The 57,671-nt window shown below is 71.0% G+C and carries 48 protein-coding genes, 4 tRNA genes and 1 pseudogene (2 of these 53 cut by a window edge); 14 read left to right on the top strand and 39 right to left on the bottom strand.

Going from position 1 to position 57,671, the window contains the following annotated elements; all coding sequences use genetic code 11:
• Positions 1-2,083, top strand: the 3' portion of a protein-coding gene (locus tag Q3Y56_RS20715; protein WP_304463365.1) for a PIG-L family deacetylase. 80 nt of this gene lie to the left of the window's left edge; the window shows 2,083 of its 2,163 coding nt (coding positions 81-2,163); the start codon falls outside the window, past its left edge; it ends in the stop codon at positions 2,081-2,083.
• A gap of 88 nt (positions 2,084-2,171) precedes the next feature.
• Here the strand turns inward: Q3Y56_RS20715 and tuf are convergent, their stop codons facing one another.
• From tuf to rpsL, 4 genes are all read right to left on the bottom strand, one after another.
• Positions 2,172-3,365, bottom strand: a complete 1,194-nt coding sequence (gene tuf / locus Q3Y56_RS20710) for an elongation factor Tu (RefSeq protein WP_304463364.1) — start codon at positions 3,363-3,365, stop codon at positions 2,172-2,174.
• A gap of 216 nt (positions 3,366-3,581) precedes the next feature.
• On the bottom strand, positions 3,582-5,702 hold the full coding sequence (gene fusA, locus Q3Y56_RS20705; protein ID WP_304463363.1) for an elongation factor G: 2,121 nt from the start codon (positions 5,700-5,702) through the stop codon (positions 3,582-3,584).
• A 39-nt stretch (positions 5,703-5,741) separates the two neighbouring features.
• Positions 5,742-6,212, bottom strand: a complete 471-nt coding sequence (rpsG, locus tag Q3Y56_RS20700) for a 30S ribosomal protein S7 (RefSeq protein ID WP_135340137.1) — start codon at positions 6,210-6,212, stop codon at positions 5,742-5,744.
• Positions 6,213-6,214: 2 nt separating this feature from the next.
• Complete coding sequence (gene rpsL, locus Q3Y56_RS20695) at positions 6,215-6,586, bottom strand: 30S ribosomal protein S12 (RefSeq protein WP_003948652.1); 372 nt, start codon at positions 6,584-6,586, stop codon at positions 6,215-6,217.
• Between the two features lie 386 nt (positions 6,587-6,972).
• Between rpsL and Q3Y56_RS20690 the strand changes: the two genes are divergently transcribed.
• The 3 genes from Q3Y56_RS20690 (at position 6,973) to Q3Y56_RS20680 (ending at position 10,845) form a co-directional block, all read left to right on the top strand.
• Positions 6,973-7,710, top strand: coding sequence for a Crp/Fnr family transcriptional regulator (locus Q3Y56_RS20690; RefSeq protein ID WP_304463362.1), 738 nt, complete (start codon positions 6,973-6,975; stop codon positions 7,708-7,710).
• Between the two features lie 127 nt (positions 7,711-7,837).
• Positions 7,838-8,638: a hypothetical protein gene (locus tag Q3Y56_RS20685; RefSeq protein ID WP_304463361.1), complete on the top strand. Its 801-nt coding sequence runs from the start codon at positions 7,838-7,840 to the stop codon at positions 8,636-8,638.
• Positions 8,635-10,845: a hypothetical protein gene (locus Q3Y56_RS20680; protein WP_304463360.1), complete on the top strand. Its 2,211-nt coding sequence runs from the start codon at positions 8,635-8,637 to the stop codon at positions 10,843-10,845. The genes Q3Y56_RS20685 and Q3Y56_RS20680 overlap by 4 nt, the downstream gene beginning before the upstream one ends.
• A 297-nt stretch (positions 10,846-11,142) precedes the next feature.
• On the opposite strand, the gene Q3Y56_RS20675 is transcribed toward Q3Y56_RS20680, so the two are convergent.
• A complete protein-coding gene (locus tag Q3Y56_RS20675; RefSeq protein WP_304463359.1) occupies positions 11,143-11,757 on the bottom strand; it encodes a hypothetical protein in 615 nt (204 codons plus the stop codon).
• 496 nt (positions 11,758-12,253) lie between these two features.
• Here Q3Y56_RS20675 and Q3Y56_RS20670 point away from each other — a divergent pair, with 496 nt between their 5' ends.
• A complete protein-coding gene (locus tag Q3Y56_RS20670; protein ID WP_304463358.1) occupies positions 12,254-12,778 on the top strand; it encodes a Pycsar system effector family protein in 525 nt (174 codons plus the stop codon).
• Between the two features lie 25 nt (positions 12,779-12,803).
• Positions 12,804-13,928, top strand: coding sequence for a M48 family metalloprotease (locus Q3Y56_RS20665; RefSeq protein WP_369696770.1), 1,125 nt, complete (start codon positions 12,804-12,806; stop codon positions 13,926-13,928).
• A 71-nt stretch (positions 13,929-13,999) separates the two neighbouring features.
• Here the strand turns inward: Q3Y56_RS20665 and Q3Y56_RS20660 are convergent, their stop codons facing one another.
• The 9 genes from Q3Y56_RS20660 to Q3Y56_RS20620 all read right to left on the bottom strand — a co-directional run bounded on the left by Q3Y56_RS20660 (position 14,000) and on the right by Q3Y56_RS20620 (position 26,253).
• Positions 14,000-17,911 carry a DNA-directed RNA polymerase subunit beta' gene (locus Q3Y56_RS20660; RefSeq protein WP_304463357.1) on the bottom strand — a complete coding sequence of 1,304 codons (3,912 nt, stop codon included), beginning with the start codon at positions 17,909-17,911 and terminating at the stop codon, positions 14,000-14,002.
• Between the two features lie 122 nt (positions 17,912-18,033).
• Positions 18,034-21,519 (bottom strand): DNA-directed RNA polymerase subunit beta, encoded by a 3,486-nt coding sequence (gene rpoB, locus Q3Y56_RS20655; protein WP_304463356.1) that lies wholly within the window; start codon positions 21,517-21,519, stop codon positions 18,034-18,036.
• Between the two features lie 541 nt (positions 21,520-22,060).
• Positions 22,061-22,450 carry a 50S ribosomal protein L7/L12 gene (gene rplL, locus Q3Y56_RS20650; RefSeq protein ID WP_304463355.1) on the bottom strand — a complete coding sequence of 130 codons (390 nt, stop codon included), beginning with the start codon at positions 22,448-22,450 and terminating at the stop codon, positions 22,061-22,063.
• Positions 22,451-22,561: 111 nt separating this feature from the next.
• A complete protein-coding gene (gene rplJ / locus Q3Y56_RS20645) occupies positions 22,562-23,092 on the bottom strand; it encodes a 50S ribosomal protein L10 (RefSeq protein ID WP_304463354.1) in 531 nt (176 codons plus the stop codon).
• Between the two features lie 362 nt (positions 23,093-23,454).
• Positions 23,455-24,171 (bottom strand): 50S ribosomal protein L1, encoded by a 717-nt coding sequence (gene rplA, locus Q3Y56_RS20640; RefSeq protein ID WP_304463353.1) that lies wholly within the window; start codon positions 24,169-24,171, stop codon positions 23,455-23,457.
• 78 nt (positions 24,172-24,249) lie between these two features.
• The gene (gene rplK / locus Q3Y56_RS20635) at positions 24,250-24,684 is read right to left on the bottom strand and encodes a 50S ribosomal protein L11 (RefSeq protein ID WP_030412999.1); all 435 of its coding nucleotides are present in this window, start codon (positions 24,682-24,684) and stop codon (positions 24,250-24,252) included.
• Positions 24,685-24,831: 147 nt separating this feature from the next.
• Positions 24,832-25,704: a transcription termination/antitermination protein NusG gene (nusG, locus tag Q3Y56_RS20630; RefSeq protein ID WP_304463352.1), complete on the bottom strand. Its 873-nt coding sequence runs from the start codon at positions 25,702-25,704 to the stop codon at positions 24,832-24,834.
• A gap of 82 nt (positions 25,705-25,786) precedes the next feature.
• Entirely contained in the window at positions 25,787-26,077 is a 291-nt protein-coding gene (gene secE / locus Q3Y56_RS20625; RefSeq protein WP_304463351.1) for a preprotein translocase subunit SecE, read from the bottom strand.
• A 103-nt stretch (positions 26,078-26,180) separates the two neighbouring features.
• A tRNA-Trp gene (locus Q3Y56_RS20620) sits at positions 26,181-26,253 on the bottom strand.
• Positions 26,254-26,458: 205 nt separating this feature from the next.
• Between Q3Y56_RS20620 and Q3Y56_RS20615 the strand changes: the two genes are divergently transcribed.
• Both Q3Y56_RS20615 and Q3Y56_RS20610 read left to right on the top strand, forming a co-directional pair.
• On the top strand, positions 26,459-27,694 hold the full coding sequence (locus tag Q3Y56_RS20615) for a pyridoxal phosphate-dependent aminotransferase (RefSeq protein WP_304463350.1): 1,236 nt from the start codon (positions 26,459-26,461) through the stop codon (positions 27,692-27,694).
• 201 nt (positions 27,695-27,895) lie between these two features.
• A complete protein-coding gene (locus Q3Y56_RS20610; RefSeq protein ID WP_304463349.1) occupies positions 27,896-28,972 on the top strand; it encodes an adenosine deaminase in 1,077 nt (358 codons plus the stop codon).
• Positions 28,973-29,029: 57 nt separating this feature from the next.
• On the opposite strand, the gene Q3Y56_RS20605 is transcribed toward Q3Y56_RS20610, so the two are convergent.
• The 6 genes from Q3Y56_RS20605 to Q3Y56_RS20580 form a co-directional block, all read right to left on the bottom strand.
• Positions 29,030-30,085 (bottom strand): UDP-N-acetylmuramate dehydrogenase, encoded by a 1,056-nt coding sequence (locus tag Q3Y56_RS20605; RefSeq protein ID WP_304463348.1) that lies wholly within the window; start codon positions 30,083-30,085, stop codon positions 29,030-29,032.
• 91 nt (positions 30,086-30,176) lie between these two features.
• On the bottom strand, positions 30,177-30,611 hold the full coding sequence (locus tag Q3Y56_RS20600; RefSeq protein ID WP_304463347.1) for a MaoC family dehydratase: 435 nt from the start codon (positions 30,609-30,611) through the stop codon (positions 30,177-30,179).
• 7 nt (positions 30,612-30,618) lie between these two features.
• Entirely contained in the window at positions 30,619-31,071 is a 453-nt protein-coding gene (locus tag Q3Y56_RS20595) for a MaoC family dehydratase N-terminal domain-containing protein (protein ID WP_304463346.1), read from the bottom strand.
• 145 nt (positions 31,072-31,216) lie between these two features.
• On the bottom strand, positions 31,217-31,381 hold the full coding sequence (gene rpmG, locus Q3Y56_RS20590; protein ID WP_087927546.1) for a 50S ribosomal protein L33: 165 nt from the start codon (positions 31,379-31,381) through the stop codon (positions 31,217-31,219).
• A gap of 84 nt (positions 31,382-31,465) precedes the next feature.
• Positions 31,466-31,538: transfer RNA gene (locus tag Q3Y56_RS20585), tRNA-Met, on the bottom strand.
• Between the two features lie 56 nt (positions 31,539-31,594).
• Positions 31,595-31,667, bottom strand: a tRNA-Thr gene (locus Q3Y56_RS20580).
• Positions 31,668-31,898: 231 nt separating this feature from the next.
• Here Q3Y56_RS20580 and Q3Y56_RS20575 point away from each other — a divergent pair.
• A complete protein-coding gene (locus Q3Y56_RS20575) occupies positions 31,899-33,233 on the top strand; it encodes an amidohydrolase family protein (RefSeq protein WP_304463345.1) in 1,335 nt (444 codons plus the stop codon).
• 113 nt (positions 33,234-33,346) lie between these two features.
• On the opposite strand, the gene Q3Y56_RS20570 is transcribed toward Q3Y56_RS20575, so the two are convergent.
• Complete coding sequence (locus Q3Y56_RS20570; protein WP_304463344.1) at positions 33,347-34,537, bottom strand: hypothetical protein; 1,191 nt, start codon at positions 34,535-34,537, stop codon at positions 33,347-33,349.
• Between the two features lie 133 nt (positions 34,538-34,670).
• On the opposite strand from Q3Y56_RS20570, the gene Q3Y56_RS20565 reads away from it, so the two are divergent.
• Positions 34,671-35,333, top strand: coding sequence for an NAD(P)H-binding protein (locus tag Q3Y56_RS20565; RefSeq protein ID WP_304463343.1), 663 nt, complete (start codon positions 34,671-34,673; stop codon positions 35,331-35,333).
• Between the two features lie 327 nt (positions 35,334-35,660).
• Here Q3Y56_RS20565 and Q3Y56_RS20560 read toward each other — a convergent pair whose 3' ends face one another.
• Together Q3Y56_RS20560 and Q3Y56_RS20555 are read right to left on the bottom strand one after the other, a co-directional pair.
• A complete protein-coding gene (locus Q3Y56_RS20560) occupies positions 35,661-36,128 on the bottom strand; it encodes a DUF3574 domain-containing protein (RefSeq protein WP_304463342.1) in 468 nt (155 codons plus the stop codon).
• Positions 36,129-36,356: 228 nt separating this feature from the next.
• Positions 36,357-36,438, bottom strand: a tRNA-Tyr gene (locus Q3Y56_RS20555).
• Between the two features lie 199 nt (positions 36,439-36,637).
• On the opposite strand from Q3Y56_RS20555, the gene Q3Y56_RS20550 reads away from it, so the two are divergent.
• Positions 36,638-37,126: a YajQ family cyclic di-GMP-binding protein gene (locus Q3Y56_RS20550; protein WP_304463341.1), complete on the top strand. Its 489-nt coding sequence runs from the start codon at positions 36,638-36,640 to the stop codon at positions 37,124-37,126.
• Between the two features lie 123 nt (positions 37,127-37,249).
• Here Q3Y56_RS20550 and Q3Y56_RS20545 read toward each other — a convergent pair whose 3' ends face one another.
• The 12 genes and pseudogenes from Q3Y56_RS20545 to Q3Y56_RS20490 all read right to left on the bottom strand — a co-directional run bounded on the left by Q3Y56_RS20545 (position 37,250) and on the right by Q3Y56_RS20490 (position 49,244).
• The gene (locus Q3Y56_RS20545) at positions 37,250-37,642 is read right to left on the bottom strand and encodes a YccF domain-containing protein (protein WP_304463340.1); all 393 of its coding nucleotides are present in this window, start codon (positions 37,640-37,642) and stop codon (positions 37,250-37,252) included.
• Positions 37,639-38,502 (bottom strand): zinc metalloprotease HtpX, encoded by an 864-nt coding sequence (htpX, locus tag Q3Y56_RS20540; RefSeq protein WP_304463339.1) that lies wholly within the window; start codon positions 38,500-38,502, stop codon positions 37,639-37,641. Before htpX ends, Q3Y56_RS20545 begins: the two co-directional genes overlap by 4 nt.
• Before the next feature lie 158 nt (positions 38,503-38,660).
• On the bottom strand, positions 38,661-40,235 hold the full coding sequence (locus Q3Y56_RS20535; RefSeq protein ID WP_304463338.1) for an NADH-quinone oxidoreductase subunit N: 1,575 nt from the start codon (positions 40,233-40,235) through the stop codon (positions 38,661-38,663).
• Positions 40,235-41,838 (bottom strand): annotated as a pseudogene (locus Q3Y56_RS20530) (NuoM family protein). Before Q3Y56_RS20530 ends, Q3Y56_RS20535 begins: the two are co-directional and overlap by 1 nt.
• A gap of 18 nt (positions 41,839-41,856) precedes the next feature.
• Positions 41,857-43,923 (bottom strand): NADH-quinone oxidoreductase subunit L, encoded by a 2,067-nt coding sequence (locus tag Q3Y56_RS20525; protein WP_304463337.1) that lies wholly within the window; start codon positions 43,921-43,923, stop codon positions 41,857-41,859.
• A complete protein-coding gene (nuoK, locus tag Q3Y56_RS20520) occupies positions 43,920-44,288 on the bottom strand; it encodes an NADH-quinone oxidoreductase subunit NuoK (RefSeq protein WP_304463336.1) in 369 nt (122 codons plus the stop codon). Before nuoK ends, Q3Y56_RS20525 begins: the two co-directional genes overlap by 4 nt.
• A complete protein-coding gene (locus tag Q3Y56_RS20515; protein WP_304463335.1) occupies positions 44,288-44,899 on the bottom strand; it encodes an NADH-quinone oxidoreductase subunit J in 612 nt (203 codons plus the stop codon). The genes nuoK and Q3Y56_RS20515 overlap by 1 nt, the downstream gene beginning before the upstream one ends.
• A complete protein-coding gene (locus Q3Y56_RS20510; RefSeq protein ID WP_304465705.1) occupies positions 44,896-45,528 on the bottom strand; it encodes an NADH-quinone oxidoreductase subunit I in 633 nt (210 codons plus the stop codon). Before Q3Y56_RS20510 ends, Q3Y56_RS20515 begins: the two co-directional genes overlap by 4 nt.
• A complete protein-coding gene (locus Q3Y56_RS20505; RefSeq protein WP_304463334.1) occupies positions 45,525-46,487 on the bottom strand; it encodes a complex I subunit 1 family protein in 963 nt (320 codons plus the stop codon). The genes Q3Y56_RS20510 and Q3Y56_RS20505 overlap by 4 nt, the downstream gene beginning before the upstream one ends.
• Complete coding sequence (locus Q3Y56_RS20500; protein WP_304463333.1) at positions 46,484-48,097, bottom strand: NADH-quinone oxidoreductase subunit C; 1,614 nt, start codon at positions 48,095-48,097, stop codon at positions 46,484-46,486. Before Q3Y56_RS20500 ends, Q3Y56_RS20505 begins: the two co-directional genes overlap by 4 nt.
• Positions 48,094-48,828 (bottom strand): NADH-quinone oxidoreductase subunit B, encoded by a 735-nt coding sequence (locus tag Q3Y56_RS20495; protein ID WP_304463332.1) that lies wholly within the window; start codon positions 48,826-48,828, stop codon positions 48,094-48,096. Before Q3Y56_RS20495 ends, Q3Y56_RS20500 begins: the two co-directional genes overlap by 4 nt.
• Complete coding sequence (locus Q3Y56_RS20490; RefSeq protein ID WP_304463331.1) at positions 48,819-49,244, bottom strand: NADH-quinone oxidoreductase subunit A; 426 nt, start codon at positions 49,242-49,244, stop codon at positions 48,819-48,821. The genes Q3Y56_RS20495 and Q3Y56_RS20490 overlap by 10 nt, the downstream gene beginning before the upstream one ends.
• A 253-nt stretch (positions 49,245-49,497) precedes the next feature.
• Here Q3Y56_RS20490 and Q3Y56_RS20485 point away from each other — a divergent pair, with 253 nt between their 5' ends.
• Complete coding sequence (locus Q3Y56_RS20485) at positions 49,498-50,745, top strand: sensor domain-containing protein (RefSeq protein ID WP_304463330.1); 1,248 nt, start codon at positions 49,498-49,500, stop codon at positions 50,743-50,745.
• 189 nt (positions 50,746-50,934) lie between these two features.
• Entirely contained in the window at positions 50,935-52,290 is a 1,356-nt protein-coding gene (locus Q3Y56_RS20480) for a sensor histidine kinase (RefSeq protein WP_304463329.1), read from the top strand.
• A gap of 20 nt (positions 52,291-52,310) precedes the next feature.
• On the opposite strand, the gene Q3Y56_RS20475 is transcribed toward Q3Y56_RS20480, so the two are convergent.
• From Q3Y56_RS20475 to Q3Y56_RS20460, 4 genes are all read right to left on the bottom strand, one after another.
• Entirely contained in the window at positions 52,311-53,525 is a 1,215-nt protein-coding gene (locus Q3Y56_RS20475) for an FtsX-like permease family protein (RefSeq protein WP_304463328.1), read from the bottom strand.
• 2 nt (positions 53,526-53,527) lie between these two features.
• A complete protein-coding gene (locus tag Q3Y56_RS20470) occupies positions 53,528-54,391 on the bottom strand; it encodes an ABC transporter ATP-binding protein (RefSeq protein ID WP_304463327.1) in 864 nt (287 codons plus the stop codon).
• Between the two features lie 20 nt (positions 54,392-54,411).
• On the bottom strand, positions 54,412-56,115 hold the full coding sequence (locus tag Q3Y56_RS20465; protein ID WP_304463326.1) for a hypothetical protein: 1,704 nt from the start codon (positions 56,113-56,115) through the stop codon (positions 54,412-54,414).
• 189 nt (positions 56,116-56,304) lie between these two features.
• Complete coding sequence (locus Q3Y56_RS20460; protein WP_304463325.1) at positions 56,305-56,766, bottom strand: hypothetical protein; 462 nt, start codon at positions 56,764-56,766, stop codon at positions 56,305-56,307.
• Positions 56,767-57,054: 288 nt separating this feature from the next.
• Here Q3Y56_RS20460 and Q3Y56_RS20455 point away from each other — a divergent pair, with 288 nt between their 5' ends.
• Positions 57,055-57,671 carry the 5' portion of a response regulator transcription factor gene (locus Q3Y56_RS20455; protein ID WP_304463324.1) on the top strand. 85 nt of this gene lie beyond the right edge of the window, so the window shows 617 of its 702 coding nt (coding positions 1-617); it begins with the start codon at positions 57,055-57,057; its stop codon lies beyond the right edge, outside the window.

Raw genomic sequence — 57,671 nt, 5'->3', positions numbered from 1 at the left:
CGCGGCGCTGGCCGCGATGACGGCCGCCACCGCCGCGGGCTGCGGGCTGTCCCCCAGCCGGACGGACCCCAAGCCCAACGCGCCGGTCCGCGCGGTCGACCCGCTCGCCGCCGAGCCCTTCACCCCCGTCACGGGCAAGGAGGACGCGGTGCTGCTCCAGGTCCTCGCCCACCCGGACGACGACCTGTACTTCATGAACCCGGACGCGTCCCACCTGATGCGCGCCGGCACCCCGGTCGTCTGCGTCTACGTCACCGCGGGCGAGGCCGCGGGCATCAACCGGGTCCACGGCGGCCCCATGCCCGAGCCCGACAAGGCCGGCTACTCCTCCGCCCGCCACCAGGGGCTGCGCCAGGCCTACGCGGAGATGCTGGGCCTGGACCGCTTCGCCCGCTGGCAGCGGTCGGTCATGGAGCTCCCCGGCGGCGTCCGGGCCGAGGCCAACGTGCTGGCCAACGGCCGCCGCAAGGTCCAGCTGATCTTCCTGAACATCGCGATGCTCGCCAAGGACGGCGTGCGGATCCCGCACCTGTGGGACGTGCCCGGCGTCGAGGCGCAGACCCTGGTCGCCACCGGTTCACCGCTCCAGGAGACGGTGACGTACGACCACCAGACCCTCGTCGACGTCCTCGCCGGGATCATGGACCGGGTCCGGCCCACCGTGATCCACACCCTCGACCCGGACCCGGACTTCCAGGTCCACGACGCCGCCCACCCCAGGGACAACGACCAGCCCGGCTGCTCGGACCACCGCGACCACACCCCCGTCGCGCTGTTCACCTGGAAGGCCATATCGCAGTGGGTCGCGGACGCCTCCCGGCGGGACAGGCGCGCGCCGCGCTTCGTCACCACCGCCTTCCGCGGCTACTACAACCAGCGCTGGCCGGACAACCTGCCCAAGCAGGTGGTGGGCGACAAGGCCCGCCCCATCCGGGCCTACGGCGGCGCCCCGGACTGGGCGTGCGGCAATCAGGCAGGCTGCGGCGACTACAGCCAGGGCGGCAACCGTCCGCTGCTCAACCGCAAGCGCTGGATCCGCTCCACCCACTACCGCTACCCCGGCGCCCTGCCCGTCCCGGAGACCGACCGCGACGGCCGGCTCATCGCCTACGGGGTCCTGGGCACCCGCGCCGTCCGCTGGCAGGAGACCTCCCGGGGCAGCGGGCGGTTCGGCGCGCCGCGCAACCTCGGCGGCGGACCGCTGGCCCCCGCGCTGGCCGCCGTCAAGGACACCGTGGGCCGCCAGCTGCTCTTCGCCCTGCGCTTCTCCGCGCTGGAGGGCCAGGGGCGCCCCAACACCCGCGAGATCGTCCTCCTGGAGGAGCGCACCCCGGGCGGCGCGTTCAAGCAGTGGATGTCCCTGGGCACCCCGGACGCGGACCCGGAGCACGGCCGCCGCGTCGGCGCCCCGGCCGCCGTGGCGACCCCCGACGGCCGCGTCCACCTCTTCGTCCGTACCGCGGGCAAGGGCATCGCCACCCGCGTACGCGACAAGCGCGGCCAGTGGGGGCCGTGGCAGCCGCTGGGCGGCGAGGAGATCCAGGACGGGCTGACCGTGCTGCTGGACGCCGACGGCCGGATCCAGGTCTTCGCCCGCGGGCGCGACAGCGTGCACCACTGGTCCCAGGACGCCCGGAACGGCCCGGTCCTGTCGCGGCCGCACAGCGGACTGCCGGTCGCGGGCAACCAGCCCGGCGCCGCCCTCACCCCCGACGGCGAGATCGCGGTGGTCTACCGCACCCCCGCGGCCGCCCAGCCGACCCTGCACACCCTGGGACCGGCCCGGCCCGCCGCCCCGGCCGAGCTGCGGCACTTCGACGGGTACGGTCCGGTCGCCGCCCACACCGTCCGGGCGCCGGACGGAAAGAAGAGCCTGCTGCTGCTCAGCCGGTCCCTCGACGGCGAGGCCCTGCTCCGCTACGGCACCGCGCCGGGCACCCGGCCGCTGCGCTCCCCCGCCCGCCTGGTCCCGGTCGGCACCCCCGTGCTGCTGCCGGGCGGCCCGGACCAGCTGTGCGTCGTCGCCCAGTCGGCGTCCGCCACGCCGTGGATCTGGCGGCCGCGGCCCACCTCCGACGCGTGACAACGTCCTCGGACACAAAAGACCTGGGCCCCGCCCGCCGTCTCCGGCGGGCGGGGCCCAGGTCGCAGTGCTCCAGGGAGCAGCTAGGTCACTTGTTGATCTTGGTGACCTGGCCGGCGCCCACGGTCCGGCCACCCTCACGGATGGCGAACTTCAGGCCCTCCTCCATGGCGACCGGCTGGATGAGCTCGACCGACATCTCGGTGTTGTCGCCCGGCATGACCATCTCGGTGCCCTCGGGGAGGGTCACAACGCCCGTCACGTCCGTGGTACGGAAGTAGAACTGCGGACGGTAGTTGTTGAAGAACGGCGTGTGGCGGCCACCCTCGTCCTTGGAGAGGATGTAGGCCTGCGCCTCGAACGAGGTGTGCGGGGTGACCGAGCCCGGCTTGATGATGACCTGGCCGCGCTCGACGTCCTCGCGCTTGATGCCGCGGAGCAGCAGACCGACGTTCTCACCGGCCTGGCCCTCGTCGAGCAGCTTGCGGAACATCTCGATGCCGGTGACCGTGGTGGTGGTCTTCTCGGTCTTGATGCCGATGATGTCGACGGTCTCGTTGACCTTGAGGACACCACGCTCGATACGGCCGGTGACGACCGTACCGCGACCGGTGATGGTGAAGACGTCCTCGATCGGCATCAGGAACGGCTTGTCGACGTCGCGCTCCGGCTGCGGGATCGACTCGTCGACGGCCTTCATGAGCTCCAGGACCGACTGGCCCCACTCGGCGTCGCCCTCGAGCGCCTTCAGCGCCGAGACCTTGACGACCGGGACGTCGTCGCCCGGGAACTCGTACTCGGAGAGGAGCTCACGGACCTCGAGCTCGACGAGCTCCAGGATCTCCTCGTCGTCCACCATGTCGGCCTTGTTCAGGGCGACGACGATGTACGGAACGCCGACCTGGCGGGCCAGGAGCACGTGCTCCTTGGTCTGCGGCATCGGGCCGTCGGTGGCGGCGACCACGAGGATGGCGCCGTCCATCTGGGCGGCACCCGTGATCATGTTCTTGATGTAGTCCGCGTGACCGGGGCAGTCGACGTGCGCGTAGTGACGCGACTCGGTCTGGTACTCGACGTGCGCGATGGAGATGGTGATACCGCGCTGACGCTCCTCAGGAGCCTTGTCAATCTGGTCGAACGCCGAAGCCTCGTTCAGGTCCGGGAACGCGTCGTGCAGCACCTTGGTGATCGCCGCGGTAAGGGTCGTCTTACCGTGGTCGATGTGACCGATGGTGCCGATGTTGACGTGCGGCTTAGTCCGCTCGAACTTCGCCTTCGCCACTGGGGTCCTCCTGTGGAGTGGTTCTGTACGCATCCACACTTTGCGGATGGGTTCAGGTGGTCTTACCGAACCGGCCAGGACCCCGAGGGGGATGCCCTTCGCCGTATTCGTTTCTGGGGGCCGGCGGGCGGGGCCCCGTCACAGACCGCTGATGCGGTCTGTGACGGTATGCCCCGATGCCTTTAGCTCCAGCCTAAGGGGGATGGCAACGAAGTGTTACTCGCCCTTGGCCTTCGCGATGATCTCCTCGGCGACGTTCTTGGGAACCTCGGCGTAGGAGTCGAACTGCATGGAGTAGCTGGCGCGGCCAGAGGTCTTGCTGCGCAGGTCTCCGACGTAGCCGAACATCTCGGACAGCGGAACCAGGCCGGTGACCAGCTTGGCGCCACTGCGGTCCTCCATGGACTGGATCTGTCCACGGCGGGAGTTGATGTCGCCGATCACATCGCCCATGTAGTCCTCGGGCGTGGTGACCTCGACCTTCATCATCGGCTCGAGCAGGGCCGGGCTGGCCTTGCGGGCGGCCTCCTTGAAGGCCATCGAACCGGCGATCTTGAAGGCCATCTCGGAGGAGTCGACCTCGTGGTACGCACCGTCGAGCAGCGTGACCTTGACACCCGTCAGCGGGTAGCCCGCGAGCACGCCGAACTCCATGGCCTCCTGGCAACCCGCGTCCACGGACGGGATGTACTCCCGCGGGACCCGGCCACCGGTGACCTTGTTCTCGAACTCGTAGCCATCGCCCTCGAGCGGCTCGAGCGCGATCTGCACCTTCGCGAACTGGCCGGAACCACCAGTCTGCTTCTTGTGCGTGTAGTCGAGCCGCTCGACCGCCTTGCGGAGGGTCTCGCGGTAGGCCACCTGCGGCTTACCGACGTTCGCCTCGACCTTGAACTCACGGCGCATACGGTCGACCAGCACGTCCAGGTGCAGCTCGCCCATGCCGGAGATGATGGTCTGGCCGGTCTCCTCGTCAGTCTTGACGCGGAAGGACGGGTCCTCCTCGGCCAGGCGCTGGATGGCGACACCCAGCTTCTCCTGGTCGCCCTTGGACTTCGGCTCGATGGCGACCTCGATCACCGGGGCCGGGAAGTCCATGGACTCCAGGATGACCGGGTTCGCCGAGTCACAGAGCGTCTCACCGGTGGTGGTCTGCTTCAGGCCCATGACGGCGACGATGTCACCGGCGCCCACCGACTCGATCTCCTCACGCTTGTTGGCGTGCATGCGGTAGATCTTGCCGATGCGCTCCTTCTTGCCCTTGACCGAGTTCTGCACCTGAGTGCCGGTCTCCAGGCGTCCGGAGTACACGCGGACGAAGGTGAGCTTGCCGAGGTGCGGGTCGCTCATGATCTTGAACGCCAGCGCCGACAGCGGCTCCTGGTCGGACGGCTTGCGGACGACAACCTCGTCCGGGTTGCTGACCGAGTGGCCCTCGATCGCCTCGATGTCGATCGGCGACGGCAGGTACCGGATGACCGCGTCGAGCAGGGGCTGGACGCCCTTGTTCTTGAACGCGGTGCCGCAGAACACGGGGGTGACGGTGGTGCCGCCGCCCTTGCCGGAGTTGATGGTGATACGGCGCACGGCCGCGTACAGCTGCTCCTCGGTGGGCTCCTGGCCCTCCAGGTACAGCTCCATCATCTCTTCGTCGTTCTCGGCGACCGTCTCGAGCAGCTTGCCGCGCCACTCGTCGGCGGCCTCGGTGTGCGTGGCCGGGATGTCGACGACGTCGTACATCTCGCCCTTGGTGGCCTCGGCGGACCACACCAGAGCCTTCATCCGGACCAGGTCGACGACGCCCTTGAAGTCCGCCTCGGCGCCGATCGGCAGCTGCATGACGATCGGGGTCGCACCCAGCCGGTCGACGATCATGTCGACGCAGCGGTGGAACTCGGCCCCGGTACGGTCCAGCTTGTTGACGAAGCAGATACGCGGAACGCCGTAGCGGTCCGCCTGACGCCACACGGTCTCGGACTGCGGCTCAACGCCGGCGACGCCGTCGAACACCGTCACCGCACCGTCGAGCACGCGGAGCGAACGCTCCACCTCGACGGTGAAGTCGACGTGGCCCGGGGTGTCGATGATGTTGATGGTGTGGTCAACGTCTTCCAGCGGCCAGTGGCAGGTCGTCGCGGCAGACGTGATCGTGATGCCGCGCTCCTGCTCCTGCTCCATCCAGTCCATCGTGGCAGCGCCGTCGTGGACTTCACCGATCTTGTAGGAGACACCGGTGTAGAACAGGATCCGCTCGGTGGTGGTCGTCTTGCCCGCGTCGATGTGGGCCATGATCCCGATGTTGCGGACCTTGGCCAGGTCAAGTGAAGTGGTAGCCATAAGGCTTCAGTCTTCTCTCGGTTCTCGATGGGGTAGCGACTACCAGCGGTAGTGCGCGAAGGCCTTGTTGGACTCGGCCATCTTGTGGGTGTCCTCGCGACGCTTGACGGAGGCGCCCAGACCGTTGCTGGCGTCCAGCAGCTCGTTCATCAGGCGCTCGGTCATGGTCTTCTCGCGACGGGCGCGGGAGTAACCCACGAGCCAGCGCAGCGCGAGGGTGGAGGCGCGGCCGGGCTTGACCTCGACCGGAACCTGGTAGGTGGCGCCACCGACACGGCGGGACTTGACCTCCAGCGCCGGCTTGACGTTCTCCAGCGCGCGCTTGAGGGTGATGACCGGGTCGTTGCCGGTCTTCTCCCGCAGGCCCTCCATGGCGCCGTAGACGATGCGCTCAGCGGTGGACCGCTTGCCGTTCAGCAGGATCTTGTTGATCAGCGAGGTGACAAGAGGAGAGTTGTAGACCGGGTCGATGATGACCGGGCGCTTCGGGGCGGGGCCCTTACGAGGCATTCTTACTTCTCCTTCTTGGCGCCGTAGCGGCTGCGAGCCTGCTTGCGGTTCTTGACGCCCTGCGTGTCGAGGGAGCCGCGGATGATCTTGTAACGAACACCCGGCAGGTCCTTCACACGACCGCCACGCACGAGCACGATCGAGTGCTCCTGCAGGTTGTGGCCCTCACCCGGAATGTAAGCGGTGACCTCGATGCCGCTGGTCAGACGCACACGCGCGACCTTACGCAGGGCCGAGTTCGGCTTCTTCGGGGTGGTCGTGAAAACACGCGTGCAGACGCCGCGGCGCTGGGGCGAACCCTCAAGTGCGGGCGTCTTGTTCTTCTCGACCTTGTCCTGCCGGCCCTTCCGGACCAGCTGCTGGATCGTAGGCACCGTTTCTCCGGTTTCTGTGTGCCGTCTCTGTAAAGCTAACCTGGGGTTTCTCCGACCCACGCGGTCGGGTGTGTCGCGGTCCCCATACGTTTCCCGTGGAACGGATCATCCGTATGTGGGAGGCGGCGTCTCAGTCTCGGTATCCCGTGTACCCGGCTCTCCCGGCGTCAGCCGAGGGAGCACACACAAGGACCCGGGCACACCCCAGGCACAAGGTCAGAGCGTACCTATAGCACCGGCTCCGGTCAAAACAAAAGCCACGCACCGCGACATGCCGATCAACGCGGCGGACCAGCGGACATGAGGTGAGGGGAATCCCGCCGTTCGCCACCTGCCGCAACCGTGTGCACAGTACATTGGCGCCCGCTGTGACGATGGGGGGCGGCATGAGGGCGGCGGCGCACTGGGAAGACAACGGGGGTCTGGGCGACCAGGTCCCCTTCCTCGCCCGTCTGGAGAGCGCCGACCGCGAGGCCCTGCTCGCGCTCGGCCGCGAACTGAGCTTCGCGTCCCGCGCACCGCTCATCCACCAGAACGAGCCCTCCACCCACGTCCTGCTGATCCTGCACGGCTGGACCAAGGTGACCGCCGCGGCGGCCAACGGTTACCAGGCGCTGCTCGCGCTCCGTGGCCCCGGCGACATCGTCGGTGAGTCCGCCGCACTGACCGGGCAGCCGCGCTCGGCCACGGTCACCGCGCTCGAGCCGCTGCGCGCCAGGGCCGTCGAGCATGAACGGTTCCGCGAGTACCTCACCCGCTCCCCCGCCGTCGCCCTCAAGCTGCTCGCGCTCAGCGCCGACCGCACGCGCGCAGCCGACCAGCGCCGGCTGGAGTTCGCGTCGCTGACTGTCCGGGAGCGGTTCGCCGTGCTGCTCCTGGACCTGGCCCGTACCCATGGACGCCGTGCGGAGCAGGGGATCGAACTCGCCGTACCGCTGAGCAAGCAGGAACTCGCGGGAGCGGTCGGGGCATCCCGGGAGATGGTGCAGCGGCTGCTGAAAGAGCTGCGGGAGCGCGAGGCCGTCGCCACCGGGCGCCGCGCCCTGGTGATCGTCCGGCCGGGTGTGCTGCGCCGGATCGCGCGGGCGGAGCTTCCGGGACACCCCGAGCCGCCCGGTGCCTGACGGCACCCGCCCGCATCCCCTGAGTGTGTGCACACCGTCACAGTTCCACTGCGTCATCCGCCCTCACCACCGATGGCTCTCCATCGCCACGCTGTTTCCCGTACGACACTCCAGCGAGAGGCACGTCATGACCGACCCCGTCAGCCGCACCATCCTGCTGCTCGACATCGAGAAGTTCAGCGACCGGGACGACGTCGAGCAGGCGTACTTACGCCGGATGCTCTACGACCTGGTGGACCGCGCCCTGGAAAGCGCCGAGATCGACGAGACCCAGTGCCTGCGCGCCGACCGCGGCGACGCGGTCATGGTGCTGATCGACGCCAACGCCTCGATGACGGCGCTGCTGCGCACCCTGATCGGCGAGGTCCCGGCGCGGCTGCGGGCCGTGAACCGGATGGCGTCCAGCTCGGCCCAGATGCGGCTGCGCGCGGTCCTCGCGACGGGCTATGTCGCGGTCGACGAGCACGACGGGTGGGTCGGTTCGGACCTCAACCACGCCTGCCGGCTGCTCGACGCCGGACTGCTGCGGGCCGCACTGCGGGAGCGTACGGACGACGTCGCGCTCTGCGTCTCGGAGCCGGTGTACGCGGGGATCGTGCGGCACAACCACACCGGTATCCCGGCCGAGGAGTTCCACGCCGTCACGGTGGACAGCAAGAACGGACCGCTGGGGGCATGGCTGTACGGGCCCTTACCGGCCCCGTGCGGCGGGGAGGCGGAGGCGGCCGCGAGTCCGGCGGCCGCCGGACCGGCCGACGCCCCGGCACCTCCCGCGGCTCCGGGGCGCACGGTCCTCGACTTCCGCGGGGCGGAGGTGCACATCGGCGGCGGCCTCCTCATGGGGGACAACCACGGGATCTCCACCGGCCAGGTCACGGGGGACATCCACTTCGGGAACGACGCCTCCGGCCGGGCTGAGCGCCGATGACCGCGGAGACTCCGGCAGCCGGCGGTCCCCAGCAGCCCGCACCGGCCGCGGGCGAACCCGACCAGCCCGGCAACGGCGCCGACGCCCCCGGCGCCGAGGAGCAGGCGGCCGACGAGCCCGACAAGCCGCAGCAGGCGTGGGCCGCCCGGAGGGAGCTGGCGGACCACTCCCCCAGGACCATGCGGTTCGGATCCGGTGCCCGGGTCGGCGGCGGCCTGATCGGCGGCGACAACCGCGGGGTCAGCGCCGGCCGGGTGGCCGGTGACGTGGTCATGGATGGCAAGACGGAGATCTACTACCAGTTCGGCAGCCCGGCGGCCCACTCCTCCGGCGAGATCCCCCGGGAGCGGCTGGACCGGCTGTCCCAGCTGTTCGTCAGCGAGGGGACCGGCTTCGAGGCGCTGGTCGAGCGGCTGCGCAAGGAGCGGGTGCTGGTCCTCTCGGGCCCACGGCACTCCGGCCGCGGCACCGCCGCGCTCATGCTGCTGCGCGCACTGGATGTCGCCTCCGTGCACGCACTCGATCGCGATGTCTCCCCCACGGCGCTGGCCGGGCAGCTCGACGGCGGCGGAGAACACGCGGGAGCGCGGGGATACATCCTGCGCGATCCGCTCGTCCGCCGGGACCGGCCGCTGCGGGACACCGACCTGCTGGCTGCCCGGGACCGCCTCGCCGAGGGTGACGGTCTGGTGATCACCGTGGGACCGGACGCCGCGCTGGAGGGCATCCGCGGCCACGCATGGCGGCCCCCGGCCGCCGCGCTCGTGCTGGAGTCCAGCCTGCGGGACCTGGTCGGCGCCGAGCGGACGGAGCAGCTCCTCACCCGGCCCGAGGTCACGGAGTTCCTGGACCGCGGGCATCAGCTGCGCGAGGCCGCCCAGTACGCCATCGCGCTCGCGGAATACGCCCGCGACCGGACCGGCGAGGCAGAGATCGCGCGCTTCTCGCTGACCGCGCTCGAAGGGCAGGTCCAGGAGTGGTTCGCAGCCGCCGAAAGCTCCGTGCACCTGCGCGACAAGGCCTTCCTCGTCGCGCTGGCCGCCTTCGACGGCGGCCCGTACGCGCTCACGGCGGAGCTGAGCGACGTGCTGTACGCCTTTCTGCAGCGCACCGAGGACCCTGCCCGCCTGCCGACCGTCCCGGTCTTCGGCACCCACATCGGCAAGCGGCTCGAACTCTCCCGAGCCAAGCTGTACGAGGAGCAGGAGCAGACCGAATGGGGACCGGTCACCCAGCTCAAGGCCGCCTACCGGGATGACCGGTCCGCCCCCGTGCTGCTGCGGGAGGTCTGGACAGGCCACCCGTCGGCCAGGCCCGCGCTGGTGCGCTGGCTGCAGCAGCTCGCGGGCGACGGCCGGCCGTTGGTCCGTACCCGCGCGGCCGCGACCGCCGCCGTCCTCGCCTACACCGACCTGCCATCGGCCATGGCCCTGGTCATCGAGCCATGGGCGACCTCGAAACGCTACCGGCACCGCCTCGTCGCCGTGAGCGCCCTCACCCTCGCCCACCTGCTCCAGACCCCGAACGTGCCGCGCATCATCGACGACTGGTGCGGGGGCGAGGACGCGGAGCTGTGCTGGGTGGCGATCCGCGCCCACGGCCTGATCGGCACCGAACGGCCGGTGGAGACGCTCGCAGCGCTGCGTAAGACCGTCCGCAACCAGCACGCGGACAACCGAGAAGCGGACGGCCGGGAGCCTGACGAAACGCTGCTCGACGAAGCCGCCGCCTCCGTCGAGCTGTTGCTGCTCTCCTCCGTCGGTGACCAGGTCCTCGCCGAGCTGCTGCGGACCCTGGACGACGGACCGCCGGTGCGCGCACTCGCCCTCAGCGGCTTCGTCAGCGCCTGCCGGCGGACCGAGCGGGATGAACCGTGCCCCCTGGTGCTCGGCTGGTACGCCCGTGCCGCTGCGGAGCACACCCCCGCGGCCCAGGGCATCGCCGCCCTGTGGCGCGCCGCCCTCGCCGACCTCGGCCACACCCAGGACGCGCTCGACGTCCTGCGCCAGTGGGTGCTGATCGCGGACCACGACACCGCGACCGAATGGGCCCTGGCCGCGCTGCTGCCGATGCTCGTCACCTCCGTACCCGAACACCAGCGCCTGGACCACCTGCTGCGCACCATGCCCGGCGAGGACGGCGCCCAGCCGCCGCCCGTCGCGGGCCGGCTGCGAACCGTACTGCCCACGCCTCCCCAGCACCGCTGAGTACCGCCAAGGAGACCTTGCGACATGCCCGACCTCCGTCGCCCGCCCGAGTGGGAGCAACCCGCCGACCGGCACACCGAGCTGAGAGACCCCGTGCTCACCGTGCGGCAGCTGGCCCGGTTCGAATTCACCCGCAAGCCGCTGACCCGGATCGATCACGCCCTGGTCTTCGCCACCCCCAAGGGCTCGTACGACACCTATCTGCCGCCGCTGCGGCCGACCCGCGCGGAAAGCGCCGCCAAGCGCTACTCCGCGGTGTATGAGGTCGACATGGGCGTCCACCCCGTCCGGGGCGCGTCAACGCTGCCCAGCGACAACGACGCCTTCGAGTTCAGGGTCGCCGTCGACCTCTCCTGGCAGGTCGCCGACCCCGCGCTCTTCGTCTCCAGCGGCCACCGGGACGTGCCGCGGCTGCTGTTCGCCGAGTTGGAGCAGGCGGCCAGGCCGGTGGCCCGCCGGTTCGCCATCGCCGAGAGCGCCGCCGCCGAACAGGAGGTCCTGGCGGCCGTGGCCGGGCAGGGCCCGCTGGGCGCCGCGGCCGGCCTCAAGGTCTCCTGGACCGTACGGCTGCGCCGGGACCAGGAGAACATCGACCACCAGCAGCGACTGCAGGCGATCGACCACAGCGCCACCGAGCAGATCCTCACGCAGCAACGCGGCATGGACATCGACGTCGAGCTGGACCGGCGCGCCCGCCGGCAGGACGCGTTGACCGTCGGGCGCGCGCGGGAATACGGCCGGCAGGAGCACGAACTGGCGCTCCAGCAGCAGCAGTGGCAGCACGAGCAGGCCATGCTGCACAGCCGCTATCAGCTGGAGTTGCAGCGGTACGAGGCCCAGAAGATCGACTTCTACCAGCAGCACCTGGAGCAAGGCGGGGTGCGGGCGTGGGCGCTGCACCTCGCTCAGCACCCCGAGGACACCGCGCTGGTGATGAACAGCATGCGCGAGGACCAACTCCGGCTGCTCCAGGACCAGAAGGACCTGGTCGGCCAGCTACTCGGTGGCAATCTCGCGGAGGACTACGAGCTGGAAGTACCCAAGCAGCTGGCGCTGCGCACCTTCGTCGACATCCTCAACCGGCGGCTCCCGGGGGTGCCGCAGCGGGAGGACACGCCGCCCGTGCCGCAGAATCCGCCGCAGGCGACGCCCACGGTCCCGGCCCCGGCGGCCCAGGAGGCGGTCGAGCCCACGCAGCCCGTACCGCCGCCGCCCGTACCGCCGACGGCGCCTGCGCCATCCGCGCCTCCGGTCGGGACCTTCACCGACTGGCAGCCGCCGGCAGGGTACGGCAGTACCCCCGTCATGCCCGGCCCCCGCCCGCCGCAACACAGGAATCGGCAGCTCAGGACTGCGAACCGCAGGGCGCCGACAGCGTGGACGACAGCGGACAACAGGACGGCGCCCGGTGACCGCCACCGGTCCGGCCGCACCAGCGGCCGCCCCTGGCACCGAGGCCGCGGCCCGGCTCCTCGCCGAACTGCGTTCGGAGATCGCCCGGGCGGACAGCAAGGCGAACACACTGGTCGCCGCAATCGGTACGACCACGGGCGTGATCACGGGACTGCTGGCCGGGCGCGACTGGGAACCCAGCACCTTGTCCGCCCCCGGTACGGCCGTGTGGTGGACCGGCTCCGCCGCACTCGCCACGGGGCTGCTGTCCCTGCTCATGGTCGTGCTGCCGCGCTACCGCAGCAGCACCTGGGCTCCAGGCGCACCACTCACCTATTTCGGCGACATCCAACGCGCCGTCCAGCGAGACGAGTTGGCTCAGGCACTGGCCGAGACCGAGCGGGATCCGGCCGCCTCGCTCATGGCGGCACTCGCAGAGAACAGCCGTATCGCCGCTCGTAAGCACCACTGGGTACGGGCCGGGCTGATCGCGTTCAGTGCGGGCGCGGTGCTGCTTCCTGCTTCCCTGCTCGTCGGCTGACGTCTTCACACCGCAAAGGATCACCATGTCGCAGCCATCCGAACCCCAGTACCCAGGCCCGGCACCCCAGCCTCCGCAATACGCGCGGGCCGGTGCCGTACCGGAGCCGCGGTACCCACAGCCGCCCTCTCCCCCGCCCCCGCCGCCCCAGGCAGAGCCGCCGGTCCAGCCGCCTCGGTTCGCCCCCGACGACCTCGACTACCAGAACGCCCCCGGCACCCGGCTGCACTTCACGGCCCGCCAGCGCGGCGCGGACGTCACCACGCTGGGCACACTGGCTCTGCTCCTCCCCGGCTTCCTGCTCAGCCTGCTGGTGGTCGTGCTCGTCAGCCTGCTCCTGGACGCCTGGCTCGGCCTCCCGTACTGGCTCCCGACGATCGCCTGGGTCCTCTCCGGCGCCCTCGTCTTTCATCGCCCCACCGAGGACTTACTCGCCCGCTATCTGCTGCGGCTGCACCGCCCGCTGCCCCATGAGCGCGACCGCCTGGAACCTGTCTGGCGGGAGGTGACGGCACGCGCGGGTGTCGACGGGCGGCAGTACGAGCTGTGGATCGAGGACAGTCACGATCTCAACGCGTACGCTGCGGCCGGACACATCGTCGGGGTCACGCGGTTCGCTCTGGAGCGGCTGCCGAGTGCCCAGCTGGCCGCCGTACTCGCCCATGAACTCGGCCACCACACCGGCGGCCACGCCTGGTCGTCCCTGCTGGAGTACTGGTACTCGCTGCCCGGCCGGGTCGCCTGGCGCCTGATACGCGCGGTGATCACCCTCGCGGTCGCTTTCACCAGATACTTCTCCTTCCTGGCTGCCGCCGCCCTGGTGTGCGCCGTCGGGGTCATCACCTTCCTCACGATCACCGTGCTCTACGGGCTGCCGCTGGTCCTCCTCGCCATCCCGTACCTGATGGCCGCTCTCGCTCGCCGCGCCGAGCTGCGCGCCGACCGGCACGCAGCCGCGCTCGGCTTCGCACCGATGCTGGCGGAGGTGCTGTACGCCATGCACACCACCGAGACCCAGGCCCGCCGCCAAGCCGCAGTCGCCGGCAAGCCCCTGGCTGTGCCCGGTCCGCTGGCCCGTCTGCTGGCCACGCACCCCGACTACCCGACCCGGCTGCACCGGCTCCAGCCCTACCTCCGGCCGCAGCGCTGACACATCTGCGCAAGGCCCCGGAAATGCCGAAGGGCGGCCCCCCAGCAGGGGGCCGCCCTTCACTCAGCTACTCACTGGTTGTACGGACCGTAGTCGTAGTCCTCCAGCGGCACCGCCTGGCCGGAGCCGGTGCCGAACGGCGAGTAGTCGATGTCGTCGTAGCCCACGGCCGAGTACATCGCGGCCTTGGCCTCCTCGGTCGGCTCGACCCGGATGTTGCGGTAGCGGGACAGGCCCGTACCGGCCGGGATGAGCTTACCGATGATGACGTTCTCCTTGAGGCCGATCAGGGAGTCCGACTTGGCGTTGATCGCCGCGTCGGTGAGCACCCGGGTCGTCTCCTGGAAGGACGCCGCCGACAGCCACGACTCGGTCGCCAGCGAGGCCTTGGTGATACCCATCAGCTGCGGACGGCCGGAGGCGGGGTGACCGCCCTCGGTGACCACACGACGGTTCTCGGACTCGAAGCGCGAGCGCTCCACGAGCTCGCCCGGCAGCAGCTCCGCGTCGCCGGACTCGATGATCGTCACCCGGCGCAGCATCTGCCGGATGATGATCTCGATGTGCTTGTCGTGGATCGACACACCCTGCGAGTTGTAGACCTTCTGGACCTCGCCGACCAGGTGCACCTGGACGGCGCGCTGGCCGAGGATGCGCAGCACGTCGTGCGGGTTGGTGGCACCCACGGTCAGCGCCTGGCCGACCTCGACGTGGTCGCCCTCGCCCACCAGCAGACGGGCACGCTTCGAGACGCCGAAGGAGGTCTCGTCGGAGCCGTCGTCCGGGGTGACGACGATCTTCTTGGTCTTCTCGGTCTCCTCGATCCGGACGCGGCCGGCCGCCTCCGAGATCGGGGCGACACCCTTGGGCGTACGGGCCTCGAAGAGCTCGACGACACGCGGCAGACCCTGGGTGATGTCGTCACCGGCCACACCACCGGTGTGGAAGGTACGCATCGTCAGCTGGGTACCGGGCTCACCGATGGACTGGGCGGCGATGATGCCGACCGCCTCACCGATGTCGACCAGCTTGCCGGTGGCCAGCGAGCGGCCGTAGCACATGGCGCAGGTGCCGACGGCGGACTCGCAGGTGAGGACCGAGCGGGTCTTGACCGTCTCCACGCCGTGCCGGACCAGCTCGTCGATGAGCACGTCGCCCAGGTCGGTACCGGCCGGGGCCAGCACCTTGCCGTCGACGACGATCTCCTCGGCGAGGCAGCGCGCGTACACGCTGGTCTCGACGTCGTCCGCCTTGCGCAGCACGCCGTCCGCGCCCTTGGCCGCGATCGCCAGCTTGAGGCCGCGCTCGGTGCCGCAGTCCTCCTCGCGGATGATCACGTCCTGCGAGACGTCGACCAGACGACGGGTCAGGTAACCCGAGTCGGCGGTACGCAGAGCGGTGTCGGCGAGACCCTTACGGGCACCGTGGGTGGAGATGAAGTACTCCAGCACGGTCAGACCCTCGCGGAACGATGCCTTGATGGGCCGCGGGATGGTCTCGTTCTTCGCGTTCGACACCAGACCACGCATACCGGCGATCTGCCGCATCTGCATCATGTTTCCTCGGGCACCCGAGTCAACCATCATGAAGATGGGGTTCGTCTTGGGGAAGTTCGCGTTCATCGCCTCGGCGACCTCGTTGGTCGCCTTGGTCCAGATCGCGATGAGCTCCTGCGTGCGCTCGTCCTTGGTGATCAGACCGCGCTCGTACTGCTTCTGGACCTTCTCGTCCTGCGCCTCGTAGCCCGCGACGATGGCCTTCTTGGCCTCGGGGACGACGATGTCGGAGACCGCGACGGTGACACCGGACCGGGTGGCCCAGTGGAAACCGGCCGCCTTCAGGTTGTCCAGGGTCGCCGCGACGATGACCTTCGGGTAGCGCTCGGCGAGGTCGTTGACGATCTCGGAGAGCTGCTTCTTGCCCACCGAGTAGTCGACGAACGGGTAGTCCTCGGGCAGCAGCTCGTTGAAGAGCGCCCGGCCCAGGGTCGTACGGAGCCGGAAGCTGTCACCCGGCTGCCAGGCGCCCACGCCGAACTCGTCGGCCTCGTCGGCCGCCGGCGGGGTCCAGCCGCGCGGCGGGACCGTGCCGACCGGGAAGCGGACGTCGATCTTCGCCTGGAGCGACAGCTCGCGGGCGTCGAACGCCATGATCGCCTCGGCGGTCGAGCCGAAGGAACGGCCCTCGCCCTTGACCTCGCGCTGCTCCTCGTCGGTGGTGAGGAAGAACAGGCCCAGCACCATGTCCTGGGTCGGCATGGTCACCGGACGGCCGTCGGCCGGCTTGAGGATGTTGTTCGAGGACAGCATCAGGATGCGGGCCTCGGCCTGCGCCTCCGCGGACAGCGGCAGGTGCACGGCCATCTGGTCACCGTCGAAGTCCGCGTTGAACGCGGTGCAGACGAGCGGGTGGATCTGGATGGCCTTGCCCTCGACCAGCTGCGGCTCGAAGGCCTGGATGCCCAGACGGTGCAGGGTCGGCGCACGGTTCAGCAGCACCGGGTGCTCGGCGATGACCTCTTCGAGGACGTCGTACACGACGGTGCGGCCGCGCTCGACCATGCGCTTGGCCGACTTGATGTTCTGCGCGTGGTTGAGGTCCACCAGGCGCTTCATCACGAACGGCTTGAAGAGCTCCAGCGCCATGGCCTTGGGCAGACCGCACTGGTGCAGCTTCAGCTGCGGGCCGACGACGATGACGGAACGCGCCGAGTAGTCGACTCGCTTACCGAGCAGGTTCTGACGGAAGCGACCCTGCTTGCCCTTGAGCATGTCGGACAGCGACTTCAGCGGACGGTTGCCGGGGCCCGTGACCGGGCGACCACGACGGCCGTTGTCGAAGAGCGCGTCCACGGCCTCCTGGAGCATGCGCTTCTCGTTGTTCACGATGATCTCGGGCGCACCGAGGTCGAGAAGCCGCTTCAGGCGGTTGTTGCGGTTGATGACACGGCGGTACAGGTCGTTCAGGTCGGAGGTCGCGAAGCGGCCACCGTCCAGCTGCACCATCGGACGCAGGTCCGGCGGGATCACCGGGATGCAGTCCAGCACCATGCCGTTGGGGCTGTTGCGGGTCTGCAGGAACGCGGAGACGACCTTGAGGCGCTTGAGCGCACGGGTCTTCTTCTGGCCCTTGCCGGTCCGGATGATCTCGCGGAGCTTCTCCGCCTCCTCATCCAGGTCGAAGGACTCCAGGCGCTTCTGCAGCGCGGCGGCGCCCATGCCGCCCATGAAGTACGTGCCGAAGCGGTCGCGCAGCTCGCGGTAGAGCAGCTCGTCGCCCTCCAGGTCCTGGACCTTGAGGTTCTTGAAGCGGTTCCACACCTCGTCGAGCCGGTCGATCTCGCGCTGCGCGCGGTCGCGCAGCTGCTTCATCTCACGCTCGGCGCCCTCGCGCACCTTGCGGCGTACATCGGCCTTGGCGCCCTCGGCCTCCAGCTCGGCCAGGTCGGCCTCGAGCTTCTTGGCGCGGGACTCCAGGTCGGCGTCGCGGCGCTGCTCGATCTGCTGACGCTCGACGGAGACGTGGGCCTCCAGCGAGGGCAGGTCGCGCGTACGGCGCTCGTCGTCCACCCACGTGATCATGTAGGCGGCGAAGTAGATGACCTTCTCCAGGTCCTTCGGGGCGAGGTCGAGCAGGTAGCCCAGCCGCGACGGAACGCCCTTGAAGTACCAGATGTGGGTCACGGGAGCGGCCAGCTCGATGTGGCCCATCCGCTCACGACGCACCTTGGCGCGGGTGACCTCGACGCCGCAGCGCTCGCAGATGATGCCCTTGAAGCGGACACGCTTGTACTTACCGCAGTAGCACTCCCAGTCCCGGGTCGGACCGAAGATCTTCTCGCAGAAGAGTCCGTCCTTTTCGGGCTTCAGGGTGCGGTAGTTGATCGTCTCCGGCTTCTTCACTTCACCGTGAGACCACTGTCGAATGTCGTCCGCGGTCGCCAGGCCGATCCGCAGCTCGTCGAAGAAGTTGACGTCGAGCACTTGTCGTCAATCCCTCTTTCAGGGGTCGTGCCCCTCGCGTCAGCGAGATGAGGGGCGCTGTGTTGGTCTGATGGGGGTCCGGGGACGGCGGGAACTCCACGAGGGAGCTCCCGCCAGACCCGTCAGACCTCTTCGACGCTGCTCGGCTCGCGCCGGGACAGGTCGATGCCGAGCTCCTCCGCAGCGCGGAAGACGTCCTCGTCGGTGTCACGCATCTCGATGGACATGCCGTCGCTGGACAGCACCTCCACGTTGAGGCACAGGGACTGCATCTCCTTGATGAGCACCTTGAAGGACTCGGGGATGCCGGGCTCCGGGATGTTCTCGCCCTTGACGATCGCCTCGTAGACCTTGACACGGCCGGTGACGTCGTCGGACTTGATGGTCAGCAGCTCCTGGAGGGCGTACGCGGCGCCGTAAGCCTCCAGCGCCCACACCTCCATCTCACCGAAGCGCTGGCCACCGAACTGAGCCTTACCACCCAGCGGCTGCTGGGTGATCATCGAGTACGGGCCGGTGGAGCGGGCGTGCAGCTTGTCGTCCACCAGGTGGTGCAGCTTGAGGATGTACATGTAGCCGACCGAGATCGGGTCCGGGAACGGCTCGCCGGAGCGGCCGTCGAAGAGCCGGGCCTTACCGGAGGGCTGCACCAGCCGGTCGCCGTCGCGGTTCGGGATCGTGGCCTCGAAGAGACCGGCGATCTCGTCCTCGCGCGCACCGTCGAAGACCGGGGTGGCGACGTTGGTGCCGGCGGCGACCTCGTCGGCGCCGATCGCCTGCAGGCGCTGCATCCACTCCTCGCTGCCCTCGACCTTCCAGCCGCGGGAGGCCAGCCAGCCGAGGTGGATCTCCAGGACCTGTCCCGGGTTCATTCGGGACGGGACACCCAGCGGGTTGAGGATGATGTCGACCGGGGTGCCGTCCTCCAGGAACGGCATGTCCTCGACCGGCAGGATCTTGGAGATGACGCCCTTGTTGCCGTGGCGGCCGGCGAGCTTGTCACCGTCGGTGATCTTGCGCTTCTGCGCGACGTAGACGCGGACCAGCTGGTTCACGCCCGGCGGCAGCTCGTCGCCCTCCTCGCGGTCGAAGACGCGGACGCCGATGACCTTGCCGGTCTCGCCGTGCGGCACCTTCAGCGAGGTGTCACGGACCTCACGGGCCTTCTCACCGAAGATCGCGCGCAGCAGGCGCTCCTCCGGGGTCAGCTCGGTCTCACCCTTCGGAGTGACCTTGCCGACCAGGATGTCGCCGGCGATGACCTCGGCGCCGATGCGGATGATGCCGCGCTCGTCGAGGTCGGCCAGGACCTCCTCGGAGACGTTCGGGATGTCCCGGGTGATCTCCTCGGGGCCGAGCTTGGTGTCGCGGGCGTCGACCTCGTGCTCCTCGATGTGGATCGAGGAGAGGACGTCGTCCTGCACCAGGCGCTGGCTGAGGATGATCGCGTCCTCGTAGTTGTGGCCCTCCCACGGCATGAACGCCACCAGGAGGTTCTTGCCGAGCGCCATCTCACCCTTGTCGGTGGACGGACCGTCGGCGAGCACCTGGCCCTCGACGACCCGCGCGCCCTCGTCCACGACGACCTTCTGGTTGAAGGAGGTGCCCTGGTTCGAGCGGGAGAACTTGGCCACCCGGTAGGTGGTGTACGTGCCGTCGTCGTTGGCCACCGTCACGTAGTCGGCGGAGACCTCCTGGACGACACCGTCCTTCTCGGCCTTGATGACGTCGCCGGCGTCGACCGCGCAGCGGTACTCCATGCCGGTGCCGACCAGCGGCGCCTCGGCCTTGATCAGCGGCACGGCCTGGCGCATCATGTTCGATCCCATGAGCGCGCGGTTGGCGTCGTCGTGCTCGAGGAACGGGATCATGGCGGTCGCGACCGACACCATCTGGCGCGGCGAGACGTCCATGTAGTCCACGTCGGCGGGCGCCACGTAGTCGATCTCACCGCCGCGGCGGCGGACCAGGACGCGGGCCTCCTCGAACCGGTTGTCGTCGGTCAGCGGGGCGTTGGCCTGCGCGATGACGAAGCGGTCCTCCTCATCGGCGGTGAGGAAGTGCACCGTCTCGGTGACGACGCCGTTCTCGTCGACCTTGCGGTACGGGGTCTCGACGAAGCCGAAGGCGTTGACCCGGCCGTACGAGGCGAGCGAGCCGATCAGACCGATGTTCGGGCCTTCCGGCGTCTCGATCGGGCACATGCGGCCGTAGTGCGAGGGGTGCACGTCACGGACCTCGAAGCCCGCCCGCTCACGGGAGAGACCACCCGGGCCCAGCGCCGACAGACGGCGCTTGTGGGTCAGACCCGACAGCGGGTTGGTCTGGTCCATGAACTGGGACAGCTGGCTGGTGCCGAAGAACTCCTTGATGGAGGCGACGACCGGCCGGATGTTGATCAGGGTCTGCGGCGTGATCGCCTCGACGTCCTGGGTGGTCATCCGCTCACGGACGACGCGCTCCATACGGGCCAGACCCGTGCGGACCTGGTTCTGGATGAGCTCGCCGACGTTGCGCAGGCGGCGGTTGCCGAAGTGGTCGATGTCGTCGGTCTCGACGACGATCGAGGAGCCGTTCTCGCCGACCGTCTCGGTCTCGCCCGCGTGCAGCTTGACCAGGTACTTGATCGTCGCGATGACGTCATCCGTGGTCAGCACACCGGCGTCGAGCGGAGCGTCCGCACCCAGCTTCTTGTTGACCTTGTAGCGGCCGACCTTGGCCAGGTCGTAGCGCTTGGGGTTGAAGTACAGGTTCTCCAGCAGCGTCTGCGCGGCCTCGCGGGTCGGCGGCTCGCCCGGACGCAGCTTGCGGTAGATGTCGAGCAGCGCGTCGTCCTGGCCCTGGGTGTGGTCCTTCTCCAGGGTGGCGCGCATCGACTCGTACTCGCCGAACTCCTCGAGGATCTGCTCGGTGGTCCAGCCGAGCGCCTTGAGCAGGACGGTGACGGACTGCTTGCGCTTGCGGTCGATACGGACACCGACCATGTCGCGCTTGTCGACCTCCATCTCCAGCCAGGCACCCCGGGACGGGATGATCTTGGCGGAGAAGATGTCCTTGTCGGAGGTCTTGTCGATCTGGCTGTCGAAGTAGACACCCGGCGAGCGCACAAGCTGCGAGACCACGACACGCTCGGTGCCGTTGATGCAGAACGTGCCCTTGTTCGTCATGAGCGGGAAGTCGCCCATGAAGACCGTCTGGGACTTGATCTCACCGGTCTCGTTGTTGGTGAACTCCGCGGTGACGAAGAGCGGCGCGGCGTACGTGAAGTCGCGCTCCTTGCACTCGTCGATGGAGTTCTTCGGCGGCTCGAAACGGTGGTCGCGGAAGGTCAGCGACATCGACCCGGAGAAGTCCTCGATCGGGGAGATCTCCTCGAAGATCTCCTCCAGTCCGGACTTGGTGGGGACGTCCTGACCACTGTCCAGCGCAGCCTCGACGCGAGCCTTCCAGGCGGCATTGCCGAGCAGCCAATCGAAGCTCTCGGTCTGCAGCGCGAGGAGGTTCGGAACCTCGAGAGGTTCCTTGATCTTCGCAAAGGAGATGCGCAGCGGGGCGGTGCTGGCGCCGTTGTTCGTATTGGCGGTCGAGGCGTTGCGCGAGGCGGCCAAGAGGGGGTCCTTCCGAGGGCTCGGACTCACTACGCGCGTACCGGTCCCATCGCGACCACAGGGAGGGAAATCCCAGGTCAGGGCATTTCAATCGGCTGTGCTCAACGGTGGGCATGCCCCTGGTGACGGGCAGAGGGCAGCTAACAGGCAGCGCAAAGGGTCAGTGTAGCCACTTGGCCCACTGATGTCCAGGGCAGGGTCTTCCAAGACCGGTGCGCTGCTCCCACCTCTTCCTCCGGAAGGTGCATCCCGATACTGCCCACTCCGCCGACGATCCATGCCTCGAACCCGGGATCGGTCTGGCGTCGCGTCCTGAGAATTGCGCGCTGCGTGCCGTTCGTCAAGGCCCTCCACTACCGCGAGATCGTCACAGTGGCGCGGTGGCGGGCAACGAAGATCACCATACCTCCCGGCGCCGCGAAGGCAACGCAGCCGTCGCGGGAACGCCGAAGGGCGACCACCCAAACGGGTGATCGCCCTGCGGTTGCCCGCCGTCACCGCAGCTGCGGCCCGGTGGACGTAAGTCAGAGACTTACCGAGGTCACTTGACCTCGACGGAGGCGCCGGCGCCCTTGAGGGCCTCGGCGGCCTTCTCCGCGGCGTCCTTGGCGACCTTCTCGAGGACCGGCTTCGGGGTGCCGTCGACGAGGTCCTTGGCCTCCTTCAGGCCCAGGGAGGTCAGCTCACGCACGACCTTGATGACCTGGATCTTCTTCTCGCCGGCGCCGGTGAGGATGACGTCGAACTCGTCCTTCTCCTCGGCGGCCTCGGCGGCGGCGCCACCAGCGGCACCACCGGCGACGACGACCGGCGCGGCAGCGGCGGCGGTGACGTCGAACTTCTCCTCGAACGCCTTCACGAACTCGGAGAGCTCGATGAGGGTCATCTCCTCGAACTGCGCGAGCAGGTCTTCCTGGCTGAGCTTCGCCATGATGGGCGATCCTTCCACTAATTCGGCTGGTGCCGGAGTTACATGTCGGCGGGCGTACGTTCGGCCCGCTTCGACCGCCGCCTTGCGGCTGCGGTCAATGTGCGAGCCGAATTACTCGGCACCGCCCTGCTCGTCCTGCTTGGCGCGAAGCGCGTCCACGGTGCGGACGAGCTTCGACGGCAGCGCCTGGAAGACAGAGGCAGCCTGGGACTGCTTGCCCTTCATGGCACCGGCCAGCTTGGAGAGCAGAACCTCGCGGGACTCGAGGTCCGCAAGCTTCTTGATCTCATCGGCGGACAGCGCCTTACCGTCAAGGACACCGCCCTTGATGATGAGGTTCGGGTTGTCCTTGGCGAAGTCACGAAGACCCTTCGCCGACTCCACCGGGTCACCGGTGACGAAGGCGACAGCCGTCGGGCCAGCGAAGAGCTGGTCCTCGAGCGTGATCCCGGCCTCGTTGGCCGCAATCTTGGTCAGCGTGTTCTTCACCACGGCGTACTGGGCGTTCTCACCGAGCGAACGACGCAGCGTCTTGAGCTGCGCCACGGTGAGACCCCGGTACTCGGTCAGCACGGCGGCGTTCGAGCTGCGGAACTGCTCCGCGAGCTCGGCTACCGCGGCAGCCTTGTCGGGCCTTGCCATAGAGCGTCGGCCTCCTTCCGGGTGATGAGGACCGCTCAGAAGGGGCTGGGTAAACGAAACGCCCCGGCGCAGGCGCTCGGGGCGTGGCTCGACCAGACGGAATCCTTGACGGAACTGTCCGGGAGCACATCCACAATCACCTGCGCGGGCCGTCCGCGGTTTCAGCGGATCCTTCGGCCGCCGCGCCCTCTCACGAGCACACGGCAACGACCAGCGGTCTTTGGCTTCTGTGGAAGCGTACGCGAACGGTCCGGGGCAGGCAAATCGGCTCTGCCGGGGCGCGCGGGCGGCGCAACACGTCAGGCCCGGAACCTCACAGGGAGGTTCCGGGCCTGACGTCAGACCTGATCAGTCGGTGCGGATCAGACGGCCTCGTCCTCGACCAGCAGGTTGCGGGTGCGGTTGGGGTCGACCGGGATGCCGGGGCCCATCGTGGTGGTGATGGTGGCCTTCTTGACGTACCGGCCCTTGGCGGCCGACGGCTTCAGACGGAGGATCTCGTCCAGCGCGGCGGCGTAGTTCTCCACCAGCTTGGTCTCGTCGAACGAGACCTTGCCGATGATGAAGTGCAGGTTCGAGTGCTTGTCGACGCGGAACTCGATCTTGCCGCCCTTGATGTCCGTGACAGCCTTCGCCACGTCCGGGGTGACCGTGCCGGTCTTCGGGTTCGGCATCAGACCACGCGGACCGAGCACGCGGCCCAGGCGGCCGACCTTGCCCATGAGGTCCGGGGTGGCGACGACGGCGTCGAAGTCCAGACGGCCCTTCGCGACCTCGTCGATCAGTTCGTCGGAGCCGACGATGTCGGCGCCCGCGGCTTCCGCCGCCGCAGCACGGTCACCGGTCGCGAAGACCAGGACCCGGGCGGTCTTGCCGGTGCCGTGCGGAAGGTTGACGGTGCCGCGGACCATCTGGTCGGCCTTGCGCGGGTCGACGCCCAGGCGGAAGGCGACCTCGACGGTGCCGTCGAACTTCGTCGCGGAGGTGTCCTTGGCGATACGGACGGCCTCGAGCGGGGCGTACAGACGCTCCCGGTCGATCTTGGCGTCCGCAGCGCGGAGAGTCTTGCTGCGCTTCACTTCTACTCCTGTGGTGAAAGGCGTGGAGTCGTGGTCCGGGCCGGCGCTGGCCCTGCCACAGAGGTCTTACGGAGGCTGTCAGCCCTCGACCGTGATGCCCATGGAACGGGCGGTGCCGGCGATGATCTTCTCGGCGGCGTCCAGGTCGTTGGCGTTCAGGTCGGGCATCTTGGTGGTGGCGATGTCGCGGACCTGGTCGCGGGTGATCTTGGCGACCTTGGTCTTGTGCGGCTCGCCGGAGCCCTTCTCCACACCCGCGGCCTTGAGGATCAGCTTGGCGGCCGGCGGAGTCTTGGTGACGAAGGTGAAGGAGCGGTCCTCGTAGACCGTGATCTCCACCGGCACGACCATGCCACGCTGCGACTCGGTCGCGGCGTTGTAGGCCTTGCAGAACTCCATGATGTTGACGCCGTGCTGACCCAGCGCGGGGCCGACCGGCGGAGCCGGGTTCGCGGCGCCGGCCTGGATCTGGAGCTTGATCAGCCCCGTGACCTTCTTCTTCTTGGGAGGCATTGCTCTCTCCGGGTCCTAGTGAGAGGTTCTTTGCCTGCGAGCAGGCATACCGCACCACGATAACGGGTATCGCGGCGAGGCCTGAAACCGAGCAGGTCAGGAAGGCGATGACGCCTGCCTGACCTGGCCGGAAGTGCGATGTACGGGCTAGTTCTTCTGGATCTGGTCGAAGCTGAGCTCGACCGGGGTCTCGCGACCGAAGATCTCGACCAGGCCCTTGACCTTCTTCGAGTCCGCGTTGATCTCGTTGATCGTCGCCTGGAGCGTCGCGAACGGGCCGTCGGTGACCGTGACGGAGTCGCCCACCTCGAAGTCCAGCACCTGGACCTCGACCTTGCGGCTCGGCGCCGGCCGGCCCTCGGCCGCGGCGGCCTCCTTGGCGGCCTTCTCCTCGGCCTCCGGGGCGAGCATCTTGACGATCTCGTCCAGGGTCAGCGGGTACGGGTCGTAGGCGTTGCCGACGAAGCCGGTGACGCCCGGCGTGTTGCGCACCACACCCCACGACTCGTTGGTGAGGTCCATGCGCACCAGCACGTAGCCCGGGAGCTTGTTCTGGCGGACGGTGCGGCGGTCGCCGTTCTTGATCTGGACGACCTCTTCCTGGGGCACCTCGGCCTGGAAGATGTAGTCCTCGACGTTCAGCGAGACGGCCCGCTGCTCGAGGTTGGTCTTCACGCGGTTCTCGTAGCCCGCGTAGGTGTGGATGACGTACCACTCGCCCGGGAGGGTGCGGAGCTCCTCGCGCAGGGCCTCGACCGGGTCGACCGCGGCCTCTTCGGCTGCCTCGGCCTCCTCCGCCTCGGCGGACTCGGCGCCCTCCGCGTCCTCGTCGGACGGCTCGGACACGGCCTCGGCCGGCTGCTCCTCGTCCTCCTCGTGGAGGGCGGCTTCCTCGGCCGGGGTGCCCGCCTCGGCGTCGGCAGCCTCGGCCTGGTCCTCGTCGGCCGCCTCGACGATGTCGAGCTCGTCCTCGGCGGACTCGACGGACTCGACGGCGTCGTTCACGTTCGGGTCAGACACGGTGGCTGCTTCTTCCTGGCTTCAACTGAGGGGTGGAACGTGCGGAAGGGGCAGCTCGTCACCGAGCCGCCCTCGCGCGGGATCAGCCGAAGACGTACTTGACGGCCTGACTGAATCCATAGTCAATCACGGTGACGAGACCGATCATGATGACAACAAAGACGATCACCACAGTGGTGTACGTCGTCAACTGGCTGCGTGTGGGCCAGACAACCTTGCGCAGCTCCGCCACGACCTGGCGGTAGAAGAGTGCGAGACGGCCGAACGGCCCCTTCTTCCCGCGCTTCCCTCCGCGACGAGCCTTCTTGGCCGCCACCTCATCGTCGGGACGACCGCTTTCAGGCGTCGCGGTGGAGCCAAGGGCTTCCGTCACTCGTCCTCACCTGAATCCGGGTCGTGGCCGTGCCGCGTCCAGCCCGGCCGCACAGCGGTGCATATTCGTACGCGCGCACGCACCCTGATATCGATGCGTGAAGCAGGGCCGGAGGGACTTGAACCCCCAACCGCCGGTTTTGGAGACCGGTGCTCTACCAATTGAGCTACGACCCTTTGTGACTTCCCCCAACTTACCGCATCCGACCGGCAGCACGGAGTGTGCGAGGCGGGCGGCTCTGTCAGGAGGCCAACGACGGTTGAGTGTACGTGCTGATCGGCCGGGCGTCGAACGTGATGTGTTTCCGACCCGTGAAAGACGTGTCGACCGACCTGTGAAACCCCTGTGCCGGGCCTCCCGCGGGGATGGGACGATGCCCTCATGAGCGCTGCCACTCCTTCTGCCTCCGCCCCCACCGACCGCCGGGTGTCGGCCCGGGTCGGTGCGATCTCCGAATCCGCCACGCTCGCCGTCGACGCCAAGGCCAAGGCCCTCAAGGCCGCCGGGCGACCGGTCATCGGCTTCGGCGCGGGCGAGCCGGACTTCCCGACTCCCGGATACATCGTCGACGCCGCCGTCGAGGCGTGCCGCGACCCGAAGAACCACCGCTACACGCCGGCGGGCGGCCTCCCCGAGCTGAAGGCCGCCATCGCCGCCAAGACGCTGCGCGACTCCGGCTACGAGGTCGACACCTCCCAGATCCTGGTCACCAACGGCGGCAAGCAGGCCATCTACGAGGCGTTCGCCGCGATCCTCGACCCGGGTGACGAGGTCATCGTCCCGGCCCCGTACTGGACCACCTACCCCGAGTCGATCCGGCTCGCGGGCGGCGTGCCCGTGGAGGTCGTCGCCGACGAGACCACCGGCTACCGCGTGTCGGTCGAGCAGCTGGAGGCGGCCCGCACCGAGCGGACCAAGGTCGTGCTGTTCGTCTCGCCGAACAACCCGACCGGCGCGGTCTACACCGAGGCCGAGACCGAGGCGATCGGCCACTGGGCCGTCGAGCACGGCCTGTGGGTGCTCACCGACGAGATCTACGAGCACCTGGTCTACGGCGACGCCGCGGCCGTGTCGCTCCCGGCGCTCTTCCCCGAGCTGCGCGACAAGTGCGTCGTGGTCAACGGCGTGGCGAAGACCTACGCGATGACCGGCTGGCGCGTCGGGTGGATCATCGGCCCGAAGGACGTGGTCAAGGCCGCCACCAACCTCCAGTCGCACGCCACCTCCAACGTCTCCAACGTCGCCCAGCGCGCGGCGATCGCGGCGGTCTCCGGCGAGCTGGACGCGGTCGCGGAGATGCGGACCGCCTTCGACCGGCGCCGCCGCACGATCGTGCGCATGCTGAACGAGATCGCGGGCGTGGAGTGCCCGGAGCCGGAGGGCGCGTTCTACGCGTACCCGTCGGTGAAGGGGCTGCTCGGCAAGGAGATCCGGGGCAAGCGGCCGCAGAGCTCGGTCGAGCTGGCCGAGCTGATCCTGGAGGAGGCCGAGGTCGCGGTGGTGCCGGGCGAGGCGTTCGGTACGCCGGGGTACCTGCGGCTGTCCTACGCGCTCGGGGACGAGGACCTGGTCGAGGGCGTCTCCCGGATCCAGAAGCTGCTGGGCGAGGCGCGGTAGCTCCCTTCGGTCGCCCGGCGGGGGGCCGTGTGTAGGCGCGCCCCGTAGCGCAGGGCCCCGGCCACCGGCCGGGGCCCACGCGTTTCACCGGGTTCCTCCCGCCGGTCCCGCCCGGGAGGGCGGTTCGTATGCGCGCGCGAGGAACCGCCCGTCCAGGGAAAGAGCTACCGGCCCACGGCCCTGATGCGGCAAGATCTGGGAATGTTGCGGTCCCCTGGAAATGCCTCCGTCACCCGAGATCTGCGCCTGCTGCCCAAGGCTCATCTGCATCTGCACTTCACCGGGTCGATGCGGCCCGACACGCTGCTGGAGCTCGCCGACAAGTACGGCGTACACCTGCCGGAGGCGCTGAGCGGCGGCGAGCCGCCCAAGCTGCGCGCCACCGACGAGCGGGGCTGGTTCCGCTTCCAGCGGCTGTACGACATCGCGCGGTCCTGCCTGCGGGAGGCGGAGGACATCCAGCGGCTGGTGCGGGAGGCGGCCGAGGAGGACGCGGCGGACGGCTCCCGGTGGCTGGAGATCCAGGTCGACCCGACCTCGTACGCCCCCCGGCTGGGCGGGCTGATCCCGGCGATGGAGATCATCCTGGACGCGGTGGAGGCCGCCGCGAGGGACACCGGGATCGGGATACGGGTGCTGGTCGCGGCCAACCGGGTGAAGCACCCGCTGGACGCGCGGACACTGGCCCGGCTCGCGGTGCGCTTCCACGACCGCGGCGTCGTCGGCTTCGGGCTCTCCAACGACGAGCGGCGCGGCATGGCCCGCGACTTCGACCGCGCCTTCGCCATCGCCCGCGAGGGGGGTCTGCTGGCCGCCCCGCACGGCGGGGAGCTGTCGGGGCCCAGCAGCGTCCGGGACTGCCTGGACGATCTGGAGGCGTCCCGGGTGGGGCACGGCGTACGGGCCGCCGAGGACCCGCGGCTGCTGCGCAAGCTGGCCGACCGCGGGGTGACCTGCGAGGTGTGCCCGTCGTCCAACGTGGCGCTCGGCGTGTACGAGAAGCCCGCGGACGTGCCGCTGCGCACGCTGTTCGAGGCGGGCGTGCCGATAGCGCTGGGCGCGGACGACCCGCTGCTCTTCGGCTCCCGGCTGGCCGCCCAGTACGAGCTGGCGCGCGAGCACCACGGCTTCACCGACGAGGAGCTGGCCGAGCTGGCCCGGCAGTCGGTCCGCGGATCCGCCGCCCCGGAGGAGGTCCGTGCGGAGCTGCTGGCGGACGTGGACGCGTGGCTGGCGGCGGACGGACACCCGGCGGCCGCCGCCCGGCAGGGAGGGTGACGCCACGCGCCGCCGTCACCGGGCCGCGCCGTTCCCGCCAAGGCGAGCCCGAAGGGCTCAGAGGCTGACGCCGACCGTCACCGGCTCGTTGACCAGGGTGACGCCGAAGACCGACTCCACGCCCGCGACGACCTCCCGGGCCAGCGCGAGCAGGTCCTCGGTGGTGGCCTCGCCGCGGTTGGTCAGGGCGAGGGTGTGCTTGGTGGAGATGCGGGCCGGGCCGGTGCCGTAGCCCTTGGTGAAGCCCGCCTTGTCGATCAGCCAGGCGGCGGAGGTCTTGGTCAGCCCGTCCCCCGCGGGGAAGGCCGGCGCGGTGGCGTCCGGGCCGAGGTGGCCGGCGACCCGCGTGACGAACGCGGCGTACTCGTCCCGGGTCAGGATCGGGTTGGTGAAGAAGGAGCCCGCGGACCAGGTGTCGTGGTCCTCCGGGTCGAGCACCATGCCCTTGCCCGCGCGGAGCCTCAGCACGGTCTCGCGGGCGACCGCCGCCGGTACCCGGTCGCCGGCCTCGACGCCGAGCACGCGCGCGGTCTCCGGGTACCTGATCGGCGCGGACAGCCCGCCCGCGTCCTCCAGCCGGAACCGGACCCGCAGCACGACGTAGCGGTCAGGGGCGGCCTTGAAGCGGCTGTGCCGGTAGGAGAACCCGCAGTCGGCGTTCGGGATCACCACGACCTCGCCGGCCCGGCGGTCGTAGGCGACGACCTCGGTGACGGTGTCGGCCACCTCCTGGCCGTACGCGCCGACGTTCTGGATCGGGGTGGCACCGGCAGAGCCGGGGATGCCGGCCAGGCACTCGATGCCCGCCAGCCCGGCGTCCACCGCGCGGGCCACCGCGTCCGACCAGTTCTCGCCCGCGGCCAGCTCCAGCCGGGTGCCCTCGAGAAGCACCCCGCGGGTGGCGATGCGCAGCGCCGTGCCCTCGAAGCCCTTGTCGGAGATGACGAGGTTGCTGCCGCCGCCGATGACCAGCAGCGGGGTGGCGGATTCGTCGGCCTCGCGCACCGCGGCGATCACCTCGTCGTCGGTGGTCGCCGTGATCAGTCGGGTGGCCGGGCCGCCGAGCCGGAAGGTCGTCAGCGGGGCGAGCGGGGCGTCATGGAGTTCCTGCACGCGCTCAAGAGTACGAGAGGGCGCGGGCGGGGCCGGGATTCGGGCGGGCGTCCGGCCCGGCTCCGGTCACCTGCCCGGCCCGGCGTCCGCGTCAGGCGAGGGCGACGACGGCGCGGGACTGGCCCAGCACCTTCTTGCCCTCGCTGGTCACCGTGAGGTCCACCCGGACCGTACGGGCTTCGTCGTCCAGCTTCGCCGCGACCTTGGCGCTGACCTCGACGACCGCGCCCTTGTCGTCGTTGGGCACCACGACGGGCCGGGTGAAGCGCACGCCGTAGTCCACGACCGCGCCCGGGTCACCGGTCCAGTCGGTCACCACCCGGATCGCCGACGCCATGGTGAACATGCCGTGCGCGATGACGTCCGGCAGACCGACCTCCTTGGCGAACTTCTCGTTCCAGTGGATCGGGTTGAAGTCGCCGGAGGCGCCCGCGTACGCGACGAGTGTGGCGCGGTTCACGGGGAAGGAGCGGGCCGGGAGCTCGGTGCCGACCTCGACGTCGTCGTAGGAGACCTTGGCCGTCATCTGGTAGTCACTCCCCCTCGGCGGCTCGCGCCACCAGCTTCACGTAGGCCGTCACGACGTGCTCGCCGCTCTCGTCGTGCAGGTCGTTGCGGACCAGCAGGACGTCGTTGCCCGCGAGGGTCTTGATGTCCTCGATGGTGGCGGTGACGGCGAGCCGGTCACCGGCGTGGATCGGGCGGGTGTAGACGAACCGCTGGTCTCCGTGGACGACACGGCTGTAGTCCAGACCCAGTTCGGGGTCGTCGACGACCACCCAGGCCACCTTGGTCGTGATCGCGAACGGGAACGTCGGCGGGGCGATCACATCGGGGTGGCCGCACGCCCGGGCCGCCTCCGGGTCGCTGTAGACCGGGTTCGGGTCGCCGATCGCCTCGGCGAATTCGCGGATCTTCTCCCGGCCGACGTCGTAAGACCGGGAGGGCGGGTACGTCCGCCCGATGTACGAATGGTCGAGCGCCATCGGCTCGGCACCTCCTGGGAAACGGGTCCTGCTGTGCGATGAAAGCATGATGTACCGGCCGCGGGCGGCAGGCGGCGCCCAGACCCGAGCCCACAACACCACGAGGCCGCCCCCGGTCGGGGACGGCCTCGTGGATGAGACTGGTTTATCGCGTCTCGCGGTGCGCGGTGTGCGCCTTGCAACGCGGGCAGTGCTTCTTCATCTCAAGACGATCCGGGTCGTTGCGCCGGTTCTTCTTGGTGATGTAGTTCCGCTCCTTGCACTCCACGCAGGCCAGCGTGATCTTCGGGCGGACGTCGGTGGCAGCCACGTGAGTGCTCCTTGACGAACGGATGGGTTAACGCAGAAAAGAGTAGCCGATCGAAGGACCGAGCCCGCAATCGGCTACTGTCAGTAGCGGTGACCGGACTTGAACCGGTGACACAGCGATTATGAGCCGCTTGCTCTACCGACTGAGCTACACCGCTGCGATGCGATCTGATCCCCCGCCCGGCGAACCGGGCGGGAAACCAACTCACATCAGAGCCCCAATACGGAATCGAACCGTAGACCTTCTCCTTACCATGGAGACGCTCTGCCGACTGAGCTATTGGGGCGAGCGATGAAGACATTACACGGTCGGCCGCCGAAGGTGAAATCCGTATGCCGCCGCCCCCAACAGGGACCTTCTCCCGTCCCGCGCACCACACCGGTACGACTATTCGGCTCCTCCTCGAAGCCGCCCCCGCCGCGCCCTAGGCTCGGGGAACACTGAGTGATCTTGGCTGCGTATGCGCCGCCAGCGCCACCCCCGCGCTCCGCGTACGCCCGCGAAATCCAGGAGCGCGATGCCTGACAGCCAGCCACAGCCACAGCGCCCGCGCCCGCCCTCCCGGAGCGACGGCACGGCCCCCGAGAACGGTGTGCTGGTGCTGGGCGGCGCCCGGCTCGCCGACGGCCGCACGGTGGACGTACGCCTCAGCAGCGGCCGTATCGAGGCCGTCGGCACGGCGGGCAGCCTCACCTCGTTCGGCCCGCGAGTGGACCTCAAGGGCTATCTGCTGCTGCCCGCCCCCGCCGAGCCGCACGCCCACTGCGACACCGCGCTCACCGCGGACGCCGACGGCCCGCTGCCGGACTCCCCCACGGACATCCAGCGCCGCACCACCGAGGCGGCGCTGCTCCAGCTGGGCCACGGGGCGACGGCGCTGCGCACCCACGTCCGGATCGGCGACGTGCACGGGCTGCGCTCCCTCGAAGCGGTGCTCCAGGCCCGCCAGGCGCTGCGCGGGCTGGCCGACCTGACCGCGGTGGCCGTCCCCAGGGTGCTGACCGGCGCGGCGGGCGCGGACGAGCTGGCGATGCTGCGGGACGCGGTGCGGGCGGGCGCGACGGTCATCGGCGGCTGCCCCGACCTCGACCCGGACCCGGCCGGTCACGTCGAGGCCGTACTGGAGATCGCCGCCGAGCACGGCTGCGCCGTCGACCTGCACACCGACGGCGCCGACCCGGCGCGGCTGGCCCGGCTCGCCGCCATGGCGGGGGGCCTGCGGACCGGCGTCACCATCGGCCCGTGCGGGGGCCTGGGCCGACTGCCGCACCAGATCGCGGCGCGTGTCGCGGACCAGCTGGCGGCGGGGGACGTCACGGTCGTGTGCCTGCCGCAGGGCGACTGCGGCGGCCTGGAGGAGCCGGGCCCGCGCGGCGCGGGCGAGGCGCGCTGCGCACCGGTCCGGCTGCTGCGCGCGGCGGGGGTACGGGTCGCGGCGGGCAGCGGCGCGCTGCGGGACGCCGCGAACCCGGTGGGGCGCGGCGACCCGCTGGAGGCCGCGTTCCTGCTGGCCTCGTGGGGGGAGCTGCGCCCGGAGGAGGCGTATGCCGCGGTGTCCGCGCAGACGCGGGCGGCGATGGGGCTGCCGGAGGTGCGGGTGGAGGCGGGCTTCCCCGCGGAGCTGCTGGCGGTGCGGGGGGACTGCATCGCGGGGGTGCTGTCGCTCGCGTACAGCCGGATCGTGGTGCACCGGGGCCGGGTCGTGGCGCGGACCAGCGCGGTGCGGGAGTACTGCGACTCGGCGGTCGCGGTGGCCCTGGACCTGCCGCGGCAGACGCGTCCGAAGAGCGGGGACGGCGGCGAGGGAGAGGGCACGGCGGGCGGCGCCGGCGCGGGCCCCGCGGGCGGCTGAGCACCGCGGCGCGGGCCCCGTGGGCGGCTGAGCACCGCGGGGCCGGGTCGGACGCCGGGCGGCCTCAGGCGCCTCGTAACGGGCCGCCTGAGGGGCGTTCAGGCGATGGGCCGTCAGGAGCCGTCGCGGGTCAGGTCGTCCACGTCCACGTACTCCAGGTCGTCGCCATCGATCTCTATGCCCCGAAGGGGGTCGCGGTCCGCGCCCGCGCCCGCGTCCGGGTGGCCCGCCTGGTCCGGACCGATCGTGTAGTTGTCGCCGCTGATGGCTTCTTCGGGTGTCATGTCCGGGGCCAGGCCCAGCAGGTCGTCGAAGTCGACCTCCGTGGCGCCGGAGGGTGCGCCGATCTTCCCGGCGTCGCCGAACGTCAACGTCAGCGGCAGCTTGTCGCCCTTGTCGAAGTCGTCGACGAGCGGCGCGATGTCGGCGGTGGCGCCGGCCAGTTCGCCGTTCTTGACCGAGAAGTCGATGGAGACCTTCTTGTCCGGCAGCTCCTTGAGCTCCTTGGCCGTCGGCAGGCTGCGGCTGCCGCCCGGGAGGTCCTTGACGATCGGCCGCAGTTCGCCCACGACACCGGTCAGCAGGGTCCGCGCGGAACCGCTGGCGACCAGATGGGTCGCCCCGTCCCGGCTGCCCTCGTCCTTGATCGTGATCTCGCGGCTGAACACGCCCTTGATCGCCTTGAGCACCTTCTCGCCGGTCTCGGCGTCGACGTCACCGGGCCCGGACGGCGCGTCGTCCCCGGCGGACCCGTCGGCCTCGCGCTGGGCCTTCTCCATGCCGTCGGTGAAGGACTCCATCTTGCGGGTGTCGATCTTGATCCACCCGCCGTCGAGGATCGTGCGTATGCCGTCGGCGGCGCTCCCGGGGAGCACGGGGAGCATGCCGCCGATCTCCTCGGCGGAGGGCGCGGGCCGCCCGCTCAGCTCGGCGAGTGCCTTGATGTCGGCGCGGTAGTAGGCCGTCTTGCCGATCAGCCGGTACTCGGCGAGGTCGCCGTCGGGCCCGGCGATCGCGAGCCGGGTGCTGACGATGTCCTTCTCCCCCGCCTCGGCGATGGGCTTCCTGGCCTGTACCGCGAGGGTCACCCGCAGCCCGGCCATCAGCTTCGCCTCGTCCGCCGCCAGCGGTTCCGCGTCGGGCCCCTTCTTCGACAGCGCGACGAGCTGCGCGGCGGAGGCGTCGATGTCGAACTCCACGGCGAGCGACTTGCGCTCGCCGAGCTTCTCGGCGGCGTTCTCCAGCTTGTTGGCGGCGGAGATCTTCTCCATGACGCCGCACGCGGCGACGCCGGTGACCAGCACGGCGGCGCACCCGGCAGCGGTCAGTGTCGTGCGGAGAGCGGGTACGGCGCTAATGGGGGACTCCTCGTGTCGTCTGGTCGTATGAGCAGACTCACGAGTGGCGGCCGGGGTTGTACCGCGTACGGTCGGGATCATGCGCATTGTCATCGCTGGAGGACACGGTCAGATCGCGCTGCGGCTGGAGCGGCTGCTCGCCGGGCGCGGGGACGAGGTCGCGGGCATCATCCGGCGGCGGGAGCAGGCGGGCGCCCTGCTGGCGGCCGGTGCCGAACCGGTCGTGTGCGACCTGGAGACGGCGTCGGTGGAGGACGTCGCGCGGCATCTGGAGGGCGCCGACGCGGTCGTCTTCGCGGCGGGCGCCGGGCCGGGCAGCGGCGCGCAGCGGAAGCAGACGGTGGACCACGCGGCGGCCGTGCTGGTCGCGGACGCGGCGGAGAAGGCCGGTGTACGGCGGTACCTCATCGTGTCGTCGATGGGGGCCGACCCGGACGCGCCGGAGGGCGCGGACCCGGTGTTCACCGCGTACCTGCGCGCGAAGGGCGCCGCGGACGAGGACGTGCGGTCCCGCCCGCGGCTGGACTGGACGGTCCTGCGCCCGGGCCGGCTGACGGACGACCCGGGCAGGGGGCGGGTGGCGCTGGCCGAGCGCACCGGGCGGGGCGACGTCTCACGCGACGACGTGGCCGCGACCCTGGCCGCGCTGCTGGAGGAGCCCGGCACGGCGGGCCGCACGCTGGAGCTGATCGGGGGCGCGGAGCCGGTGGCGGACGCGGTGCGCGCGATCGTGGCGGCCTGAGGGCCTGACGCCCTGGGGTGGGTGCGGCGCGGGTGGCGGCCTGAGGGCCTGACGCCCTCGGGCGGGCGCGGCGCAGGTGGCGGGCCGCCTGACGGCCTGCGGCCGGCTCGGCGGGTGGCGGGCCGCCTGACACCCTGGAGCGGGCTCGGCGGGTGGCGGGTGGCGGGTGGCCTGACGGCCTGAGGTCGGTCATGGGGGCACGGGGCACGGGGCAGGCGAGTCCGCCGGGCCAGGCGGATCCGCGGGCCGGGCGGGTACCCGGGCCCGGCTCTGCCGTACCGCGCGCAGGCCGTGCTGTCCCGGCCCGTGCCCCGCGCGGCGGCGGGCCTAGAAGTCCACCCGGGTCGTCTCGTCGAGACGGGCCACGGAGTCCTGGGCGAACTCGCGCTCGTACGCGTTCCGGATGCGCTCGATCCGGGGATTCCGCACCGGGGCCTCGGCGACCGGGTAGAGCAGGATCAGCTCGTAGGACCGCTCCCGCTCTATCGCCCCGTTCCGGTCCCGCCACTGCCCGCGCCCGTCCTGGATGGTGAGCCCGTCCGGGAAGCTCGGGGTGACCTCGCGGTCCACGAAGTCGAGGAACTGCTTGTCCGTGACGGTCGGCCCCCCGTCCGGCCGCTCGGTGCCGAAGAACAGCCGCGTCTCGATGTACGGCCTGCCCGGCGGGGCGACGGCCGCCTTCGCCGGGGCCGGGTCCTCGTCCAGCGCGGCGTACGCGGTGACCGGCGCGGCAGCGGCAAGGACGAACGCGGCTGCGATGGTGGCGACGCGGGCACGCGGCGTGAAGGTCGGCACGTTCGGTGGTCCTCTCGGTCCGGGGCCGGGCCGCACGCCGGTGCGGTCCGGGGCCGGGCCGCACCGGCGCGGCCTGGCTCCCCTCCGCACTGCCCACGCCGCGGGCCGTTCAGTCCCGAGCCGTCCGCGCCTCGTTCACGGGCGGCGGTCACCGGAGGGGTCGAGGACTCCATACGAAAACGGCCCCTGGTCTGCGTTTCCGCAGGCCAGGGGCCGTTTGCGTTCCTGTGGCGGCGCCAGGATTCGAACCTGGGTAGGCTAAGCCGACGGATTTACAGTCCGCTCCCATTGGCCACTCGGGCACACCGCCTGGGATATCGCGCCAGGATCTCCGTTCTTGCGTCGGGACTCCCTGGCGACGTCGTAAACCATACCCGATGACCGGGGGTGCTTCGCCACCGGGTTGATCGCGGGGGGATCGGGTCCGAGGTGGCTAGGCTGGCGGTGCGGGCCGCATCCGTAGCGGGCCGCTCCCCTGACCGATCTACGCACGAGGAGCCAACTACAAGATGGCCGACTCCAGTTTCGACATCGTCTCGAAGGTCGAGCGGCAGGAGGTCGACAACGCCCTCAACCAGGCGGACCGGGAGATCTCCCAGCGCTACGACTTCAAGAACGTCGGCGCCTCGATCGCATGGTCGGGCGAGCGGATCGAGATGCGCGCCAACTCCGAGGAGCGGGTCAAGGCGATCCTCGATGTCTTCCAGTCCAAGCTGGTCAAGCGGGGGATCTCGCTGAAGGCGCTGGACGCGGGCGAGCCGCAGGCCTCCGGTAAGGAGTACAAGATCTTCGCGACGCTGCAGGAGGGCATCTCGCAGGAGAACGCGAAGAAGGTCGCCAAGATCATCCGCGACGAGGGCCCGAAGGGCGTCAAGGCGCAGGTGCAGGGCGACGAGCTGCGGGTGACCTCCAAGAGCCGGGACGACCTCCAGGCCGTGATCGCCCTCATCAAGGGCAAGGACCTCGACTTCGCGGTCCAGTTCGTCAACTACCGGTGACGACACCGGCGCCGGAGCGATGCCGCCGCCGACCGCCAGGACCCCGTCGGCCCGTGCCGGCGGGGTCCTGGCGGTGGTGAAGCCCCTGGCGGGGTCCTGGCGGTCGTGAGGACCGGTGCGCGGTCAGCGGCTGCCGAAGCGCTCGCCGGTGCTGACGATCTCGTGGCCCAGTGGGGCCAGCGAGATCGGTATCAGCTTGAAGTTGGCCAGTCCCAGCGGGATGCCGATGATCGTGACGCAGAGCAGGAGGCCCGTGATGACGTGGCCGAGGGCAAGCCACCAGCCCGCCAGCAGCAGCCACAGGACGTTGCCGACGCAGGAGGGCGCGCCCGCGTCGCGCCGCGGCACCGCCGTACGCCCGAACGGCCACAGCGCGAAGCCCGCGATACGGAAGGCCGCGATGCCGAACGGGATGCCGATGACGGTGATGCAGAGGATCAGCCCCGCGACGACGTAGGCGCACGCCATCCAGAAGCCCGAGAGGACCAGCCAGATCAGGTTGAGGAGTGTCTTCACGGCCGGGGCCCCGCCATCTGCTCGAGCCGGGCGATGCGCTCGGCCATCGGCGGGTGGGTGGAGAACAGCCGGGCCATGCCGGCGCCCGGTCGGAACGGGTTGGCGATCATCATGTGGCTGGCGGTCTCCAGACGGGGCTCGGGGGGCAGTGGTCGGGCCTTCGTACCGGCCTCCAGCTTGCGCAGGGCGTTGGCCAGCGCCAGCGGGTCCCCGGTGAGTTGGGCGCCGGAGGCATCGGCCTCGTACTCCCGCGAGCGGCTGACGGCCATCTGGATGAGCGCCGCGGCGAGCGGTCCGAGGATCATGATGAGCAGCATGCCGAAGATGCCGGGGCCCTCGTCGTCGTCCGAGCGGCCTATGGGAATCAGCCAGGCGAAGTTCACCAGGAACATCACGACGGAGGCGAGCGCGCCCGCGATCGACGAGATCAGGATGTCGCGGTTGTAGACATGGCTCAGTTCGTGCCCGATGACGCCGCGCAGCTCCCGGTCGTCGAGGATCCGCAGGATGCCCTCGGTGCAGCAGACGGCGGCGTTGCGCGGGTTGCGGCCGGTGGCGAAGGCGTTCGGCGCGTCCGTGGGCGAGATGTAGAGCCGGGGCATGGGCTGGCGGGCGGCGGTGGAGAGCTCGCGCACCATGCGGTACAGCTGGGGGGCCTCGAACTCGCTCACCGGGCGGGCGCGCATGGCCCGCAGCGCCAGCTTGTCGCTGTTCCAGTAGGCGTACGCGTTGGTGGCCAGCGCCACCAGGACCGCGATGACGAGGCCCGTACGGCCGAAGAGACTGCCGACCACGATGATGAGCGCGGACAGTCCCCCGAGGAGTACGGCCGTCTTGAGCCCGTTGTGCCGACGGTGCACGGTACGCCCTCCAAATGGTGCGGCAGGGGAACCCTTTGCCTGGTCCATCCACCTTCCAGTGGACCCTCCTGATCTGGTCAACGCCAGACGAGGAGCACCAGTTCCCTTGTGCACTGTGGGTGCGATTACGCCGTCGGTGTGAGTTCCCCGGCGAGGGGTTACAGGAGCGTGCCCGAGGCGAAGCGCAGGATGAGCTGCGGGGCTCCGGACAGGACGACGCCGGCGACGGCCGCCAGGCCGATGGCGGAGGTGAGGGGGGCGGGGATGCCCGGCCGTGCGGCGACCTGGGCGGCCGCTCCCCCGGCGGCCGCTTCCTCGCCCGCCTCCGTCACCTCACGGCTCCGGAAGAGGACCGCCGTCCACTGGAGGTAGTAGTAGAGCGCGATCACCACGTTGACGGCCATGACGACGGCCAGCCAGCCCAGCCCGGCGTCCACCGCCACGGAGAACACCGTGACCTTGGCGAAGAGGCCGATGATGCCCGGCGGCAGCCCCGCCAGGCAGAGCAGGAAGAAGCCGAGGGAGAGCGCGGCCAGCGGGCTGGTCGCGTACAGGCCCCGGTAGTCGGTGATCCGGTTCGCCGCGCTCGTACGGGCCACCAGGGCGGCGACCGCGAAGGCGCCGAGGTTCACGGCCGCGTACATCAGCGCGTACGCCACGGTGGAGCCGATCGCGTGCGTCGCCTCGCCGGAGCTGTCGGCGTATCCGGCGGCCGCCACCGGCACCAGCAGATAGCCCGCCTGGCCGACGGAGGACCACGCGAGCAGCCGTACGGCGCTGTGCGCGCGCTCGGGGCGCTGGCGCAGGGCGGCGACGTTGCCCGCCGTCATGGTCACGGCGGCGAGGACCGCCATGGCGGGGCCCCATACGTCGTCGTACGCCGGGAAGGCGATGACGGTGACCAGGATGAGGCCGGTGAAGCCGACGGCCTTGCCGATGACGGACAGGTAGGCGGCCACGGGCAGCGGCGCGCCCACATAGGTGTCGGGCACCCAGAAGTGGAACGGCACGGCCGCGGTCTTGAAGGCGAAGCCGACCAGGGTCAGGGCGACGCCGGTCTGGGCGAGCGTCTCCAGTTGCGGGTCGACGTGGGTGAGCCCGTCGGCGACCTCGGTGAGGTGCATGCTGCCGGTGGCGGCGTAGACGAAGCTGATGCCGAGCAGCGTGACGGCGGTCGCGGTCACGGACGACAGGAAGAACTTGAGCGCGGCCTCGGAGGCGAGGCGGTCGCCGCGCCGCATGCCCACCAGCGCGAAGGCGGGCAGCGAGGCCACTTCGAGGGCGACGACCAGGGTGGCGAGGTCGCGGGAGGCGGGCAGGAGCATCGCGCCCGCGACGGCCGACAGCAGCAGGAACCAGAACTCGCCCGCGGGGAGCTTGAGATCGGCCACGGGGTTGATGGACAGCAGGGCCGTCAGCAGGGCTCCGCCGAGCACCAGGAACTGGATGGCGAGCGTGAACTCGTCGGCCACATAGGAGCACACGTCGCCGTCGCCGCTGGTGGTCAGGCAGAAGGTCCGGCGGTCGCCGTCGAGCAGCGGCAGCAGCGCGAGCCCGGCCAGGACCAGGCTCGCGACCGAGATCCAGCCCAGGAGGGGCTTGTTGCGCTCGGGCAGGAACAGGTCGGCGACGAGGACGACCAGCCCGGCCAGGGCGGCGATGGTGGGCGGGGCGATCGCGAGCCAGTCGACGGACTGGACGAGGTTCGCGGCACTGACGGTGCTTGCGGTCATCAGTGGCCTCCTGCGAGAAGCTGCTGCACGGCCGGGTCGCTGAGGCCGATCAGGGCCGCGGGCCAGAGTCCGGCGAGGACGGTGAGGACGACGAGCGGGGTCCAGGCGGCGAACTCGTGGCCGCGTACGTCGGGCAGGGCGCGGGCCGGGGCCGTGCCGCTTCCGGCACCTCCGGAGACCGCCCCGCCCGTGGCCCCGATGCCGTCCGGGTCGCCCATGCAGACACGGCGTACGACGACGAGCATGTACGCGGCCGTCAGCAGCGTGCCGAAGGCGGCGACGGCGAGGTAGGTGAGGAACGCCGGGCGGCTGAGGCCCGCGGCCGGCTCGTACGCGCCGAACATGGCGAGCATCTCGCCCCAGAACCCGGCGAGCCCCGGCAGCCCGAGGGAGGCGACGGCGCCGAAGACCAGCAGCCCGCCCAGCCGCGGGGCGCGGCCGTAGAGCGCGGCGCCGGTGCGGCCCGCGAGCTGGTCGAGGTCCGTGCTGCCGCAGCGCTCCTTCACCGCGCCGACCAGGAAGAACAGCAGGCCGGTGATGAGTCCGTGGGCGATGTTGGCGAACAGCGCGCCGTTCACGCCGGTCGGGGTGAGGGTGGCGATGCCCAGCAGGACGAAGCCCATGTGGCCGACCGAGGAGTACGCGATGAGCCGCTTGAGGTCGCCCTTGGCGCCGGTGCGGGCCAGGGCCAGGCAGGCGAGCGACCCGTAGACGATGCCGACGACCGCGAAGGCCGCGAGGTATGGGGCGAAGGTGTGCGCGCCCTCCGGCGCGATGGGCAGCACGATCCGTACGAAACCGTACGTGCCCATCTTGAGCAGGACGCCCGCCAGCAGGACGGAGCCGACGGTCGGCGCGGCGGTGTGGGCGTCCGGCAGCCAGCTGTGCAGCGGCCACATCGGGGCCTTCACGGCGAGCCCGATGCCGATGGCGAGGACCGCGATGAGCTGCGTGGTGTGGCTGAGGCCGGCCCCGTTGTCAGTGGCGAGTGCCACCATGTCGAAGGTGCCGCCCTTGATGCCGACGAGGAGGAGGCCGAGCAGCATGACGACCGAGCCGAGCAGCGTGTAGAGGATGAACCGCCAGGCGGCGCGCTCCCGGTCCTCGCCGCCCCAGCGGTTGATGAGGAAGTACATCGGGATGAGGACCATCTCGAACGCCAGGAAGAACAGCATCAGGTCGAGGACGGCGAAGGTCGCGAGGGTGCCGGACTCCAGGACGAGCAGCAGGGCGACGAAGGCCTTCGGGCTGGTGCCCTGCCCCTTGGGGGTGAGCTGTAGCTGTAGAGCGCGCACAGGAACGTCAGCAGTGCGGTCAGCACGAGGAGGGGGAGCGAGACGCCGTCCACGCCGAGGTGGATGCGGATGTCCAGGGCCGGGATCCAGCTGAGGTCGGTCTGCGCCTGCATCCGGGACGGCTCGTCGTGGTCGAAGCCGACGGCCAGCGCGATGGCCGCGGCCAGTACGGCGCCGGTGACGGTGACGCCGTGCCGCAGCACCGCCTGGTCGGGGTCGCGGCCCTTGAGCCCGGGCGGGGCGGGGAGCAGGGCGGCGACGGCGCCGAGCAGGGGGAGCACGACGAGGGCCGCGAGGAGGAGCTGCATGGCGGTGTGGTTCACGGGTCAGGCTCCGGCTGCGACGAGGACGGCGGCGACGGCCAGGACGAGGGATCCCGCGAGCAGTGCGCTGAGGTAGGTCTGCACATTGCCGGTCTGGGCGCGGCGGACGGCCGCGCCGAGCAGGCGGGGCGCGGTGCCCGCGCCGCGTACGTAGGTGTCGACGACCTCGCGGTCGAGGAACCGCACCAGGCCGGCGGCGGCGCGCACGGGGCGGACGAACAGCGCGGCGTACACGGCGTCGAGGTGGAAGCCGGTCGCGGCGTGCCGGTGCAGCGGGCCCAGCAGGAGGCGGCCGGGGTCCGCGGGGTCGGGCGGCGCCGCGGCTCCGTAGACCTCGTCGTGCTCCTCGATGGCCTCGGCCTCGGTGACGGCGGGCTCGCGGGCGGGCGGGACGATGACCGGGCCGAGCGGGGCACGGGCGGCCAGGGCGGTGGTGTGCCGCCAGGCCGCGTAGGTGACGAGGGCGCCGACCAGGGCGAGGCCGGTGCCGAGGACGGAGGTGGCCAGGGTGGGGGCGAGCGAGCGGTCGTCGAACCAGTCCGGAAGGACGCCGAAGAGCAGGCCGGAGGCGAGGGCGGGGACCGCGAGGACCCAGAGCACGGCGTTCATGACGACCGGGATACGGGCCGGGTGCGCGGCCTGGGGCTCTTCGGGCGCGACGGCGGCCCCGGCGATGTCGGCGGTGCCCGCGGGCGCGCCGGTGCCGGTGGGGCGGCCGGGCGCTCCGGCCAGCAGCCACAGCCGGGCGGCGTACCCGGCGGTGAGCAGGGCGGTGGCGAGCCCGGCGACCAGGACGGTCCAGCCGACGCCGGCGGGGACGCCGTGCTCGTGGCCGAGGGCGGTGTGCTCGGCGGCGCCGAGGACGGCCTCCTTGGAGAAGAAGCCGCTGAACGGGGGAAGCGCGGCGAGCGCCAGCAGGCCGATGGTCAGCGTCCAGTACGCGTCGGGGGCCTTCTTGGCGACGCCGCCCATCCGGGCCATCGCGGACAGGGAGTTCGTACCGGCCGCGTGGATGATCACGCCCGCGGCGAGGAAGAGCAGCGCCTTGAACGCGCCGTGGCTGATCAGGTGGAACACGGCCGCGCCGCGGTCGCCCACGGCCAGGGCGCCGGTCATGTAGCCGAGCTGGCCGATGGTCGAGTAGGCGAGGACGCGTTTGATGTCGTCCTGGGCGAGCGCGGCGAGCGCCGAGCCGACCATGGTGACGGCCGCGACGACCGCGAGCACGACGAGCGCGGCGGCGGAGGCGGCGAAGACGGGCAGCAGCCGGGCGATGAAGTAGACGCCCGCCGCGACCATGGTGGCGGCGTGGATCAGCGCGGAGACGGGGGTGGGGCCGGCCATCGCGTCGGGCAGCCAGGTGTGCAGCGGGAACTGCGCCGACTTGCCCGCCACCCCGGCCAGCAGCAGCAGCGCGACGAGGGTGGGGTGGTCGAGCTGGAAGTCGGAGACGGAGGAGGTCAGCCGGGTGTAGATGGTGCTGATCCGGAACGTGCCCGCGTCGGCGGCGAGCGCGAAGATGCCGATCAGGAACGGTACGTCGCCGAGCTTGGTGACCAGGAACGCCTTGAGGGAGGCGGAGCGGGCGGCCGCCGTCTCCCAGTAGTGGCCGACCAGGAAGTACGAGCAGATGCCCATGATCTCCCAGCCCACCAGCAGCACCATCAGGTCGTCGGAGTAGACGACGAGCAGCATCGCGGAGGTGAAGAGGGAGACGAGCGCGGCGTACGAGGCGTAGCGCGGGTCGTCGCGCAGATAGCCGGTGGAGTAGATCTGCACGCAGGTCGCGACCACTCCGACCAGCACCGCGACCAGCGCGGCGAAGCCGTCGACGTGCAGCGCGAGGTCGATCGGGATCGAGCCGGTGTCCGTGAGCCGGGTGGCGGCGTGGATCCCCGCTCCCCCGCCCTGCCGTACGGCGACGACGACCGCGAGGGCGGCGGCGGCGAGGGTCGGCAGCACGGCCAGGGGCCGTACGAAGCCGGGGGCGCGGCGGCCCAGCAGCAGGCCCGCGAGGGCGCCGAGGAAGGGCAGCAGCGGAACGAGGACGGCGGTGGTCGTGGTCGTCACGCGGCGGCCTCCGCCTTCTCCTGCGCGCCGTCGCCGTCGGCCGCCCGCGCGGCTTCGGACTCCTCGGCGAGGTCGGTGAGCTTGTCGACGTCGGCCGTGCCGCGGTTGCGGTACACGAGCAGGACGATGGCCAGGCCGATGCCGATCTCGGCGGCGGCGATGGCGATGATGAACAGGGTGAGCGCCTGACCGGCGTGCAGGGTGTCGCGGAGCCAGACGTCGAAGGCGACGAGGTTGAGGTTGACGGCGTTGAGCATCAGCTCGACGGACATCAGGACCAGGATCGCGTTGCGCCGGGCGAGGACGCCGTACAGGCCGGTGCAGAAGAGCAGGGCGGCGAGGACGGCCGGGTAGGCGAGGTGCATCAGCGCTTCTCCTCGTTGGCCCTGCGGGCTCCGTCGGCCTTGCGGGCTTCGCCGGTCTTACGGGACAGGACGATGGCGCCGACGAGGGCGGCGAGCAGCAGCACCGACAGCGCCTCGAACGGCAGCACCCAGTGCCGGAACAGGCTCTCGCCGGTGACCGCGGTGGAACCCTGCACCGCGCCCTCGACGTTGATCCAGGTGGACCGGAAGGCGTCCACGACCACCCAGATCAGGGTGGCCGCGGCGGCGACGGCCACCGCCAGCGCGGCCCAGCGGTTGCCGGAGTCGGCGTCCGGGGAGCGGCCGATGGGGGCCTTGGTCAGCATCAGCCCGAACAGGAGGAGGACCACGACGGAACCGACGTAGATGAGCACCTGCACCCAGGCGATGAACTCGGCTGTGAGCAGGAGGTACTCCACGGCGAGTCCGCCGAGCGCCACGACGAGCCAGAGGGCGGCGTGCACCAGCTGCTTGGTGGTGACGGTGATGACGGCCGCGCCGAAGGTGGCGACGGCGACGAGGAGGAAGGCGATCTCCACCCCGGTCGGGGAGAGGAAGCCGTGCTGTGCGGCGGCAAGCTGTGCGGTGTGATGTGCGGCGGCGAGGGTCACGCGTCGCCCTCCCGCGGCTGTTCGGCGGCCTGCTGCTGCCCGGCGGCCTGCTGCTGCCCGGCGGCCTGCTCCTGGGCGGCGGCCTGCTCTTGAGCGGCGGCCTGCTCCTGGGCGGCCAGCTTCTCCGCTGCCTTGCGGGCCGCGGCGATCTCCTTGGGCTCCTCGGCACCCGGGTCCAGCGCGGGCGGCGCGGGCACCGTCCACATCCACTCGCGGAGCTTGTCGCGCTCGTGGGTGAGGTCGCGGATGTCCGTCTCGGCGTACTCGAACTCCGGCGACCAGAACAGCGCGTCGAAGGGGCACACCTCGATGCAGATACCGCAGTACATGCACAGCGAGAAGTCGATGGCGAAGCGGTCCAGCACGTTGCGGCTGCGCTCGCGCCCACCGGGGGCGGCGGGCGGCACCGTCTCCTTGTGGGAGTCGATGTAGATGCACCAGTCCGGGCACTCGCGCGCGCAGAGCATGCACACGGTGCAGTTCTCCTCGAACAGCCCGATCACACCGCGCGTACGCGGCGGCAGTTCGGGCTGCACGTCCGGGTACTGCACGGTCTGCGTCTTGCGTGTCATCGTGCGCAGGGTGACGGCCAGGCCCTTGGCCAGGCCGGATCCGGGGATGCCCATCAGGAGATCACCACCTTGACGACGCCGGTGAGGGCGATCTGGGCGAGTGCGAGCGGGATGAGGAGGGTCCAGGCGAACTTCTGCAGCTGGTCCTCGCGGAGCCGGGGGTAGGTCACCCGGAGCCAGATGACCACGAAGGCCAGGACGGCGGTCTTCAGCAGCATCCACAGCCAGCCCAGGCCGTCGGGATAGGGGCCGTGCCAGCCGCCGAGGAAGAGCACCGTGGTCAGCGCGCACAGCACGACGATGCCCGCGTACTCGGCGAGCAGGAACAGTGCGAAGCGCAGGCCCGTGTACTCGGTGTACGCGCCGAAGATGATCTCGGAGTCGGCGATCGGCGCGTCGAACGGCGGGCGCTGGAGCTCGGCGAGCCCGGCGGTGAAGAACACGAGTCCGCCGACGATCTGCCAGGGCACCCACCACCACTCGAACGCGTCGAGGATCCCGGGCAGCGAGACCGTACCGGCCGCCATCGCCACGGAGGCGGCGGTGAGCAGCATCGGCAGCTCGTACGCCATGAGCTGCGCGGCCGTCCGCAGACCGCCGAGCAGCGAGAACTTGTTGGCCGAGGCCCACCCGGCCATGAGCGAGCCGAGCACGCCCACGCCCATGACGGCGAGGACGAAGAAGATCCCCGCGTCCACGAACTGGCCGACGGCGTTGTCCGGGCCGATCGGTATGGCGACGAGCACGACGAGGTACGGCAGGAGCGCGATGGCGGGCGCGAGCTGGAAGATCCGCCGGTCGGCCCCGGCGGGCACGACGTCTTCCTTCTGCGCGAACTTCACCCCGTCCGCGACCAGCTGGGCCCAGCCGTGGAACCCGCCGGCGTACATCGGCCCGAGACGGCCCTGCATGTGGGCCATGACCTTGTGCTCGGTCTGCCCGACGACCAGTGGGAACACCAGGAAGACGAGGAATACGGCGAGCAGTCGCAGCGCGACGTCGAGGACGTCGTTCACGTGTCGCCTCCGTCGTGGGTCCGGGTGGTGTCGTGGTCGGTGCCGGTGGTGCCGCCAGCGGCGTCCCCGGGGGTGCGGCTTGTCTCGGCCGCGTCGTCCGTCGCGGCGGAGTCACCGGTTCCGGGGCCGGTGGCCTCGGCCGTGTCGCTCGCTTCGGCGGGGCCGGAAGCGGCGGTGTCGCCGCCCGTGCCGCTCGCTTCCGTGGGTTTCGCCTCGTCGGCGGGGGGTGCGTCCTTCGCCTCCGGCTTCGGCTCGCCCTCGTCGAACGCCGGGCGGGCGTGGTGCCACGGCGCGTCGGACGAGCGCGTGCGCGGCGCCGCCGGGCGCCGGGCGCCCGCGTCCGCCGCCTGGCCCACCGGGCCCTCGCCGGCACCGCGCGGCACGGCGGTCCCGGCGGTCTCCGCAGCAGCGGCACCGGCGTCCGGAGCGGCGGACTCCGGCGGCGTCGTGTCCGGCGCGGATTCCGTCGGCGTCGTGTCCGGCGCGGATTCCGGAGCGACGGCCTCCGGTGCCGTGGCCGTGCCCTCCGCCCGCTGACCGGCCGAGCCCTCACTCGCGCTGCGCGCCCGCCGCGCGGGCCGCTCGGCGCCCGCGCGCTGACTCGTGGACCCCTCGCTCGCACTGCGTGCACGGCGCGGCGCCGCCGGGGCCCCGGCACCGGCACCGGCACCAGCAGCAGCGGCACCAGCAGCAGCGGCCTCCGGCGCCGCGGTCGCCGCGCCGTCGGCCTCCGCCCGCTGGCTGGCCGATCCCGCGCTCGCGCTGCGCGCGCGGCGTACCGGGCGCTCGCCCGCCGCCGCCGGGCCCGCCGCTCCTGCCGCGCCCGCTGCCCGCGGGCCCCGGGCCGCACGGGCCGGACGCGCCGGGGCAGGCGGCAACTGGCCCTTGAGCGGGCCCCACTCGTTCGGGTCGGGTACACCCGGCGGGAGCATCTGGCGCCGCTTGGGGCCGCCATGATCCGATTCGCCCGGTTCCTTCGCCCCCGGCCACGCCTTGGCGACCCGCGCCGCCAGCACGAAGTCCTTGCGCAGCGGGTGCCCTTCGAAGCCCTCGGGCAGCAGGAGCGGCACGAGGTGCGGGTGGTCGGTGAAGGCGACGCCGAACATCTCGTACGTCTCGCGTTCGTGCCAGGCCGCGCCCGCGTACACGCCGGTGGCGGTGGGCAGCGCGGGCGCGTCGTGCGGCACGGTCGTCCGTACGAGCAGTCGGCGTACGGCGGCCCGGCCGGCCGCCGCCCCCGGTCCCGGCTCCACGAGCGCGACCACGTGCGCGGCGACGCGGAAGCCGGTGCCGGGCTCGTCGACGGCGCTCAGCCAGTCGAAGTAGGTGCAGCCGAGCCCGTCGCGGGCCGCCTCCAGGGCGGTGATCCAGGCGCTCGGGGGGACGTCGACGGTCAGCAGGTCGTACGACTCCTCGGCTGTGGCGCCCTCGCCGAAGATCTCCTCGGCGGGCGCGGGCAGCCAGCCCACGGCCGGCGGCGCGGCGACCGCGCCGTCCGCATCGGGGGCGGCCGCACCGGCAGCACCGTCAGGCTGGGCGGCGGCCGCGCCCGCGTCCGGCTCGGTGGCAGCGCGGGCCGTTCCCTCCGGTCGCTCCTCAGGCGCGCTCATCGCTCGCCCTCCTTAGAAGAAGGCGCCGACTGCGTACCCGGCGAAGCACCCGGCAGCGAGGCACCCGGCACCGAAGCGCTCGGCGCCGGAGGTGGCGCGACCAGGCCGCTGCGCAGCGCCGCGCTGGAGGGACGGCCGCCGCCCGGCGCCGCGTACCGCTGCCCCAGCGATTCGTTCGCGATCTTCTCCTGGAGCTTGAGAATGCCCTGGAGCAGCGCCTCGGGCCGGGGCGGGCAGCCCGGAACGTACACGTCGACCGGGATGATCTGGTCGACACCCTTGGTGACGGAGTACGAGTCCCAGTAGGGGCCGCCGCAGTTGGAGCAGGCGCCGAAGGAGATCACGTACTTGGGCTCGGGCATCTGCTCGTACAGCCGCTTCACCGCGGGCGCCATCTTGTCCGTGACCGTACCGGAGACGATCATCAGGTCCGCCTGGCGCGGCCCCGGCGCGAAGGGGATCACGCCGAGCCGGATGAAGTCGTGGCGGGCCATCGACGCCGCGATGAACTCGATGGCGCAGCAGGCGAGGCCGAAGTTGAAGACCCACAGGCTGTAGCGGCGTCCCCAGTTGAGGACGACCTTCATCGGCTCGGGGGCGAGCCGGGACAGCACGCCGAGCCGCCTGGGCTCGGGCAGGAGCTCGGGCGCGGAGGGGGCCGACGGCGGCACGGGGGTCGCCGGTGTCGCGGGGTTCACGGGACTCACGGGGTTCATGGGGCTCACGTCCATGCGAGGACGCCCTTCTTCCATGCATACAGCAATCCGACGGCGAGGAAGCCGAGGAAGAGGAACATCTCCACCAGCGTCGTCCCGCCGAAGCCCGGCGCGGCGAACACCGTGGCCCAGGGGAACAGGAAGATCGCGTCCACCGCGAAGATCACGTACAGGAAGGCGTAGACGTAGTAGCGGATCTGGGTGTGCGCCCAGCCCTCGCCGACCGGGTCCACGCCGCACTCGTAGGTGAGCAGTTTCTCCGGCGTCGGCACCACCGGACGCAGCAGCCGTCCGGCGCCGAAGGCCATGGCGACGAAGAGCACGCCGACGACGCCCATCAGACCGACTACCGAGTAGCTGTGGAAGTAGTCGGCCGCGAGCTGGACATGGTGGGCACCCGTCGTGGTGCGCACGGTCGTCGCCTCCGGCACGTCGCCCCTCGCTCCCTGTCTGCCTGCTGGCCTGCTGTTCGTCGATACGAGGTGTGTCCGACGATCCGTACGCACGGGAGTCTAGGCCCTGCCGATCGCGGGTGGACCGCCTGTCCGGCATGCGGTGCTCCCGCTGTCCGGCGGGCCGTCGCGCCTGGCGATCGCCCGTCCCCGCGGGCGGTGGGATATCCCCCTTCCGCACACCCCACGAACCCCATGGCGCCGAACCCGCAGGCCAGGCAGTCTTGCGTGCATGACCGCCCGCGCCCATTCCCCCAGGACCACCGGCAGAACACCCGGAGAAGCTCCCAGCGACAGTCGCGGTGAGAGCGCCGCCGACCGGCTGCCGAGACCGCCCGCGCTCGCGCTGCCCGCGCAGAGCTGGCGGGAGATCGCGCACCTCCTCGCCAATCTGCCGGTGGCGCTCGTCGGCTTCGTCTATGTGTGCGTATGGCTGTTTCCGAGCGTGGGGCTCTCCCTTACGGTGATCGGCCTGCCGCTGGTCGCGCTGGGGCTGGGCGGTGCCCGACTGCTCGGCGCGTTCGAACGGCGGCGGGCCCGAGCGCTCCTGCTCGTGGACGTGGACGAGCCGAGTCCGCTGCCGCACCGCGGATACGGGGGCTTCTTCCCCTGGCTGTGGGCGAGCCTGAAGGACCCGGTGGCCTGGCGGAGCACCCTGTACGCCGTCATCCGGCTGCCGTGGGGCGTGGCGACTTTCACGATCACCGTGACGGGGCTGTTTGTCCTGTGGCCAGTACTTCCGTGGGTCGCCCGCGCGCTGACCAACGTGGACCGGGCGATGGTGCGCGGGCTGCTCTCGCCGTCCGACGAGCTGGAGCGGCGGATCGCCCAGCTGGAGTCGGACCGGGGGACGGTGGTCGACACCGCCGCCGCCGACCTGCGCCGCATCGAACGCGACCTCCACGACGGCGCTCAGGCCCGGCTCGTCGCCCTCGCCATGGGTCTCGGCCTGGCCAAGGAGAAGCTCCTGGAAGACCCCGACGCCGCCGCCCGCATGGTCGACGAGGCCCACGGCGAGGTGAAACTCGCCCTCCAGGAACTCCGCGACCTCGCCCGCGGCATCCACCCCGCCATCCTCACCGACCGCGGCCTGGGCCCGGCACTGTCCTCGGTCGCCACACGCTGCACCGTCCCGGTGGCGGTCTCGGTCGACCTCGCGGCCCGCCCGGCGCCCGCGATCGAGGGCATCGCCTACTTCACCGTCTCCGAGCTGCTGCAGAACATCAGCAAGCACAGCGGGGCGAAGTCCGCCTCCGTGGAACTGTGGCGGGCCAAGGACCGGCTGCTGATCCAGGTACGGGACGACGGGCGGGGCGGCGCCACCACGACGGGCGGCAGCGGGCTCGCGGGGCTGGCGGAGCGGCTGGGCTCGGTCGACGGGTTGTTCGTCGTCGACTCCCCTGCGGGCGGGCCGACGGCGGTCACCGCCGAGCTGCCCTGGCGGGACCGGGGGCCCGAGCCTGCCGCACACCGGCGCTGACCTGCGAGGGTGGGGCTAACCCCCCTATGAAGACTCCCACCTGCCGCATGGTCCGGCCGGTCCCCGTCCGAGAACCTTGAGTTACGGAGCCGGAAGTCCCCGGTGTCCTGCGGCGCACTCGGTGACGTAGCCCCGGTGACGTACCCCGGTGCGCCGGCAGCCCTGCATACGTGGAGGACGGACGAAGCGATGGCCAGCGGATCGAGCGACTACGGATACGGCTCGGAGGCCCGGAGCCGTGCGGTTCCCGCGGCGCTGCGCGCCCCCTTCGATGGCCGTACCTGGCGTGAGTTCCTCTATCTCCTGCTCAGTCTTCCGATGGCGGTCCTGACCTTCGTCTACGCCGTCGCGATGCTCTCGCTGGGCGTGGGGCTGCTGATCACCTTCCTGGGCGTGCCGGTGCTCGGCGCCGCGCTCGCGGGCTGCCGGGGGCTGGGGGTGGTGGAGCGGGCCCGCGCCCGCGCCCTGCTGCGGGTGCGGGTGGCCGAACCGGAGCCGGTCGGGTCCCGGAGGCGACGGAGCGGCAAGAGCGGCCTGATCGCCTGGGTCGGCGCGCTGCTCAAGAGCGGCACGTCGTGGCGGCACGCGCTGTACGCGATCGTCCACTTCCCGTGGGCCGTCTTCGCCTTCGTCGTCGCGTTGACGTTCTGGGTGTACGGCTGGGCGACACTGACCTATCCGCTGTGGCACTGGGTCATACCCCGGTACACCGACGCGCCCGGCATCCAGCTCTTCGACGACGGCAAGGACCGCAGCTTCTACATCGACACGCCGTTCGAGGTCGCGGCCACCAGCGCCATCGGAGTGCTGATCGTGCTGGCCGCGCCCTGGCTGATCCGGGGGCTGGCCTCCGTCGACCGGCTGCTGGTGTCGGCGCTGCTCGGTCCGTCGCGGTTGGAGACGCGGGTGTGGGAGCTGGAGTCGGACCGGGGGACGGTGGTCGACACCGCCGCCGCCGACCTGCGCCGCATCGAACGCGACCTCCACGACGGCGCTCAGGCCCGGCTCGTCGCCCTCGCCATGGACCTGGGCCTGGCCAAGGAGAAGCTCCTGGAAGACCCCGACGCCGCCGCCCGCATGGTCGACGAGGCCCACGGCGAGGTGAAACTCGCCCTCCAGGAACTCCGCGACCTCGCCCGCGGCATCCACCCCGCCATCCTCACCGACCGCGGCCTGGGCCCGGCGCTCTCGGCCCTGGCGGCACGCTGCACCGTGCCGGTGACGGTGGTCGTGGACCTGCCCGCGCGGCCTGCCCCGGCGATCGAGGGCATCGCCTACTTCACCGTCTCCGAGCTGCTGCAGAACATCAGCAAGCACAGCGGGGCGCACAGCGGGGCGCACCGCGCGGCAGTGGACGTGTGGCGGTCGGAGGACCGGATGATGCTCCAGGTCACGGACGACGGGCAGGGGGGCGCCGGGACCGGTCAGGGGTCCGGACTGGCCGGGCTCGCCGAGCGGCTGGACGCGGTGGACGGCCTCCTGGTCGTCGTCTCGCCGCCGGGCGGACCCACCACGGTGACGGCGGAGCTTCCGTGGTGGGGGTGACCCGGCGGCTTGGCCTCGGCCTAGCCGTGCCGGCGGACGACCAGGTACGGGTCCTCCCGCAGCGCGAACCGCGCGCCCAGCCAGGTTCCCGCGAGGAGGCCCGCGGCGGGCAGCAGAAGGGCGAGGACCAACCAGCCGGGGCCGGGGACGGCATCGGCGGCGGACACCGGCAACCCGAGCAGGTCGCTGAACTGCCCACTGAGCAGCGCGGAGCCGGCGACGCCGGCGACGGCACCGGTCAGTGCGGCGACGGCGCCGGTGAGCAGGCTCTCGCCGAGCAGTACGCCCTTGAGGTCGCGCACGCCCGCGCCGAGCACCCGCAGCACGGCGAACTGGCCGAGCCGCGAGCGCACGCTGTCCTTGGCCCGGACCGCCCCGATGGCCACGGCTATGGCCGCGAGCAGCACCACGGCCCACCGCGCGACCAGGTCCGCCGCGCCGAACAGCCCCGGCAGATTGCGCACCCGGTCGGACACCGGCGAAGCCGAGAAGTCCAGCTTCTGCAGCGCCGCGGTCACCTCGCGCACCTGGTTCTGGCGGGTCACGGCCACGATGGCGGACTGCGCGCCCTCGGTCGCCTTGTACTTGTCGGCCGGCTGCATGCTCCGGGCCGCGGCGAGCGCGGCGGCGGTGTCCTCCGCGAGATAGGCGGCGTCCGGCCCGTCCGCCTGCCAGCTCGGGTCGTAGACGCCCACGACCTTGAGGTTCATCTCCGCGCTGGAGCCCGAGTCCGGGCCGGTGGCCTTGGTATAGGCGGCCGGGAGCGTCCGGCCGACGTAAGCGGAGTAGTCGACGCCCTGGGATGTCTTCGGCAGGATCACCTGACCCGGCTTCAGCTTCCGGTCGCGCGGCAGCTCGCCCTTGACCATCGGCAGGTCGTCCTCCAGACCGAGCGTGTGGGTCTGGAGCAGGAAGGTCGGGGCCTTCTCGGCGCTGTCGGCGGTGTGGATGGAGGAGACGTAGTCGGCGCTGACCCGTGTCACGCCGGGGACCTTCGCCGCCTCACGGAGGTTCGCCGTGCTCAACTTCCGTACGGAGTCGCTGCCTTCGAAGGAGGCGAGCTCGATCTGAGTGAGGCCACCGGTGGTGAGGACATCGCGCTCGACGGCGGCGGCGGCACCGGCCGCCGTGCCCGCGCACAGCGCGAGGAGCGCGGTCATGGCGGCGAGCAGCGGGGCCGTGCCGCGAAGCGAGAGGCCCGCGCGCCGCCAGGTGTGCCAACTCCAGCGCCACATGGTCAGGACTCCTTTCCGGCGTCGCCGCCGTTGAGCGCGTCGTCGCCGTGGTGCGCGTCGTCGCCGTTGAGCGCGTCATCGCCGTGGTGCGCGTCGTCGCCGTGGTGCGCGTCGTCGCCGTCGGGGTTCACGTCGCCGCCCGGCTGCGCGCCGTTCGGTTCGGCCTCTTCCGGGCCGGATTCCAGGCGGCCGTCCACCAGGCGCAGTTGTCGCGCGCACGCCGCCGCGGCCCGGGCGTCGTGGGTGGCCAGCAGGACCGCGGCACCGCCCTCGGCCGCCGCGGTGAGGGCGTCCAGGACAGCGGTGGCGTTGGCGTCGTCCAGGCTGGCGGTGGGCTCGTCGGCGAGAACGATCGCGGGCCGCTTCACCGCCGCGCGGGCGATGGCGACGCGCTGCCGCTGGCCGCCCGACAGCTCGGTGGCGGGCGCGTCCGCGAGGTCGCCGAGGCCGAGGCGGGCGAGCATGTCCCGCGCCTCCTCCTCGTGCCGGGAGAACCGGGGTCCGAAGGCGGCGGCGACGTTCTGCCACGCGTTGAGAAACGGCAGCAGCCCCAGGTCCTGGAGCACGATGCCCACCGAGTCCGCCCGCAGGGCGTCGCGCTCGCGCGGCGACAGCTCGGCGACGTCGCGCCCGGCGATCCGCAGCGTGCCGGAGCGCGGGGCGAGGATCATGCCGAGGAGGGCGAGCAGGGTGCTCTTGCCCGATCCCGAAGGGCCGGTGATCGCGATCATGTCCCCGGGCCGTACGAGGAGGTCGGCACCGTGCAGACCGGCGTCCGACGGGTAGCGATAGGCGAGGTCCCGGGCGTCGATCACCGGTGCGGCGGGCACGGTCGCGGGCTGGGCTGCGGGCGTAGTCGCGGGCATGGCGGCTGGAGAAACCTTTCTCACTCTGTCAGGGCGATGACGACATAGCCCGCGCTGGTGGCTTCGGCGCTGGCCGCCTGCCCCGGCGCACGGCTGAACAGCGCCGGGTTCTGAGCCGACCGGTAGCGCTCCACGGCCGGGCGGAACGCGTCCCACTGCTTCTGCGGCAGGTTCACGCCGAGCTTGGCCGCGGTGGCGAGCGCGTCGGCGGCCGTCACCAGGTCGCCCTGGGCCAGTGCCGTACGGGCCTGGCCGACCAGGTCCGTACCGTCACCGGCGAGTTCCTTCACCTGCTTGTCGCAGCCCGCTTCGCCGAGGAGGTACAGGGCCCGTATCCGCGGTGCGTCGAGCTGGTCGGCGCGCTGACGCGGCGCGGCACCGGACGCGGCGCCGGACCCGGCACCGGGCAGGGCGACGCGCGTCTTCGGGCAGCCCAGGCCGAACTCGGCGCGGACCTTCATGGCGTCCTGCCAGACGGCGAAGTTGTCCATGGTCAGCTTTCCGGGGACGGCCAGGCTCTCGGCCTGCTTCCGGCCGCGCTCGGCGTTGCTCCCGCAGTCGGCCTCCAGCCGGTGGCAGACCAGGGCCAGCGCGATCTGGTCCGACTGCTCCAGCTCCGGGTCGGAGCCGAGCCGCTTCAACTCCTCGATGAGCCATTCCGGTACGTCGTCCGCGCGGGCCGCGGCGGTCAGGGCGCGGGCGGCGTGGTAGCTGGCGCGCAGCGTGCCGAGCTGCCGCGGCGCCTTCGCGACCAGGCCGTCCGAGGTGAACTCGGTGGGTGAGGCGGGCAGGCCGCCGTCGGCGTCGGCTTCCCGCAGGGCACGCCGCGACAGCCAGCGGGTCTGCGGGTCCTCCGACGCCAGGCCGCGGCGCAGGCACTCGACGTCGGCCTTGCCGGCCTCGGCGTCGGCGCCGTCCGCCGCCGCGTCGCCGAGCAGCGCGCGGGCGGCGCGCTCCTGTGCCGACAGGTCGTCGCACGACGTACGCGCGGAGGCGGAGACCGGCGCGACGGAGAGCCGGTCCGGCACGGGCGCCTTGACCGCCTTCAACGCGTCGAGGGCATACAGGACAGGGATCGGTTCCTTGGTGCGAGCGGCGTCGCGGGCCAGGTCGGCGGCGGCCCCGTCGGGGAGCCGGTCGGTCTCGCCCAGGCACCGCACGACATCCAGGAAGGCGGCGCGGGTGGCCACGGACGTCGGCCGGTTGTCGTCCTTGGCGGGCGCGCGCAGATAGCCGAGCGCCTCATCGGCCGCCTTGCGGGTCAGGCCCGCCTTGGCCACCACGCCGCGGGCGGAGACCTTCGTGTCGGTACCGGCGGCGAGGCAGACGTAGTAGACCCGCCAGGCGGGGGTGTCGATGGCGTCGTGCTCGGCCGTGGTCGCGAGGGCGGCCGAGTCGAGCGCGGGCACCTTGCCGCCCCCACCGCCCGTTCGCGCCGACGTGGCGTCCTGCCGCCCGTACGCGGTGGGATAGAGCGCCGGGTCGGTCCCGACGTCGGCCGCGGAACCGCGCACCAGGTCGTTCTCGCCGCGCAGCTCGTCGAGAGCGCCGGGCAGCGCCGAACCTTCGTGCGGGACCTGCGAGGCGTCGTCGTCCGGGTGCGTGACGACGTACCCGACGGTGCCGCACAGCGCGGCCAGTACGACGCCCGCCGCTGTCATCGCGCGGCGCCGCGGAATGGGCCGCTCAGAGCGCGGACGCAGGAGTCCTCGCATGGAAGGCATGGGTGTTCCTTACGTGCCTTGCTGCCTTACGTGCACGACGCGTATGACGTGCATGACGCACGTGACGCGCTTGATGAGGCCACGGGGAGCGCCGCAGACGAACGCTCCGGCGCTCCCCGCCCTCAGCGGTGGTCGGATGACCAGGTGATCAGCGGCAGTCCACCGCGGTCAGCGGTGGATCGGCGGTGATCAGTCGTTGGCGCACGCCGAGGCGAACCCCTTGGAGCCGCTCTTGAACGCGCTGGCGTCGGAGCAGGTGGTGATGCTGGTGTTGAACGCGCCGCCCGGGTCGGCGATGCCGCTGACGTCCGCGACCCAGGTCTTGGTGTTGGTCCACGCGATCTGGCGGGTGTTCTCGCTGACGTAGGTGCCGCTCGGGCTCAGCGAGATGGTCGCGTTCCAACCGTTGGCCTTGACGGTGGCCACGTTCTTGATCTTGTCGACCTTGTAGTGCGCGCCTCCCTTGAGTGCCTTGGAGGAGGTCTTGAACGAGCACTTGTCGGCGTAGACGTTGCAGTGCCAGGCGTTGGCCTGGACGATCGCACCGGTGCCGGGGATCTTGCTCTCGCCGTGGTCGGAGATGGCCATGGCCTGGGTGGCGCCGCCCAGGAGCAGCGAGGCCGAGGCGGCGGCCACGAACAGCTTGCGCATTGAGTTGTCTCCCGTTGGTCTGTGATGTGATGGCACGAAGGCCCCGCGACGCCGGCTGCGGGCTCGCTGCGATCGAGCCCGACGACACCGACGTCGCGGGGTCTGATTCTTGGCCAAAAATGCACGGTGCGAATACCCCGCCATGGTCGGAACTTCTCGGCCGCCACCCCCTCTGCGGGGGATGAGTAACGCCGACCACCCCCTCTGAGAGGGGGTACCCCCCGCCTCCGCGAGCGGGGTGACGGGTACCTTTAGGCCACAGGAACGTCGCTCGGGGGAAGGTCAGACGTGATTCGTGTTGCCTTGGTTGACGACGGCATGCTTTTCAGAGCGGGCCTGCGGATGTTGCTGGAATCGGAGGACGACCTGTCCGTCGTGGCCGAGGAGTCGGGTGGTCGAGCCGTCCCGCTCGTGCGGTCGGCGTGGCCGGATGTCGTCCTTCTGGGGGTGCGCGCACCAGGGGGTTCGGAACTCGCCACGCTGTGCCAATTGCGCGCCCTGCCCAAACCGCCCGCGGTTGTCATGCTCTCAACTTTCGAGTCCGACGGGTACGTGGAGGAGGCGCTGGCCAACGGGGCGGCGGGGTTCCTTCTGAAAGACAGCGATCCGCAGCAGCTGACCCGCGCGGTGCGCGCGGCCGCCGAGGGCGGCTGGGCCTTCTCGCCGCCGATCGCCCAGGCCGTCGTCGCCGGGTATCTGCGCGCGGCCGCCGCGGCGCCCGCGCACCCGGTCGGCGCCTCGCCGCACCGCTCCGGGCCGGCGGCGCATCCTCTGGTGAGCGGGCTGACGGACCGGGAGCGCGAGGTGCTGGGGCTGCTGGGCGCCGGGCTGTCCAACCGGGAGATCGCGGAGGCGCTGTCGATCAGTGTCGAGACGGTGAAGGACCACGTCGGCGCGGTGTTCTG

It is taken from the genome of Streptomyces sp. XD-27, from assembly GCF_030553055.1.
Lineage (GTDB): Bacteria > Actinomycetota > Actinomycetes > Streptomycetales > Streptomycetaceae > Streptomyces.
Note: the sequence above shows the minus strand (reverse complement) of the source record. Positions and strands in the feature narration are given on the sequence as shown.

Coding starts and splice junctions, on each gene's coding strand:
- fusA (WP_304463363.1), bottom strand. CDS start 5,702: ATGGCTACCACTTCACTTGACCTGGCCAAGGTCCGCAACATCGGGATC.
- rpsG (WP_135340137.1), bottom strand. CDS start 6,212: ATGCCTCGTAAGGGCCCCGCCCCGAAGCGCCCGGTCATCATCGACCCG.
- Q3Y56_RS20690 (WP_304463362.1), top strand. CDS start 6,973: ATGAGGGCGGCGGCGCACTGGGAAGACAACGGGGGTCTGGGCGACCAG.
- Q3Y56_RS20685 (WP_304463361.1), top strand. CDS start 7,838: ATGACCGACCCCGTCAGCCGCACCATCCTGCTGCTCGACATCGAGAAG.
- Q3Y56_RS20680 (WP_304463360.1), top strand. CDS start 8,635: ATGACCGCGGAGACTCCGGCAGCCGGCGGTCCCCAGCAGCCCGCACCG.
- Q3Y56_RS20665 (WP_369696770.1), top strand. CDS start 12,804: ATGTCGCAGCCATCCGAACCCCAGTACCCAGGCCCGGCACCCCAGCCT.
- rplL (WP_304463355.1), bottom strand. CDS start 22,450: ATGGCGAAGCTCAGCCAGGAAGACCTGCTCGCGCAGTTCGAGGAGATG.
- rplJ (WP_304463354.1), bottom strand. CDS start 23,092: ATGGCAAGGCCCGACAAGGCTGCCGCGGTAGCCGAGCTCGCGGAGCAG.
- rplK (WP_030412999.1), bottom strand. CDS start 24,684: ATGCCTCCCAAGAAGAAGAAGGTCACGGGGCTGATCAAGCTCCAGATC.
- Q3Y56_RS20615 (WP_304463350.1), top strand. CDS start 26,459: ATGAGCGCTGCCACTCCTTCTGCCTCCGCCCCCACCGACCGCCGGGTG.
- Q3Y56_RS20610 (WP_304463349.1), top strand. CDS start 27,896: ATGTTGCGGTCCCCTGGAAATGCCTCCGTCACCCGAGATCTGCGCCTG.
- Q3Y56_RS20600 (WP_304463347.1), bottom strand. CDS start 30,611: ATGACGGCCAAGGTCTCCTACGACGACGTCGAGGTCGGCACCGAGCTC.
- Q3Y56_RS20595 (WP_304463346.1), bottom strand. CDS start 31,071: ATGGCGCTCGACCATTCGTACATCGGGCGGACGTACCCGCCCTCCCGG.
- Q3Y56_RS20575 (WP_304463345.1), top strand. CDS start 31,899: ATGCCTGACAGCCAGCCACAGCCACAGCGCCCGCGCCCGCCCTCCCGG.
- Q3Y56_RS20565 (WP_304463343.1), top strand. CDS start 34,671: ATGCGCATTGTCATCGCTGGAGGACACGGTCAGATCGCGCTGCGGCTG.
- Q3Y56_RS20550 (WP_304463341.1), top strand. CDS start 36,638: ATGGCCGACTCCAGTTTCGACATCGTCTCGAAGGTCGAGCGGCAGGAG.
- Q3Y56_RS20535 (WP_304463338.1), bottom strand. CDS start 40,235: ATGACCGCAAGCACCGTCAGTGCCGCGAACCTCGTCCAGTCCGTCGAC.
- nuoK (WP_304463336.1), bottom strand. CDS start 44,288: ATGCACCTCGCCTACCCGGCCGTCCTCGCCGCCCTGCTCTTCTGCACC.
- Q3Y56_RS20500 (WP_304463333.1), bottom strand. CDS start 48,097: ATGAGCGCGCCTGAGGAGCGACCGGAGGGAACGGCCCGCGCTGCCACC.
- Q3Y56_RS20495 (WP_304463332.1), bottom strand. CDS start 48,828: ATGGACGTGAGCCCCATGAACCCCGTGAGTCCCGTGAACCCCGCGACA.
- Q3Y56_RS20485 (WP_304463330.1), top strand. CDS start 49,498: ATGACCGCCCGCGCCCATTCCCCCAGGACCACCGGCAGAACACCCGGA.
- Q3Y56_RS20480 (WP_304463329.1), top strand. CDS start 50,935: ATGGCCAGCGGATCGAGCGACTACGGATACGGCTCGGAGGCCCGGAGC.
- Q3Y56_RS20475 (WP_304463328.1), bottom strand. CDS start 53,525: ATGTGGCGCTGGAGTTGGCACACCTGGCGGCGCGCGGGCCTCTCGCTT.
- Q3Y56_RS20470 (WP_304463327.1), bottom strand. CDS start 54,391: ATGCCCGCGACTACGCCCGCAGCCCAGCCCGCGACCGTGCCCGCCGCA.
- Q3Y56_RS20465 (WP_304463326.1), bottom strand. CDS start 56,115: ATGCCTTCCATGCGAGGACTCCTGCGTCCGCGCTCTGAGCGGCCCATT.
- Q3Y56_RS20460 (WP_304463325.1), bottom strand. CDS start 56,766: ATGCGCAAGCTGTTCGTGGCCGCCGCCTCGGCCTCGCTGCTCCTGGGC.